Source organism: Mesorhizobium sp. M7A.F.Ca.US.010.02.1.1, assembly GCF_004023085.1.
GTDB lineage: Bacteria > Pseudomonadota > Alphaproteobacteria > Rhizobiales > Rhizobiaceae > Mesorhizobium.
In genome coordinates, this window is record NZ_RZRV01000048.1 from 1 (window position 1) to 45,269 (window position 45,269).

Annotated in this window: 48 protein-coding genes and 1 pseudogene; 34 read left to right on the forward strand and 15 right to left on the reverse strand. The window is 62.6% G+C overall.

Annotated features, from left to right (window positions below; all coding sequences use genetic code 11):
• Positions 1–125: IS3 family transposase (locus EOA19_RS30380; protein ID WP_164892907.1), on the forward strand; the 125-nt coding region annotated here is incomplete at its 5' end.
• A 64-nt stretch (positions 126–189) separates the two neighbouring features.
• On the opposite strand, the gene EOA19_RS30385 is transcribed toward EOA19_RS30380, so the two are convergent.
• Together EOA19_RS30385 and EOA19_RS35475 are read right to left on the reverse strand one after the other, a co-directional pair.
• Positions 190–1,380 (reverse strand): hypothetical protein, encoded by a 1,191-nt coding sequence (locus tag EOA19_RS30385; protein WP_127267503.1) that lies wholly within the window; start codon positions 1,378–1,380, stop codon positions 190–192.
• A 102-nt stretch (positions 1,381–1,482) separates the two neighbouring features.
• On the reverse strand, positions 1,483–1,752 hold the full coding sequence (locus EOA19_RS35475; protein WP_164893083.1) for a hypothetical protein: 270 nt from the start codon (positions 1,750–1,752) through the stop codon (positions 1,483–1,485).
• On the opposite strand from EOA19_RS35475, the gene parC reads away from it, so the two are divergent.
• The gene (parC, locus tag EOA19_RS30390; RefSeq protein WP_023810202.1) at positions 1,708–3,960 is read left to right on the forward strand and encodes a DNA topoisomerase IV subunit A; all 2,253 of its coding nucleotides are present in this window, start codon (positions 1,708–1,710) and stop codon (positions 3,958–3,960) included. The genes EOA19_RS35475 and parC overlap by 45 nt on opposite strands.
• Positions 3,961–4,277: 317 nt before the next feature.
• Positions 4,278–5,492, forward strand: a complete 1,215-nt coding sequence (locus EOA19_RS30400) for an AI-2E family transporter (RefSeq protein WP_128305697.1) — start codon at positions 4,278–4,280, stop codon at positions 5,490–5,492.
• A 12-nt stretch (positions 5,493–5,504) separates the two neighbouring features.
• Here EOA19_RS30400 and EOA19_RS30405 read toward each other — a convergent pair whose 3' ends face one another.
• From EOA19_RS30405 to EOA19_RS30420, 3 genes are all read right to left on the reverse strand, one after another.
• A complete protein-coding gene (locus EOA19_RS30405) occupies positions 5,505–6,401 on the reverse strand; it encodes a DMT family transporter (protein ID WP_023810204.1) in 897 nt (298 codons plus the stop codon).
• Positions 6,402–6,530: 129 nt separating this feature from the next.
• Positions 6,531–7,295, reverse strand: a complete 765-nt coding sequence (locus tag EOA19_RS30410; protein WP_128305698.1) for an arginyltransferase — start codon at positions 7,293–7,295, stop codon at positions 6,531–6,533.
• Positions 7,296–7,435: 140 nt separating this feature from the next.
• Complete coding sequence (locus tag EOA19_RS30420; RefSeq protein ID WP_128305699.1) at positions 7,436–7,906, reverse strand: RDD family protein; 471 nt, start codon at positions 7,904–7,906, stop codon at positions 7,436–7,438.
• Positions 7,907–8,114: 208 nt separating this feature from the next.
• On the opposite strand from EOA19_RS30420, the gene sthA reads away from it, so the two are divergent.
• On the forward strand, positions 8,115–9,503 hold the full coding sequence (sthA, locus tag EOA19_RS30425) for a Si-specific NAD(P)(+) transhydrogenase (protein WP_023810207.1): 1,389 nt from the start codon (positions 8,115–8,117) through the stop codon (positions 9,501–9,503).
• A gap of 26 nt (positions 9,504–9,529) precedes the next feature.
• On the opposite strand, the gene EOA19_RS30430 is transcribed toward sthA, so the two are convergent.
• Positions 9,530–10,192 carry an alpha/beta hydrolase gene (locus EOA19_RS30430; RefSeq protein WP_128305700.1) on the reverse strand — a complete coding sequence of 221 codons (663 nt, stop codon included), beginning with the start codon at positions 10,190–10,192 and terminating at the stop codon, positions 9,530–9,532.
• 202 nt (positions 10,193–10,394) lie between these two features.
• Between EOA19_RS30430 and opgC the strand changes: the two genes are divergently transcribed.
• Complete coding sequence (gene opgC / locus EOA19_RS30435) at positions 10,395–11,606, forward strand: OpgC domain-containing protein (protein WP_128305701.1); 1,212 nt, start codon at positions 10,395–10,397, stop codon at positions 11,604–11,606.
• A gap of 2 nt (positions 11,607–11,608) precedes the next feature.
• On the opposite strand, the gene EOA19_RS30440 is transcribed toward opgC, so the two are convergent.
• A complete protein-coding gene (locus EOA19_RS30440) occupies positions 11,609–12,688 on the reverse strand; it encodes a substrate-binding domain-containing protein (RefSeq protein WP_128305702.1) in 1,080 nt (359 codons plus the stop codon).
• A 155-nt stretch (positions 12,689–12,843) separates the two neighbouring features.
• Here EOA19_RS30440 and EOA19_RS30445 point away from each other — a divergent pair, with 155 nt between their 5' ends.
• Both EOA19_RS30445 and EOA19_RS30450 read left to right on the forward strand, forming a co-directional pair.
• On the forward strand, positions 12,844–12,987 hold the full coding sequence (locus EOA19_RS30445) for a hypothetical protein (RefSeq protein ID WP_126068772.1): 144 nt from the start codon (positions 12,844–12,846) through the stop codon (positions 12,985–12,987).
• A gap of 60 nt (positions 12,988–13,047) precedes the next feature.
• Complete coding sequence (locus EOA19_RS30450; protein WP_127288860.1) at positions 13,048–13,197, forward strand: hypothetical protein; 150 nt, start codon at positions 13,048–13,050, stop codon at positions 13,195–13,197.
• Between the two features lie 43 nt (positions 13,198–13,240).
• On the opposite strand, the gene EOA19_RS30455 is transcribed toward EOA19_RS30450, so the two are convergent.
• A complete protein-coding gene (locus EOA19_RS30455) occupies positions 13,241–13,615 on the reverse strand; it encodes a DUF423 domain-containing protein (RefSeq protein WP_127288858.1) in 375 nt (124 codons plus the stop codon).
• Between the two features lie 41 nt (positions 13,616–13,656).
• A complete protein-coding gene (locus EOA19_RS30460; RefSeq protein WP_128305703.1) occupies positions 13,657–14,919 on the reverse strand; it encodes a multidrug efflux MFS transporter in 1,263 nt (420 codons plus the stop codon).
• A gap of 182 nt (positions 14,920–15,101) precedes the next feature.
• Here EOA19_RS30460 and EOA19_RS30465 point away from each other — a divergent pair, with 182 nt between their 5' ends.
• Positions 15,102–15,767, forward strand: coding sequence for a GntR family transcriptional regulator (locus EOA19_RS30465; RefSeq protein WP_128305704.1), 666 nt, complete (start codon positions 15,102–15,104; stop codon positions 15,765–15,767).
• A 113-nt stretch (positions 15,768–15,880) separates the two neighbouring features.
• Positions 15,881–16,114, forward strand: coding sequence for a DUF982 domain-containing protein (locus EOA19_RS30470; RefSeq protein ID WP_244506945.1), 234 nt, complete (start codon positions 15,881–15,883; stop codon positions 16,112–16,114).
• Positions 16,115–16,180: 66 nt separating this feature from the next.
• Here the strand turns inward: EOA19_RS30470 and EOA19_RS30475 are convergent, their stop codons facing one another.
• The gene (locus tag EOA19_RS30475; RefSeq protein WP_013532262.1) at positions 16,181–16,333 is read right to left on the reverse strand and encodes a hypothetical protein; all 153 of its coding nucleotides are present in this window, start codon (positions 16,331–16,333) and stop codon (positions 16,181–16,183) included.
• Positions 16,334–16,508: 175 nt separating this feature from the next.
• On the reverse strand, positions 16,509–17,552 hold the full coding sequence (locus tag EOA19_RS30480; protein ID WP_128305705.1) for an aldo/keto reductase: 1,044 nt from the start codon (positions 17,550–17,552) through the stop codon (positions 16,509–16,511).
• 270 nt (positions 17,553–17,822) lie between these two features.
• On the opposite strand from EOA19_RS30480, the gene ppk2 reads away from it, so the two are divergent.
• Positions 17,823–18,743 carry a polyphosphate kinase 2 gene (ppk2, locus tag EOA19_RS30485; protein WP_128305706.1) on the forward strand — a complete coding sequence of 307 codons (921 nt, stop codon included), beginning with the start codon at positions 17,823–17,825 and terminating at the stop codon, positions 18,741–18,743.
• A 50-nt stretch (positions 18,744–18,793) separates the two neighbouring features.
• Here the strand turns inward: ppk2 and EOA19_RS30490 are convergent, their stop codons facing one another.
• From EOA19_RS30490 to EOA19_RS30500, 3 genes are all read right to left on the reverse strand, one after another.
• Positions 18,794–19,441, reverse strand: a complete 648-nt coding sequence (locus tag EOA19_RS30490; protein WP_023810218.1) for a dihydrofolate reductase family protein — start codon at positions 19,439–19,441, stop codon at positions 18,794–18,796.
• Between the two features lie 217 nt (positions 19,442–19,658).
• Positions 19,659–20,690: a porphobilinogen synthase gene (hemB, locus tag EOA19_RS30495; protein ID WP_023810219.1), complete on the reverse strand. Its 1,032-nt coding sequence runs from the start codon at positions 20,688–20,690 to the stop codon at positions 19,659–19,661.
• 88 nt (positions 20,691–20,778) lie between these two features.
• Positions 20,779–21,555 (reverse strand): DUF2066 domain-containing protein, encoded by a 777-nt coding sequence (locus tag EOA19_RS30500; RefSeq protein ID WP_245486379.1) that lies wholly within the window; start codon positions 21,553–21,555, stop codon positions 20,779–20,781.
• 247 nt (positions 21,556–21,802) lie between these two features.
• On the opposite strand from EOA19_RS30500, the gene EOA19_RS30505 reads away from it, so the two are divergent.
• From EOA19_RS30505 to EOA19_RS30600, 20 genes are all read left to right on the forward strand, one after another.
• Positions 21,803–22,846: an enoyl-CoA hydratase/isomerase family protein gene (locus EOA19_RS30505; protein ID WP_128305708.1), complete on the forward strand. Its 1,044-nt coding sequence runs from the start codon at positions 21,803–21,805 to the stop codon at positions 22,844–22,846.
• The gene (locus EOA19_RS30510) at positions 22,843–23,265 is read left to right on the forward strand and encodes a DUF6163 family protein (RefSeq protein ID WP_023810222.1); all 423 of its coding nucleotides are present in this window, start codon (positions 22,843–22,845) and stop codon (positions 23,263–23,265) included. The genes EOA19_RS30505 and EOA19_RS30510 overlap by 4 nt, the downstream gene beginning before the upstream one ends.
• Before the next feature lie 238 nt (positions 23,266–23,503).
• Positions 23,504–24,019: a winged helix DNA-binding protein gene (locus EOA19_RS30515; RefSeq protein ID WP_008875359.1), complete on the forward strand. Its 516-nt coding sequence runs from the start codon at positions 23,504–23,506 to the stop codon at positions 24,017–24,019.
• Positions 24,020–24,195: 176 nt separating this feature from the next.
• Entirely contained in the window at positions 24,196–24,594 is a 399-nt protein-coding gene (locus EOA19_RS30520; protein WP_128305709.1) for a hypothetical protein, read from the forward strand.
• 362 nt (positions 24,595–24,956) lie between these two features.
• Complete coding sequence (locus EOA19_RS30525; RefSeq protein ID WP_128305710.1) at positions 24,957–26,210, forward strand: L,D-transpeptidase family protein; 1,254 nt, start codon at positions 24,957–24,959, stop codon at positions 26,208–26,210.
• A 140-nt stretch (positions 26,211–26,350) separates the two neighbouring features.
• On the forward strand, positions 26,351–27,997 hold the full coding sequence (locus EOA19_RS30530) for a Na+/H+ antiporter (RefSeq protein ID WP_128305711.1): 1,647 nt from the start codon (positions 26,351–26,353) through the stop codon (positions 27,995–27,997).
• A 179-nt stretch (positions 27,998–28,176) separates the two neighbouring features.
• Positions 28,177–29,490 carry a serine hydroxymethyltransferase gene (gene glyA, locus EOA19_RS30535; protein ID WP_128305712.1) on the forward strand — a complete coding sequence of 438 codons (1,314 nt, stop codon included), beginning with the start codon at positions 28,177–28,179 and terminating at the stop codon, positions 29,488–29,490.
• A gap of 76 nt (positions 29,491–29,566) precedes the next feature.
• Positions 29,567–30,217, forward strand: a complete 651-nt coding sequence (locus EOA19_RS30540) for a hypothetical protein (protein WP_128305713.1) — start codon at positions 29,567–29,569, stop codon at positions 30,215–30,217.
• 170 nt (positions 30,218–30,387) lie between these two features.
• Positions 30,388–30,867 carry a transcriptional regulator NrdR gene (gene nrdR / locus EOA19_RS30545; RefSeq protein ID WP_023810227.1) on the forward strand — a complete coding sequence of 160 codons (480 nt, stop codon included), beginning with the start codon at positions 30,388–30,390 and terminating at the stop codon, positions 30,865–30,867.
• 2 nt (positions 30,868–30,869) lie between these two features.
• Positions 30,870–31,985: a bifunctional diaminohydroxyphosphoribosylaminopyrimidine deaminase/5-amino-6-(5-phosphoribosylamino)uracil reductase RibD gene (ribD, locus tag EOA19_RS30550; RefSeq protein WP_128305714.1), complete on the forward strand. Its 1,116-nt coding sequence runs from the start codon at positions 30,870–30,872 to the stop codon at positions 31,983–31,985.
• Complete coding sequence (locus EOA19_RS30555) at positions 31,985–32,602, forward strand: riboflavin synthase (RefSeq protein WP_128305715.1); 618 nt, start codon at positions 31,985–31,987, stop codon at positions 32,600–32,602. The genes ribD and EOA19_RS30555 overlap by 1 nt, the downstream gene beginning before the upstream one ends.
• A 40-nt stretch (positions 32,603–32,642) precedes the next feature.
• Complete coding sequence (locus EOA19_RS30560) at positions 32,643–32,804, forward strand: DUF1778 domain-containing protein (RefSeq protein ID WP_128305716.1); 162 nt, start codon at positions 32,643–32,645, stop codon at positions 32,802–32,804.
• A 107-nt stretch (positions 32,805–32,911) separates the two neighbouring features.
• Positions 32,912–33,406: a 6,7-dimethyl-8-ribityllumazine synthase gene (gene ribH, locus EOA19_RS30565; RefSeq protein WP_128305717.1), complete on the forward strand. Its 495-nt coding sequence runs from the start codon at positions 32,912–32,914 to the stop codon at positions 33,404–33,406.
• Positions 33,403–33,903: a transcription antitermination factor NusB gene (gene nusB, locus EOA19_RS30570; protein ID WP_023798402.1), complete on the forward strand. Its 501-nt coding sequence runs from the start codon at positions 33,403–33,405 to the stop codon at positions 33,901–33,903. Before ribH ends, nusB begins: the two co-directional genes overlap by 4 nt.
• Positions 33,900–35,117, forward strand: coding sequence for an MFS transporter (locus tag EOA19_RS30575; RefSeq protein ID WP_128305718.1), 1,218 nt, complete (start codon positions 33,900–33,902; stop codon positions 35,115–35,117). The genes nusB and EOA19_RS30575 overlap by 4 nt, the downstream gene beginning before the upstream one ends.
• Positions 35,118–35,291: 174 nt before the next feature.
• The gene (locus EOA19_RS30580) at positions 35,292–36,203 is read left to right on the forward strand and encodes an ABC transporter substrate-binding protein (protein WP_128305719.1); all 912 of its coding nucleotides are present in this window, start codon (positions 35,292–35,294) and stop codon (positions 36,201–36,203) included.
• A gap of 302 nt (positions 36,204–36,505) precedes the next feature.
• Positions 36,506–37,669, forward strand: coding sequence for an ABC transporter permease (locus EOA19_RS30585; RefSeq protein ID WP_023810234.1), 1,164 nt, complete (start codon positions 36,506–36,508; stop codon positions 37,667–37,669).
• Positions 37,666–38,604 (forward strand): ABC transporter ATP-binding protein, encoded by a 939-nt coding sequence (locus EOA19_RS30590; RefSeq protein ID WP_023810235.1) that lies wholly within the window; start codon positions 37,666–37,668, stop codon positions 38,602–38,604. Before EOA19_RS30585 ends, EOA19_RS30590 begins: the two co-directional genes overlap by 4 nt.
• Entirely contained in the window at positions 38,601–39,350 is a 750-nt protein-coding gene (locus EOA19_RS30595; RefSeq protein WP_128305720.1) for an ABC transporter permease, read from the forward strand. The genes EOA19_RS30590 and EOA19_RS30595 overlap by 4 nt, the downstream gene beginning before the upstream one ends.
• A gap of 239 nt (positions 39,351–39,589) precedes the next feature.
• Positions 39,590–41,731: a sodium-translocating pyrophosphatase gene (locus tag EOA19_RS30600; RefSeq protein WP_128305721.1), complete on the forward strand. Its 2,142-nt coding sequence runs from the start codon at positions 39,590–39,592 to the stop codon at positions 41,729–41,731.
• A gap of 267 nt (positions 41,732–41,998) precedes the next feature.
• Here EOA19_RS30600 and EOA19_RS30605 read toward each other — a convergent pair whose 3' ends face one another.
• The gene (locus tag EOA19_RS30605) at positions 41,999–42,511 is read right to left on the reverse strand and encodes an outer membrane protein assembly factor BamE (RefSeq protein WP_023810238.1); all 513 of its coding nucleotides are present in this window, start codon (positions 42,509–42,511) and stop codon (positions 41,999–42,001) included.
• Positions 42,512–42,625: 114 nt separating this feature from the next.
• On the opposite strand from EOA19_RS30605, the gene EOA19_RS30610 reads away from it, so the two are divergent.
• The 4 genes and pseudogenes from EOA19_RS30610 to EOA19_RS30625 all read left to right on the forward strand — a co-directional run.
• The gene (locus tag EOA19_RS30610) at positions 42,626–43,174 is read left to right on the forward strand and encodes a ubiquinol-cytochrome C chaperone family protein (RefSeq protein ID WP_023810239.1); all 549 of its coding nucleotides are present in this window, start codon (positions 42,626–42,628) and stop codon (positions 43,172–43,174) included.
• Positions 43,171–43,719, forward strand: a complete 549-nt coding sequence (locus tag EOA19_RS30615; protein ID WP_128305722.1) for a DUF177 domain-containing protein — start codon at positions 43,171–43,173, stop codon at positions 43,717–43,719. The genes EOA19_RS30610 and EOA19_RS30615 overlap by 4 nt, the downstream gene beginning before the upstream one ends.
• Positions 43,720–43,832: 113 nt before the next feature.
• On the forward strand, positions 43,833–44,903 hold the full coding sequence (gene plsX / locus EOA19_RS30620; protein WP_023810241.1) for a phosphate acyltransferase PlsX: 1,071 nt from the start codon (positions 43,833–43,835) through the stop codon (positions 44,901–44,903).
• A gap of 9 nt (positions 44,904–44,912) precedes the next feature.
• Positions 44,913–45,269 (forward strand): annotated as a pseudogene (locus EOA19_RS30625) (3-oxoacyl-ACP synthase); the annotation flags it as partial.

Sequence of the window (45,269 nt, forward strand, 5' to 3'; positions counted from 1 at the left end):
AGAGCCTCAAGGCCAGCATCGAGGATTACATCCACTACTACAATCATGATCGCATCAAACTGAAACTGAAAGGGCTGAGCCCTGTGCAATACAGAACCCAGCCCTTAAATCTGCCGCCACCTTAAACCGTCCAACTTTAAGGGGTCAGTTCATCGCTGCCGGGCTTTTCGCATACTGAGATCGCTTCGATCAGTCTTCGTTGGCCTTGACGGTGACGCCGAGCGTCTTCGGCAGGTCGAGCGGGTTGGACATGGCGCCCGCCATGATCAGTGCGAACGGCACGGATGCCGGCGGCTCGGCCGAGATTTCGAGGCTCTTCGGATCGTCGAGGAATTTGCTGACCGCGGCCGTAACCTGCGCCGTCAGTTCCGGATTGTTGAGCTGCGCCATGCCGAACGGCACGATCGCCTTGGCCTGGTTGGCGATGTCCTTGCCGGACATGCCTTGCTGCTTGCCGACATAGTCCAGAACCTTGTTGGTCAGCGAATCGTCGTCGAAGCGGATCGAGGCGCTGTTGAACGAAAGCTGCTGCAACAGGCCGAGCATGGCCATGCCTTGCGCCGAATTGTCGGCGCCTTCAGGCTGTGCCGCCATCTTCTTCTGCATTTCCTGCAGCGACTTGATAAAATCCAGCGTGTAGCCGCCGAGATTGAAGGTCATGCCGAGCGTGCCGGCATTCTCGACCGAGATGTCGTATTTCGACAGTTCCATCTTGCCGTCCGTGGGCTGCCAGGTGCCGGCCATTTCGAGATTGCCCGCGATGTTCTGGTAGCCGAGCGCGTTGATGACTTCCTTGGACTTGGGATCGTCCACCAGCGTCAGGTCGGCGTTGAATTTCTCCGTGGTGGCGGTGAATTCCATTGCCTTGCCGTCCGCCGGCGGCGTGATTTCGATGGCAAGCCCGTCCATCGAGAAGGCGGTCTTGTCGGCGACCTTGACGGTCATGTTCGAGAGTTCGGCGGACTTGTACATCATCAGCGAGCCGAGCGGGCCGGTGGCGCCGTCGGCCGGAACTGTCATGTCATGGATGACGAAGGGGCTGAGGTCGAGGGTGACGCCGTCCTTGCTGTGTGTGAAGGCAGCCGTCGATACGGTGGCGATGTCATAGCCGCCATTTGCCTCGGTCACACCTTCGAGTTTGACGTCGCCGATGGGAAGCGCTTCCTTCTCCGCCGCCGGTTTGATGGCAACGCCCTGCAGCACCATGCTGGTGTTGTCGCCGGTCACGCCGGTCCAGGTGATGTCGACACCTTGTGCGACAAGCGCGGCCTTCAGCCGGTCGGCCACTGCCGTATCCTGTGCGAGGGCCGCATTCAGCGGCAGCGTGAGCAAGAAGGTCGAAAGGGCTAATTTCCTAAGAGTTGAGCGTTTGATTGTCATCGCAAGGTCCCTGAGAGTGTCCTGAAATTGTTTTTCAATTATTTGCGCCATCACCATTCCGTGACGAACTGGACCGGAAAAAGGCGTGTCCCGGCACAATGGTCAAAAATCGCGGTGAAAGGCAAACCTGATCCCGCCGTCTTTGCGCAAACCGGTGAATTTGTCATGAAGAGCCGATAGCCGGATATCGTCACGCTTGGCCATAGAACCCGCATGTAACAGCCTGATGTTGGCCGACATCCCCCGCGGTGCGGTTTCATGTTGCAGAAGGGCCGGTATCTCTGTCGGGCTCTTGCCGCGAATCACCCGCTCGGCTAGTCCGAGCCCATGGGAAAAAGGCTTTTGCCGCCTGAAAATGGCGGTGGCGATCATATCGAGCCGGTCGATCTGAAGAAGGCGCTGGAAGAGCGCTATCTCGCCTATGCGCTGTCGACCATCATGCACCGGGCGCTGCCCGACGTGCGCGACGGACTGAAGCCGGTCCATCGCCGCATCATGCACGCCATGCGCCTGCTGCGGCTCAACCCCGACCAGGGCTTTGCCAAATGCGCCCGCATCGTCGGCGAGGTGATGGGCAAGTTCCACCCGCATGGCGACCAGTCGATCTATGACGCGCTGGTGCGGTTGGCGCAGGATTTTTCGATGCGCTATCCCCTGGTCGACGGGCAGGGCAATTTCGGCAACATCGACGGTGATAACGCCGCCGCCATGCGCTACACCGAAGCGCGCATGACCGATGTGGCGACCGAACTGTTGTCCGGCATCACCGAGGATGCCGTCGATTATCGGCCGACCTACAATGAAGAAGACGAGGAGCCGGTGGTTTTGCCCGGCGCCTTTCCGAATCTGCTGGCCAACGGCTCGTCCGGCATCGCGGTGGGCATGGCGACATCGATCCCGCCCCACAACGCCGCGGAGCTTTGCGATGCCGCACTTCACCTGATCGAAAACCGGGACGCGCCGGTGGCGAAGCTGATGGACTTTGTCCAGGGGCCGGATTTCCCGACCGGCGGTATCATCGTCGACAGCCGCGCCTCGATCCTCGAAGCCTACGAAACCGGCCGCGGTGGCTTTCGCGTGCGCTCGAAGTGGTTCCAGGAGGACCAGGGCAGGGGTACCTGGAGCATCGTCGTCACCGAAATTCCCTATGGCGTGCAGAAGGCGCGGCTGATCGAGAAGATCGCCGAGCTGCTGATGGCGCGCAAGCTGCCGCTGCTCGAGGACATCAGGGACGAAAGCGCCGAGGACATCCGCGTCGTGCTGGTGCCGAAGAGCCGTTCGGTCGACCCCGGCATCCTGATGGAATCGCTGTTCAAGCTCACCGAACTCGAAAGCCGCTTCCCGCTCAACATGAATGTGCTGTCGCGCGGTAAGGTGCCCAATGTGCTGTCGCTGAAGGGCGTGCTGCAGGAATGGCTCGAGCATCGCCGCGACGTTTTGGTCCGCCGCTCGAAACACCGCCTCGGTGAGATCGAACGGCGCCTGGAAATCCTTGCCGGTTACCTGATCGCCTACCTCAACATCGACGAGGTGATCAGGATCATCCGCGAGGAGGATGAGCCAAAGCAGGTCATGATGGCCCGTTGGTCGCTCACCGACACCCAGGCCGAAGCCATCCTCAACATGCGGCTGCGCGCTTTGCGCAAGCTGGAAGAATTCGAGATCCGCAAGGAATTCGACGGACTGAGCGCCGAGAAGAAGCAGATCGAGGCACTGCTTGCTTCGAACGAGAAGCAGTGGGCGACGATCAAATGGGAAGTCACCAACATCCGCGACAAGTTCGGTCCGGAGACCGAACTCGGCAAGCGCCGCACCCAGTTCGCCGACGCGCCCGAGCATGATCTGACCGACATCGCACATGCCATGATCGAGCGCGAGCCGGTCACCGTCGTCGTCTCGGAAAAGGGCTGGCTGCGGGCGATGAAGGGGCATCTGGCCGATCTCTCGACGCTGACCTTCAAGGAGGGCGACAGCCTCAAGCTCGCCTTCCATGCCCAGACCACCGACAAGGTGCTGGTCTTCACCACCGGCGGCAAATTCTACACCATCGGCGCCGACCGGCTGCCTGGCGGGCGAGGCCATGGCGAGCCGATCCGCATCATCGTCGACATGGACAATGACCAGGACATCGTCACCGCCTTCGTTCACGACCCAAAGCGCAAGCTGCTGCTGGCCTCGCACGACGCCAACGGTTTCATCGTGCCGGAGGAGGAAGTCGTCGCCAACACCCGCAAGGGCAAGCAGGTGATGAACGTCAAGGCGCCGGACGAAGCCAAGCGCTGCATCCCGGTCACCGGTGACCATCTCGCCATCGTCGGCGAGAACCGCAAGATGCTGGTGTTCGCGCTCTCCGAGATTCCGGAAATGGGCCGCGGCAAGGGCGTGCGGCTGCAGAAATACAAGGATGGCGGCCTTCTCGACCTCAAGCCGTTCACGCTGGAGACCGGCCTATCCTGGCAGGATTCGGCCGACCGCACTTTCATCCGGTCGCGTGAGGAACTGACTGAGTGGATCGGCGCCCGCGCCTCAGCCGGACGCATGGTGCCGAAGGGATTCCCGAGGACGGGGAAATTTGGGTAGCGGCAGTTTTCAGGTTTGAAAATCTCAGGCGCTAGCAATCCTTCACACCCCCCTCTGTCCTGCCGGACATCTCCCCCGCAAGGGGGAGATCGGAAGCTTCGCCCTTTCTGCCCGCTTTCCAATGTTGGCGATTTGCGAAAGCCGACATGACAGCCAATCTCCCTCCTTGCGGGGGAGATGTCCGGCAGGACAGAGGGGGGTGCTGGCCCGCGGCGACGCCAATGGCGCGCGCAACTCCATCACCATTTGGACTATCGTCACGATTGCTGCACTATATCAGTGCATAGACAGGAGGGGTGTTTGGGAGAGCCAGGCGTTTGAAGGAAGCAAAAGTCCAGAAACCGGAACGGCAGCAACGCCTGTTCGGCCTGTCGACGCCGCTCAGGTCCGCCGTCATCCCGCCGCTGTCGGCGGCGCGCTGGCTGCTGGTGCTGATCGTCGCCGCCGGCGTTTATTTCTTCCACGGCTTCCTGTTTCCGGTGCTGGCGGCGCTCGTCATCGCTTTCGCCAGCTGGCCGCTCTACCGCCGCCTGCTTGTCGCGGTCAGTGGCAACCGCACCATCGCCGCGACCTTAGCCATCCTCTTCATCCTCGCCTTCCTGGTGATCCCGATCGCGCTCGCCGGCACCTATGCGATCAACGAGGTCCGCGAATGGGTCGCCTGGGCGATCGAGACCAACCGTCATGGCGCGGTGACACCGCACTGGATCGCCACGCTGCCTGTCGTGGGCGAGTGGCTGAACCAGCAGTGGACGACCAATTTCGGCCATCCGGGCGGCATTGGTGAACTGATCCAGCTGGTCAGCGGCGCCAATATCGGCAGCATCTATCGCGGTGTGCTGGCGGCCGGCGGCAGCGCTTTCGGCCTGCTGTTGACGCTTTTGTTCATGATGATCGCGCTGTTCTTCGCCTATCGCGACGGCGAGCATTTTGCCGGCCAGGTCGACCGTCTCGGCGAGCGCATCCTGCCGACCAGATGGGAGCGGATCTCGCGCGTCGTGCCGGCAACGATCTCGTCGACGGTGACCGGCATGACGGTCATCGCCATCGGCGAAGGCCTGGTGCTGGGCATTGCCTACTGGCTGGCCGGCGTGCCGTCACCGGTAACACTCGGCGCCCTGACCGGCGTCATGGCGCTGATCCCCGGCGGTGCACCGCTGTCCTTCACGCTGGTCTCGATCTACCTCGCCGCCAGCGGGTCGCCGATGGCCGGGCTGGCGCTGTTCATCTGGGGCGCGGTCGAGCTGTTCATCGTCGACAAGACATTGCGCCCGAAGCTCGTCGGCGGGCCGATAAAACTGCCCTTCCTGCCGACTTTTTTCGGCCTGATCGGCGGCGTCAAGACCATGGGGTTTCTCGGCCTGTTCATCGGCCCGGTGCTGATGGCGCTGCTGGTCGCGATCTGGCGCGAATGGCTGCGCGAGGTCGAACTGGCCGACGACATCATCCCCGGCTCGCCAGCCGAAATCGAAGCCGGTCCGCAAATCGAGGCCCTGCCGGAACCTGACGTGGCGAAGAAGGCCAGCGCCTGATTTCAACACACCTCAGACCGGATGTTGCACCGCAAGGTCGCCACGCCGCTTGCGTCCCTCGTGAAGTTGCCACAGCGAATGCGCGACCAGTGTGACGATCAGGATCCCGCCGCCGATCAGGCTGTTGCGCGTCGGTGTTTCGGCAAAGATCATCCACACCCAGACTGGCGCCAGCACGGTTTCAAGCAGGTAGAACATCGCCACTTCAGGGCCCGAAATGTATTTCGGCCCGGTGGCAAGGCAGAAGAACGCTATCGGCATGATGACGGCGCCGTTGAGGATGATCCACCATGGCGCCTCCACCTGAAAGCCGGTCTTGGAGACCATGAACGCCGCCAGCCCTAAAGGCAGGACGACGCCGATCAGTGAGGTAAAGCCCATGTCCTTGCCGCTGGCGCGCGAGATGGTGATGGCGCAGGCGATCAGGAAGGCCGAACACAATGCCATCAGGTCGCCGAACAGATGTCCGGTGCCGACGGAATCGCCGACGATGATGACGACGCCGACAATCATCATGGCCAATGCCGCAAGGGTCAGCGGCCGCGGCCGCTCCTTCAGGAACACCCATGAAAGCAGCGCGGCGAACATGGTTGTGAAGGCCAGGATGAACACCAGGTTGGCGGTCGAGGTGTTGTAGACGCCTGTGATGAACGCAATCGCGCCGAGCCCGTAGATCGCGGCAACGATCAGGCCCGACCAGCCAGGTATCAGCTGCGGCGCATTCTTGCTGAACGAGCGCCAGATGGTCCACATGATCAGTGCCGCGGCCAAGGTGCAGCCGGTGCGCAGCAGCAAGATTGTCCACGCCTCGCCATGGGCGAGCCGGATCAGCGGGATATCCACGGTCAGCGTCAGCCCGCCAAATGCGGTGAGCAGAAGTCCTTTGGTGTGAGTATCGTGAGACGACATGCAGCGACTTTCACAATGAATTCGGGAGAGGATGGCGGACCGGCGCAATCTCACGCTCTCCGCCAACCAGCGGAAAGACCAGCATCGTCTCGATTGAAAATGTTTAAGCCCGGACTTGGGAAAGACTAATCAGCGCGCAACCGCTTCGTTGGTGTAGCGCTCCCAGCCTTTCGGGCCGAGATGCTCCTGCGGCATGAAGCGCATCTTATAATTCATCTTGCGTGAGCCGTTGACCCAGTAGCCGAGGTAGACATGGGGCAGGCCCATCGCCCTGGCGCGGGCGATATGGTCGAGGATCATGAACGTGCCGAGCGACCGTTCCTCGAAATCGGGATTGAAGTACGAATAGACCATCGACAGGCCGTCGGCCATCTTGTCGGTGAGCGCCACCGCGATAAGCTCGCCCTGTCCCCTGCCGGTGATGAACGTGTCTGGTCCACGCCGCCGATACTCGATCACCTTGGTGTCGACATGGGTATCCTCGACCATCATCGCATAGTCGAGCACCGTCATGTCGGACATGCCGCCACGGCGGTGGCGGGCGTCGAGATAGCTGCGGAACAGGGAATATTGTTCGGTCGAAGGCTCGGCATTGTGCATGTGGCCGACGAGGTCGGAATTGTGCTGCAGCACGCGCTTCATGTTGCGGCTGGCGACGAATTCCTGGGCGAGGATGCGTACCGAAACACAGGCGCGGCAGGTCTCGCAGGCCGGCCTGTAAGCGATATTCTGCGAGCGCCGGAAGCCGCCTTGCGTCAAGAGGTCGTTCATCTCCGCCGCCTTGTCGCCAACCAGGTGCGTGAACACCTTGCGCTCGAACTGGCCGTCGAGATAGGGGCACGGCGATGGCGCGGTCAGGAAGAACTGCGGCGACTGGGTCGGATGCTGCGTCATCGAGCCTTGGAAACACTCCTTCGAATCGCTCTACCTTTGGCGCGGACGGCGAAAAATTCAACAGGATTGTGTGGGCGTGGTCGACTCTACGCCTTCACATTTGTGCTCAATCGGTTGCGACTGCTCTTCAGAAGGCCGTTTCAGCGGTCGGTGCGGCTGACGACCGTGGCAAGCAAAAGATCGTGCAAGGTGCGCTTGCGGTCGGAAAACAGCGTCACCAGCAGGACGAGCGGCGACAGGATGACATTGCCGGCCCAGAACAGCACCGAATGGACGACCGCGGTGAGGCCGTCGATCGGCCTGCCGTCGAGCCGGTCAAGGCGGATGCCCATCATCTTCATGCCCGTGGTGGCCTGGTCGGTGTTGCCCAGCGTGTTCCAGATGTAGAGGATGGCGACGGCCGGTACCAGGATGCCGAACAGCATCCAGCCAAGCCCGAGGGTCAAAAGCCCGAGGAAGAACACCAGAATGGCAAACGGAATGGTAAGCAGCGCGACGATGACATAGTCGATTACGAAAGCCAGAATGCGCTTCGTGCGCACACCGTCATAGGCCCTGACATCGTCGAGCCTGCTGGTGATGATTTCGCCGTCGAGAACGCGCGCGTCCATGTCATTTCCTCGTAACAAGGTCCGACATAGGGTGCGGACCGCTCAGCCATGAAATGGTGAAGGCCTGTGGCGGAATCAAGATCGAGCTTCTTGCGGTGCGCCGGCCTTCAAGGCGCCAGGCGCAATCTGAACCGGTTGAATTTGCGGCGCGGATAGCATTAGCTTGCTGCGGCGCAACAAAAGCGCACATGGCAGGGGACGGGGCAATATGGACTACGACATGCTGGTCATCGGCAGCGGCCCTTCCGGTCGCCGGGCCGCGGTGCAGTCGGCCAAGCTCGGCAAGTCGGTGCTGGTGGTCGATCGCGGCCGGCGTCTGGGCGGTGTCTCGGTGCATACCGGCACCATCCCGTCGAAAACGCTGCGCGAAACGGTGCTCAACCTTTCGGGTTGGCGTGAGCGCGGCTTCTACGGGCGCGGCTACCGGGTCAAGCAGGATATCTCGGTCGGCGATCTGGTCGAGCGCCTGCACAAGACGCTCGACCATGAGGTCGAGGTGCTGCAGCACCAGTTCATGCGCAACACGGTCAAGAGCGCCCGGGCTGCGGTCAAATTCCTTGGCCCCAACAAGGTCAGCCTGACCACCGACACCGGCGATTACAGCGAGGTCGGTTTTGCCAATGCGCTGATCGCGGTCGGCACCAGGCCGCACCGGCCGCGCGACGTGCCTTTCGACAAGACCCGCGTCTTCGACAGTGACGAGATGCTGGAGCTTGATCGCTTGCCGCGCACGCTGACCGTGATCGGCGCCGGCGTCATCGGGGTCGAATATGCCACGATCTTTTCCGCGCTTGACGTGCCGGTAACCTTGGTCGAGCCGCGCAACTCCATCCTCGATTTCGTCGACCGCGAGATCGTCGACGATTTCATCCACCAGATGCGCGATCGTGGCATGACCATCCGGCTGGGCAGCGCGGTGAAGGAAATCCGCTCCAAGCCTGATGCCGCCGAGGTGGAACTGGCCGATGGCCGCACTATCCGTTCCGAGGTCGTGCTCTACGCCGCCGGTCGCACCGGCAATGTCGGCAGCCTGGGCCTCGATGTGGTCGGTATCGACGCCGATTCCAGGGGCCGTATCAAGGTCGATCCGCATACGTTCCAGACCAGAGTGCCGAACATCTACGCCGCCGGCGACGTCATCGGCTTTCCGAGCCTGGCCTCGACGTCGATGGAGCAGGGCAGGGTGGCCGCCTGCCATGCCTTCGGCGTGCCTTTGCCGCCGCCACCGGAAACATTCCCCTATGGCATCTATGCGGTGCCGGAAATCTCGACGGTTGGCCAGTCCGAGGAACAGGTGCGTGAAAGCGGTGCGGCCTATGAGGTCGGCGTAGCGCGCTTTCGCGAAACCTCGCGCGGCCACATCATGGGCGTCAACACCGGTTTCCTGAAGCTGCTCTTTTCGATCGAAACGCGCCGTCTGCTCGGCGCGCACATCATCGGCGAGGGCGCCACCGAGCTCATCCACATCGGCCAGGCGGTGATCAATCTCGGCGGCACCGTCGACTTCTTCGTCAACAACACCTTCAACTATCCGACGCTCGCCGAAGCCTACAAGATCGCCGGACTGGATGCCTGGAACAGGATGGGACGAGGGTAGGCAGACTGGTCATGCTGGTGAGTCCGTCAGCCTGCCTGCGCCGCCGATCCCGGCAGCCATTGCCTGACGATTGCCGCGTCAGCGCTGCCGAATTCATGACCTGATGGGACAATCCGGGCGTCGATCTCGGCGCCATGCTGGCTGAGCAATGTCACCAGAGCAGGGGCGAAGGGCGAATAGGTGAGATCCGCGGCGCCGGCGATCATCAGGACGCGCACCTTTGACAAATCCGTCGCCGGCACATCATCGAGCACCGGCATCGGCCGCAGCAGTGCGGCGCGCTCTATAAGAGCCGGATGCAGCAGCATCAGGCTCGAAATCAGATTGGCGCCGTTCGAATAGCCGAGGAACGTCGCGCGTGAGAGATCGAGATGGTGGCGTCTGGCCGCGTCGGCGACGAAGCCCGCAAAGGCATCGGTTTCGGTGCGGATGCTGTGCTGTTCGAAGCGCGTCGGCGTGATGCGCCCGAACCAGCGGAAACCATCCTCCTGGACAATGCGGCCACGCACCGCGATCAGCTTGGCCCGCGGTGCGATCTCTCGTGCCAGCGGCACCAATGTCGTCTCGTCGACACCCGATCCATGCAGCAGGAAGAGACATTCGCCGGTTGAATCCGCCGGACTGTAAAGCCGGTAGCTGAAGGCGAGATCGCGCCGCAGCGCACCATCTTGTGAGGTCTCTTCGATCATCGCGCATCCTCTTGATTATATGAGGTTTCGCTCAATTTGCCGGCTTCAAAACGCAATATTTTCAAGCTCCGCGAAAGTTGATTGAACCGGGCGCATTACAGTCCGTTTCTCCGCCGATAACATTCCTTCGGGAGGAATCGAAGCGGTGCGCCGGGGGTCGCATTGCGCGGTATGAACAACCAGCTTTGAGGCCTTTTTGTCGATGACCACCCAGATTTCCCCGGACCGCGATGCGCGTGTCCCGGATCGCACTGAGCGCGACACGCGCATAGACGTGCTCCGTGCTCTCGCTTTGCTGACCATCTATGTCGACCATGTGCCAGGTACCGCCTTCGAGTATCTGACCTACAAGAATTTCGGCTTTTCCGATGCGGCGGAAGTCTTCGTACTGATCTCCGGCATCTCGGTTGCACTTGCCTATGGCAGGAAATTCCAACCTGGTAACCGGCTGCTGGCAACGTTGAAGATGTGGCGCCGCGCCGGTGTCCTCTATGCCGCCCACATCGTCACCACCATGGTGGTGATGGCCATCTTCTGCGCGGCGGCAGTGTTCGTCAGGCGGCCGGAGCTTCTGACGATGATCAACATCGAGCCGTTGATCAAGAATACGCCGCAGGTGCTGATCGGCATCGTGACGCTCGGCCACCAACTCGGCTACAACAACATACTGCCCGTCTATGCGGTGCTGCTCTTGCTGACGCCGGTGTTCCTGCTCATTGTCAGCTATCGGCCGGTCTCGGCACTGGTCGCCTCCGGCGCCCTGTGGCTGGTCGCGGGGGTCTATCAAATTGCTCCGCCCAACTATCCCGAGCCCGGCTTCTGGTTTCTCAACCCGCTGTCGTGGCAGTTCCTTTTCAACATCGGCCTGGCAGGCACGCTGCATGTGCGTCGCGGCGGCATCATCCCGGTCAATCGCTGGCTGGTTGGCGCTGCCTTGGCCTACACCGCAACCGCGCTGGTCTGGGTGCACAGCCCGCTTTGGGGGCATATCTCCTGGTTGGGCCTGCCTCCGGTGCTGACCGGCTTCGACAAGACATTTCTGTCGCTGCCGAGGCTGCTGCATATATTGGCGGTGAGCTACCTGATCGTGGCATTCCCCGCCATCTCGAACCTGTTTCGCACCGGGCGCGATCATCCGCTTGCCATATTGGGCAAACGATCGTTGCCGGTTTTCATTGCCGGCACGGTGCTCGCGATGGCGGCGCAGGTGCTGAAGCTGATCAATCCGGGCGGATTTGCCTATGACAGCCTGTTGATATCGGCCGGCATCGTCATGCAGTTCGCGCTTGCCTACTATCTCGAATGGCTTTCGGGACTTGGCTGGTCCGCCAAAAGCAGGCCGGCTCACGCCGCACCGCCCGTCCATGCTGCATCCTTCGCGATGCCGACCATGGCGACAAGAATGGGCCGTTGAGCTTAGGCGGGCGAGGGGCCGGATGAAGCTCGCACCACGAGTTGGACCGGCAGCGATTGCCGGCTGAACGAGCCATCATTTTCAAGGATCGCCTTGACGGCAAGACGGCCCATCTCGGCGATCGGCTGGACGATCGTGGTCAGCGGCGGACTGGAAACCGCTCCTTCCGGAACACCGTCGAAGCCGACGATCGAAACGTCGCCGGGTACCGTGACGCCACGCTGCCGCAGCCAGTCCAATGCATGCAAGGCCATCCTGTCTGACATAGCCAGGATGGCGGTCGGGGTCTCGGCGCCGGCGAAAATATGATCGAGGCCGGCCCGCACGCTTTCCTCGTCATTGACGGTTTCGTAGATCGGCACACGCTCGACGTCGATGTCGACGCGGGAGAGTTCCGCGAAATAGCCACGCAGGCGGTCGCGCGTCCCGGAATAGAGGGCCTTCTCCATCTGCTCCCTTGTGGTGGGGCCGAAGCCGGAGTCCGCGACGGGCAGGGCAAGCACGGCAAAGCGGCGATGTCCGAGTTCGGTCAGGTGGCGGGCCGCCAGGCCAGCCCCGGCGATGTTGTCGACGCCGATCGCTGCAACGGCGTCGTCGTCGTCCGAATCGAGATCGAGCGCGACAAAGGGGAGTTTGCGTTCACGCGCCAGTTCGACCAGCCTTGAACCGCCATCGACGCAAAAGACGATGAAACCGTCGACCAGCGCACTCTGTATGTTCCAGGCAAGCTGTTCGTTGTTGGCTGCGGAGACCAGCGAAATCCCCGCACCGGTCGCGTCGCAAGCCTGCGAGATGCTGGCCATCATCACCCGGGCAAAGGGGTCGTCGAAGAAATAGGAGAGGGGTTCCGCGGTCGCGACACCGATGGCATTGACCTTGCCGGCGCGCAGCAGCCGGCCCTTGGGATCGGGGCCGCCATATCCCATGGCCTCGGCTGCCGCCTTGACCCGCTCGCGGACCTCCTCACGCACGATCTCCGGACGGGCGAACACGTTGGACGCGGTGCCGTGCGACACGCCGGCCGCCTTGGCAATGTCCGCCAGCCGGACCGGTCTTGTCTTTGCAGAGATAAGTGGCGCCATCTTCGTCTCCTGAATCCCTCCCATCTAACACTTTCGTTGGATCGGTTCAAATTTTGACTTGATCGCAGCCTCGCCAAGGCGTATATTTGAATCGATCCAAGTGAGCGATGGTTCTCTGAATTGGATCGATTCAACATATTCAGGGGAGTTGTGCCATGCATCCCGTCAATTTTCTGTTCGAAGACATTTACCGCAACGACTGGAGCATCTCGTCGAACACCACGACGCAGAAGCGCCGCGGCAAAGCCAGCCCATGGGTTCGCGAGTTGCGGTTCCTTGTGGAGCGCAAGCGGAGCTGAGCGGGGTCGGTTTTCGCGCCTGTCGATTGGATCGATTCAAGAATCTAAAGGAAGCACATCATGCACCCCGTCAGCTATCTGTTCGAAGACATCTACCGCAACTATTGGGGCATCGCGCCGGCTTCCAAAAGGCCGCAAGAGCGCTGGTTGGCCAAGCTGCGGCGACGCAATCGCGAATTGCTCATCAAGCCCGAGCGTCGGCAAGACTAGCAGCCACGCTTTGACGTTTGGTGCCGGCGGGCGCGCCGAGGCGTCAGGAGCGCACGCGCACCAGCGCCGAGGCGGCGATCGTCAGCCAGCCGGCGATGAGTAAGGTGCCGCCGGTCGGCGCCGACAGCGGGAACAGCCGCGACCCGATGAAATCGCGGGCCAGCAGATCGCCGCAGAATAGCAGGAGCCCGACCAGCAGGATCAGGCTGCCGATGCGCAGGGTCCGGTTCGCGCCAAGCAATCCGGCGACAAGGAAGACCGGCGCATGCATCAGCAGGAACGATGCGGCGGTGCCGACGAAGGCGCCGCCCAGATGCGCCGCCGCGGCCGACAGCGCCACGCCGGCCGCGCCACAGAGGCCTCCGGCCAGGACGAGGATACGGGTGCTGGTGCCGGAAAATTGCTCGGCCGTGCTCATGTCCGTGGCTCCGTGGTATCAGAGGGATATGCCTGACCCGGTCAGGGCTTGCCGGGGTTGGCAAGCATGTCCTGCTCGCGGCGTGACTGTGCCAGCCAGTTATACACCGCGCCTCCGGCCATCAAGACGGATGTGCCCAGAAACACCGAGCGCATGCCGAAATGACCGCCGGCAAAGCCGCCGAGCAAGGGGCCGGCGACCTGTCCTGCATATTGGGCGGAGATCGACAGCCCGAGCACATTGCCGCCGACGCCGTCAGGCACATTGTGACGGATAACGCTGGTGATGCACGGCAAGAGGCCGCCCAGCGCCAGGCCCATCAGGAAGCGCAGGCCGATGAGTTGCCAGCTTTGCGTGACGAAGGCCTGCGGGATCAGCAGCAGCGCCGAGACGGCAAGCGCGCCGATGATGACGTTCCAGTGGCCGATGCGGTCGGCGAGCTTGCCGAGGCGCGAGGCCGACAGGATGGCGCCAAGGGCCGCCGCCGACATGACGACGCCTGATATCATCGTGACGCGGCTTTGGTCCGCAATCAACTGCTGCACATAGACGGTGATGATCGGCTCGATCGACATGGTGGCGAAGCTCAACAGCATGCCGGTCGCCAGCATGGCGACGACAGGCCGCTTGTCGGGGATTTGTGCCCAGCCGCCTTTCTGCTTCTGCTTCGACGCGGCGTCTGCTGTTTTCGGCCGGGGATTCTCCTTGATTAGAAACGTGGTCGCCAGGAACGCCAGGAAGATGACGCCGCCGGAGAGGAGAAAGGTGGCGCGGATGCCGATCAGCGGCGGCAGGGCGCCGCCAACCAGCGGACCGACCAGAGCCCCACCCGTGATACCGGCCGACAGCAGGCCCAACGCCCAGCCGGAACGCTCCTTCGGCGTCTGCATGGCGACGAGGATGGTCGATCCCGAGGAATAGCCGCCGGCAAAACCGATCAGCAGCCGCAGCAGCACCAGTTGCCAGACCGTCTGCACCATGCCGGTCAGCGACATGCATATGGCCATGCCGAAGCTGGCGCGAACCAGCATCACCTTGCGGCCGTAGCGGTCGCCGAGACGTCCCCAGAGCGGCGCCACCAGCGCCGCCGCGAAGAATGTCGCGCCATAGGCGATCCCCGACCACTGCACGATCGCCGCGTGGCCCTCGGCGCCGAGCTGCTCGATATAGAGCGGCAGGAACGGCAAAAGCAGCGTCATGGCGACAAGCGTCGAGAACGAGCCGGCAAAGCACACGAACAGATTGCGCCGCCAGTGAATGTTGTAGGTGCTGTCGGTTGCCGGGGGCGTGCTCTGCTGCTGCATGTCATATGTCCTGTCCCAGCAACTCTTTATCGATGGTTGCTGCGGATACCAAATTGGGATACCAAGATGGTGCCCCTGATGGACGCAAGCTTGACCGCTGTCAATGCGACCGTCTCAAACGTGATCGGAAAAGGCGGCCGGCAAGACGATCGCCAGCAACGATCAAAAAATGGAAAACGACAATGTCGCAGATGCAGAGCGTCGAGAAACAGCTTCGGCAAATGATCCTGGGCCTCGAGATCGGTCCCGGCGAGAAGCTGACCGAGCGCTGGATCGAGAGCCGCTTCGGCGCGTCGCGAACCCCGGTCAGGGCAGCACTGCTGCGGCTTGAGACCGAGGGCCTGGTCGGCAGGGACGGACGTGGCTGGACGGTGTCGCCGATCAATCTGGCTGAACTCGAGCAGATCGCCGTCTACAGGGAGGCGGTCGAGGTTGCGGCGCTTCGCCTGACATGCAGCCTGGCGGACCGGAGCGCCGTCGATGTCATCGAGGCGATGCTCGAGTCCTGCGACAATGACACGCCGCGCGAGGAATGGCATCGCGTCGGCATGGATTTTCACATCGAACTGGCGCGTCTGTCGGGCAATGAATTCCTGTTTAGGGCGGTGCGCGATGCCATGACGCGCCTGTCGCGGGCGCGCTGGCTGGAGGTTCGCGACGAAGCGGCCCTTGCCCGCGCCTGGGCTGAACATCGCGCCATTCTGGCGGCCACGCGCCTTGGCGATGCCGATGAAGCCGCGCGCCTGCTCTCGGTCCATATCGTCGGCAGCCGCGACCGACTGGTGACGTCGCTCGCCAACGATCGGCGCGGTCTTCGCGCCAGAGGCTTTGCCGTCGTTGCTGCTTAAAGGTGGATGAAGGGGCGCAAAGCGGCGTCTGGACGTATGCGCACTTTCGCCTCGCTTCGCAGACGCCGATGGCGTAAGGAGCGGCCATGGAAAACAACCGATTTGAAACACCTGTGACTGTGAAGTCAGTCGCAGCGGGAAGCACTCAGCTCTTGCGCACGGCGCGTGAGGCTTCCGACTACCTCCTCAACAGCTGGCCCGGCAAGCGCAGCCCCAAGCATCGGGCGGCCCTGCAGGCCTGCCATGACGCACTGGCCGGCGACAAGCCGGCGATGAACGCCAGGCGCGCCTTCATCGCGGCAGCGCGTGAAGTGGACGTCTTCGTCAGCGACAAGGCGCCGGCCTGACACAAGGCGACATCCGGGGCGGCAATCCGAATTGAGGCGCGGCCCGCATCTGCGGGCCGTTTGCCGTCACTTTGCCGTTTCGGTTTCGGCTTCAGTCTCGTCTTCGGGCTTCGAACGTTCCCTCGCTGCAACCTTGGCTGCCAGCTTCTCGGCCTTCTTGGCCGCCTTCTGGCGGTCGCGTTCCTTGCGTTCCTGATCGTAATTTGGTGGTCGCGCCATATCGGCTCCTTTTCACTGCCTCGCGGCTCTGGTCCTGCCTAGGAGCATTAGCCGTCAAACACAACAGCTGAAGCGATAGTGCGTCGATGATGGCCAGGCTTGCAAGATGCGCGTTGCAATGAAGGGCCAGGCTCGTCATTGCGGCGGCCGATACCTATCGCCGTCGATTTGTCGATCAGATGCCGCTTCGGTCAATCACCAGATCGGCGGCACCAAAACGGTCCTTTGCCGTCAATTGCTGGTGCCAGTAGGGATAGAGCAAGGGCGGCCGGCTCACCACGTCGAGGCGCTCGCGCTCCTCGCCGGAAAGCACCAGGCTTGCCGCAGCGATGTTGTCCTGGAACTGCGTTTCGGTCCTGCCGCCGATCACCAGCGAACTGACAGCCGGCCGGCCAAGCAGCCAGGCCAGCGCCACCTGCGCTGCCGACACCCCGCGTTGCGCGCCGATCTCCACAAGCACATCGACGATCCGCCACAGCCGGTCCTCGTCGCGGATCGGCGGTTCGGACCAGCCGGCGAGCTGCCGGGCGGTGGGGCTGTCACGGCGGTATTTACCGGACAGCAATCCGCCGGCAAGCGGGCTCCAGACCAGAACGCCCAACCCCTGGTCGACGGAAATCGGCAGCAGTTCGTACTCCGCCTCGCGCGCTTCCAGCGTGTAATGGATCTGCTGCGTAACGAAGCGCGGCTGATGATGGCTGTCGCTGATGCCGAGCGCCTTCATCACTTGCCAGCCGGAATAGTTGGAGCAGCCGACATAGCGGATCTTGCCCTGGGCAACCAGCGTGTCGAGCGCGGCGATGGTTTCCTCCAGCGGTGTCACACCATCCCATTCGTGCAGGAAGTAGATGTCGATGACGTCTGTCTTGAGCCGCTTCAGGCTCTTCTCGCATTCGCGGATCAGGTGATGGCGCGACAGGCCTTCATCGTTGGGACCGTTACCGATCCGCATCCGCGCCTTGGAGGCGATCAGCACGTCACCCTTGCGCTTGCCGCCGAGCGCTTCGCCGATGATTTCTTCCGACATGCCGTTCGAATAGACATTGGCGGTGTCGATGACATTGATGCCGGCGTCGATGCAGAGATCGATCATCCGGCGCGCCTCGTCGAGGTCGGTCTTGCCGACAGCCGAAAATGCGCCGGCGCCGCCGAAAGTCATGGTGCCCATGGTCAGCGTCGATACTTTCAGGCCGGAACGGCCGAGAGTGCGGTATTCCATGTCGGTCCTCGCGATTGCATTGAGAAGGGGTTGGGAAGGGCGCCCGAATGTGGCTGCTATTTGTAGGACAATTTGCGCGGTATGTCTCCATGCCAGGGCGGCGGATCGATCATGCCTCGCGGGTTTTTGCAGTGGTGGCGATCAGGTCAGGCTGCAATAAAACCGTCATTGCGGGCCTATATTGAAGTCGGCTCAGGCGTTGCCGTTCCGGGCTGTAAGCCGGGAGTTTGGGGCGCCGATCGACAGAGCTTGCAAGTGGAGCAGCCGATAATGACCGAGCTAAAACAGAATTCTGCGGCCAGGGATTGGCTTGAAGCCGAACTCGCCGACACGCTCGACGAAGACTATGAGCTCGAAATGTCGGAGCCGGCGCTGTCGATGGAGATCGCCAAGATCTACAAGAATTCGCATCCGCCTTCGATCGATCGCATGCAATATTTTCGCGACCTGATCAGCCTGCAGTCCGAATTGATCAAGCTGCAGTCCTGGGTCGCCTATCACAAGAAGAAGCTGGTGGTGATCTTCGAGGGACGCGACTCGGCCGGCAAGGGCGGTGTCATCAAGCGCATCACCCAGCGGCTCAATCCGCGCATCTGCCGTGTTGTGGCACTGCCGGCGCCGACCGAGCGCGAAAAGTCGCAATGGTATTTCCAGCGCTATGTCCCGCATCTGCCGGCCGGCGGCGAGATCGTGCTGTTCGACCGCTCATGGTACAACCGCTCGGGCGTCGAGCGGGTGATGGGTTTTGCCCAGCCCGATCAGGTCGAAGAATTCTTTCACGACGTGCCGGAGTTCGAGCGCATGCTGGTCCGCTCGGGCATTACCGTGGTCAAATACTGGTTCTCGATCACCGACGAGGAACAGCAGATGCGCTTCCTGATGCGCATCCATGATCCGATGAAGCAGTGGAAACTGTCGCCGATGGACCTGCAGTCGCGCGTGCGCTGGGAGCAATACACCAAGGCCAAGGAAGAGACCTTCGCCCGCACCAACATCTCGGAAGCGCCCTGGTTCATCGTCGAGGGCAACGACAAGAAGCGCGCGCGGCTGAACTGCATCGACCATCTGCTCAGGCAATTGCCTTACGAGGAGGTGCCGCACGAGGAGATCACGCTGCCGGAGCGCGTCTTCAACCCCGAATACGAACGCCAGGTGCTGCCGCGCGAGCTTTACGTGCCGGAGAAGTATTGAGATAGACGAAGCTGCGATCTCCCCCTCGAGGGGGGAGATTGGCTCTCCACCTACGCCCGCTTGATGATGACGTGCGTGGCGAGCGGCGTCGCCACCTGCTCGTTGCAGACATAACCGAGCTTGAGCATGTCCAGGCCGGTAAAAAGGTTCTCGCCCGTGCCCAGCAGCACCGGCGCGATCGCCAGATGCATCTCGTCGATCAGTTTTTCCTGCAGATATTGCCGGATGGTGGCGACGCCGCCGCCGACCCGCACGTCCTTGCCGCCAGCGGCAGCCTTAGCCTGTTCAAGAGCTGAATGGATACCGTCAGTGACGAAGTGGAAAGTGGTGCCGCCCTCCATCGTGATCGGTTCCCGCTTGTGATGGGTGAGCACGAAAACCGGCACATGATAGGGCGGGTTGTCGCCCCACCAGCCCTTCCAGCTGTCGTCAGGCCACTCGCCGCGGATCGGTCCGAACATGTTTCGGCCGAGGATCCAGGCGCCGACATTTTCGAAGCTGCGCGCCGCGAACGCCTCGTTGACGTCGGTGGTGCCGCCATCTTGTCCGAGCACCATCTCTCGGAAGGTGCGGGTGTCGACAAACCACTTGTGCAAGGATTCCCCACCGACGCCGAGAGGATTTTGCAGATCCTGATCGGGACCGGCGCCATAGCCGTCGAGCGACAGGGTGAAAGCGTTGACGCGAAGTTTGGACATGCGAGCCTCCTCGATAACCAGTTGTATTTTGCAAGCAGTTGTTTTGTATCAAACTGATTGTGAATTGCAAGCGGTATTTCAAGCGCGAACGAAGCCCAGGCTAGGGGTCAAGCGACCCCCGCTATGGATTCCCCGGCCAGGAGCCGGAAATTGGTAGGGATGTAGAAGCGGATTCGCCGACATTGGTTGCCGCGACCGGTCATCGTCGGAAGAGAAATTACCCCTTGAGCAGCTCCGCCACCTCGGGCGCGAAATAGGTCAAAATGCCGTCGCAGCCGGCGCGCTTGAAGGCGAGCAGCGATTCCAGCATTGCCTTCTCGCCGTCGATCCAGCCATTGGCGCCTGCCGCCTTGATCATCGAATACTCGCCCGACACCTGGTAGGCGAAGGTCGGCATCTGGAACTCGTCTTTCAGCCGCCGGATGATGTCGAGATAGGGCAGGCCGGGCTTGACCATCAGCATGTCGGCGCCCTCGGCAATGTCCTGTTCGGCCTCTCTCACCGCTTCGTCGGAATTGGCATGGTCGATGTAATAGGTCTTCTTGTCGCCCTTGAGCAGGCCGGCGGTGCCCACCGCCTCGCGATAGGGGCCGTAGAAGGCCGAAGCGAATTTGGTCGCATAGGACATGATCGCCACATCCTGGAAACCATTGGCGTCAAGCGCGTCCCGGATGGCGCCGATGCGGCCGTCCATCATGTCGGACGGCGCGATGATGTCGGCACCGGCGGCCGCCTGGATGACAGCAGCGGCGGTCACCTGTTCCACTGTCTCGTCGTTGACGATGATGCCGTCGCGCAGGATGCCGTCATGGCCGTGGCTGGTGAACGGGTCGAGCGCTGCGTCGGTGATGATGCCGATCTCCGGCACCGCATCCTTGATCGCACGGGTGGCGCGGTTGATGACATTGTTGGGATCGAGGATGTGCGAGCCGGTCTGGTCGCGCAGCGAGATGTCGACATTGGGGAAGGTGGCGAGTGCCGGAATGCCGAGTTTTGCCGCGCGCTCGGCCTCCTTGACGGCGAGATCGATCGACAGGCGGAAGACGCCGGGCATGGCGGCGATCGGCTCGCGGACACCCTTGCCCTCGACGACGAAGATCGGCCAGATCAGGTCGTCGACCGTGAGCCGGTTCTCCTGCACGAGGCGGCGCGACCAGTCGGCCTTGCGCATGCGGCGCAGACGGCGGCTGCCGGTGATCTCGTCGACGCCGCGCGCGCCGGCGGGCTTTGCGGGGGTGAATTTGTTCATCGCCAATACTCTCGTTCGGGCAGGCTTTTACCACGAGCTCCCGCCGCTGACCAATGCGGCACGATTGTGCCAGCGACGCGGTCGAGGTCTATTCGGGTTGCCCATTGCCTGACAGAATCTGTGCTGCGCCCCTGATGGCGACACGGAAAGCTTCGTCGAAGCCGACACCGCGCACCTGCCAGATGTAGGTCTTGCCGGCCATGGCCAGCCGCCAGTCGGCGATCCAGCCCAGTTCCTTGTCGCTCCAGATGAGACTGCCGGAAAGCGCTTGGTCGGCGCCGGCCTTCTTCGCGAGTGTGTCGAGCTTTGTCATCTGGGCATTGCGAAGCGCCCGATCGTCCAATCCGGCCTGCGCCAGCTGTGCTGCCGTGGGAAAAGCCACCTGCATGGCCAGCGGTACGGCGGCATTGCCGAACGATTCGCGCATCGGCATGCCACGGTCGCCATCGGCATCGAGCGCGTAATGCATTGTTCCGCGCTCCGTCGCCAAAAACACCGCCAGCCGTGGCCGCGCGGTCAGCCATGGCCTGCTGCCGAGCGAAGCAAGCACCGGGTCGATCACTTCAGGCTTGTACTGGCAGTAAAGGTTGTGAGGCCGGTCGTAGGTGCCTTGATCGTCATGGTTGGGAATGCCTTCCATGCGGTCGCGATAGCGAAAGCCAGCGACGAAGCTGCCGGTCTTATCATGCAATACCGTCATTTCAGGTTTCGCCGGCAGGCGCTGATCACCGGAAATCCGCACCAGAACCGCGTCGAGACAGCGCTTGAAGCCGGACTGGCGGTTCTTCTCGTACTTGCCGTTGACGATGGTCTGCGAACTGTAGAGGTCTTCCAAAGTCCCCGCCATGACAGGGTGAACAGCCAAGCAGATGCTCAGCCCAATTGCCACCGGCGCAAAGCGTGAAAATCGAGTCATAACCAATCGTCCCGTTCGAAGACCCGCCAGAGCTGCGCTGCAATGAACTCTATCCAGTTTTTCAGTATTGCAGCTCGATTTTTAGTACCGGCTCCTGGTCCGGGCCAGAGCTTGCACCGGTGTGCTCGCCATTGACGCACCCATGCGCCACGCTTTAGCACTTCAGTCCCGGCGGCCGGGGGAGGGATTCTTCACGATGGATTTTGGCGGAGGCGACGAGATCCGCTTCGAACATCTGGGCCGGGCCGGCGTCGTCACCTTGACGCGGCCGCAGGCGCTCAATGCCTTGACGCACCGCATGATCGGGGCGCTCGACGCTGCCCTTTCCGCCTGGGAGACCGACCAGGGCGTCGATGTCGTCGTCGTCAGGGCCGAGGGCAGGGCCTTTTCGGCCGGCGGCGATATCCTGCATGTCTATGAGACAGGCCGGGCGGGAAAACCGCCGGTCGAGTTCTTCGCCGACGAATATCGCCTCAACGCCCGCATCAACAGTTATAGGAAACCTTATGTGGCCCTGATCGACGGCATCGTCATGGGCGGTGGTGTCGGAATCTCCTTCCATGGCTCGCACCGGGTGATGACCGAGAATGCCCAATTTGCCATGCCGGAGGTCGGCATCGGCTTTTTTCCGGATGTTGGCGCCAGCCACCTGCTGCCTGATCTCGGCGGCTCCTTCGGCATGTATCTGGCGCTGACCGGCAATCGCATCCGCTATGGCGATGCGCTGTGGTCGGGGCTGGCCACCCACACCATCAAGGCCGAGGACCAGGCTGGCTTCCTCGACCGGCTGACACTGACCGGCGATCCGGAATCGGTGCTGCGCGGCTTCTTCGTGCAGGCAAGGCGAGAAACCGACAGACCGATGCTGGAGGCGATTGTCCGCCATTTTTCGCAACCGTCCCTGAACCGCGTCATCGACAGCCTCGAGCGTGCGGCCGCCGCCGATGAGTTCGCGGCAAAGACACTGGCGACGATCCGCACCTGCTCGCCGACCAGCCTGCGCGTCGCCTGGCGGCAGATCAGCGCCGGACTGACGCTGTCCATGGAAGCCTGCATGAAAATGGAGTTCCGCATCCTCAACCGGATGCTCGCCGGCCATGATTTCTACGAAGGTATCCGCGCCGCCATCATCGACAAGGGCTCGAAGCCGCAATGGCGGCCGGCAAGCCTCGCTGCGGTCAGCGAAGCGGATGTCGATGCCTATTTCGCTCCGCTCGGCGAACGGGAACTCTTGATATGAGCGAGGTGACCTCGAGGCGCGTCGTGCTGCAGCCCTCCGGGGTGGAGGTGATCTTCGCCTGGTTCCAGCGCGTCATATCGGGCTACTGCCTGCTGTTCGGCATTCTCTACTGGATCAGGTTGATCGGCTTTTATCCGGGTACGCTGTGGCGGTTCGACCTGATGCCCGTGCACTGGCAGGTCGCGGCGGTGGTGCTCGCCGTGTTCTTCCCCTTTGCCGCTGCCGGCCTGTGGATGCTGGCGTCCTGGGGCCCGGTGATCTGGTTCATTTGCGCGGTGACCGAGACGGTCATGTATGCCGGCTTTCCCGAGCTATTCGGCCATCGCTTGCTGATTGTCGTCTCGCATGCGGCGGTGGCGGTGCTCTACATTGTCTTCCGCGTCGTCATCTACCTGCAGAAGCGCCCGGTCCGCCACTAAGCCGTTGAACCCATTGGCGGCCCGGCTGTCGCCTCGAATGAGCCCCGCAATCGTTGCCGAAATCTTTAGGTTAATTATCCTTGCTCGGGTGACCGTTCGTTAAGCCTCTTGCGAAACCTCTTACCGGTAAGCTCTTGTTAGCCCTAGCGTTTAAGTCGAATTTTATGAGTATTCGATAGTGTCGCGATCAAGGTGAAAAACAAAAAATCACCAGGGCGACAAACGAGAGGCAAAGACAATGATCAATTCGCGTCCGGCGGCGAAGACCGCCAACGTATCCGACGATCGCCGCGAGGCTATCCGTTCCCTGTACATGGAATCGCTGCAGCTTGTTGAGCGGTTGCACCGCCGCCTGCTTGATGTGATCAAGGACGAATTCGACCGCAACGGCCGTTCCGACATCAATGCCATCCAGGCGCTGCTGCTGTTCAATATCGGCAATTCCGAGCTGACCGCCGGCGAGCTGCGCTCGCGTGGCTACTATCTCGGCTCGAACGTCTCCTACAATCTGAAGAAGCTGGTCGATCTCGGCTTCATCAACCACCAGCGCTCGCGCATCGACCGCCGTTCGGTCCGTGTCTCGCTGACGCCGAAGGGCAACGAGGTGGCGGAGGTCGTTGCCGGCCTCTACGAGCGTCATGTCGGCTCGATCGAACAGGTCGGCGGCATCAACACCGACGAGTTCAAGCAGATGAACCGCGCTTTGCAGCGGCTCGACCGCTTCTGGAACGACACCATCGCCTACCGGATGTAAGGCGCCGCATCGGATCCGGCCCGCGCCACAGAAGCGCGGCCGAAATATCGACCTTCAGTCAGGGCCGGTGCCGAGAGGCATCGGCCTTTTCTTTTCCTGATCCCAAAGCCCAAATATCCGGCCAGGTTTGCTTTCGCTGCAGCAGTGCCTAATGTCACGGCCTGGAGGGGCGCGTTATGGGTGAGGGAAAACGCTCGAAGATTTGCTCGGTTGCCGCAGTGCTTTTGTTGGTCTCGCAAACGGCTTTTGCCGAGGAGTGGTGGAAGGATTCTTTCGCTGGGGAAGGCAGCGAGCCCTGTGACAACAATGACTCGATAGTGACGTTTACCGACAAAGCAATGGAGATGTGGGAGGTCCGCTGCACGTTGGACAAGGTTCAGAAGATCAACCGCCTGGATGTCGTCATCCTGGATATGACGTGTACGGATGGCGAGAGCACAGACAAGAGGCGGGAGCTGCTGCTCAAACTCGAGGACAACAAAGTCCTGCGCTACCCCCAGCATGAGGTGTTGCAACGATGTTCGGAATTGAAGGCGAAGCCAGGTCCGGGCCCAAAGGTTGAAACCTCACACTGAGGGATCGTGAGGATAGGCAGCGCGTCTCGTGGAGCGGCCGAACCGCCGTCTGCTTGACGCGATCAAGGATGCCGATCGATACCGAAAAAGCACGGGCCTTTCATTTCGCTGCGGCGCCCGATGCAAATCGCGGGCCAAGGCCACGTTGCCGCCATATTCCAGTGGAACCGAGAGTGGCAGTGATGCTGGTGTGAAGACCACGCGTTCACCCGCAATCCGTATTGCGCCTGGGCGCTGTCACACCAAGGTGATACGGAGCATGGTTGGCTAATTGTTAAGATTGCCAATTTTACAGTGCGGGCGAGATCGCCCGGTGATCAACGCAGCAAGTGATCGAACTGCTACAAATGTCTGGAACGTCCATGAGAACCAGCCGTCGTTTTTTCCTCTCCGGAGCCTCCGCGCTCGCAGCAGCGGTGGTCGCCGGCGGCGCCAATGCGCAAGATGTGATCGGTGATATCCTGAAATCCTCGGCGCGCGGCAATTGGGACGACCAGTTCGACGCCCGCGCCAGCGAGGGCGGCAAGGTGGCCTCGACGCTGCCGATCTTCAGTCCGCAGACCGTCGTCTTCACAGAACAGGCGGCCGGGCAATACCAGAACATTGTCGGGCAGGGTGGCTGGATCGAGGTTCCCGCGACCAAGAAGCTGCAGCTTGGCGTTGATGATCCCGATGTGGTGCCGTTGCGCAAGCGGCTGATAGTTTCCGGCGACCTGTCGCAGAGCGCCGGCATTTCGACGGCTTTCGATTCTTATGTCGACTCGGCGGTCAAGCGCTTCCAGCTGCGCCACGGTCTGCCTGCCGATGGTGCGCTCGGCAAATACACCTATGCGGCGATGAACGTTTCGGCGCAGATCCGGCTCGGCCAGCTGCAGACCAATCTGCAACGGCTGCGCGAGAAGGCCGGCACGCTGGGCAGCCGCTACGTGCTGGTCGACATTCCGGCAGCGCAGGTCGAAGCGGTCGAGAACGATCGCGTCGTGCTTCGCCACACCGCGATCGTCGGCAAGATCGACCGGCAGACGCCGATCGTCAATTCCAAGATCAATGAGATCATCGTCAATCCATACTGGAACGCGCCCGTCTCGATCGTGCGCAAGGACATCATTCCGCTGATGCGGAAAAATCCCGATTATCTCAAGAACAGCCACATCCGCCTGTTCGCGCCCGATGGCAGCGAAGTCGATCCGATGAATGTGGACTGGTCGACCGACGACGCCGCCAAGTACCGTTTCCGCCAGGATCCCGGCTCGGAAAACGCCATGGCCTCGGTGAAGATCAATTTCCCGAGCCCTGACGGCGTCTACATGCACGACACGCCGCAGCAGAGCCTGTTCGGCAAGATGCTGCGTTTCGATTCCTCGGGCTGCGTGCGCGTGCAGAATGTGCGCGACCTCGTCACCTGGATCCTGCGCGACACGCCCGGCTGGGATCGCCAGCATTTCGAGGCGGCGATCAAGACCGGTGAAAACACGCCGATCCAGGTCACCAATCCGGTGCCGGTCCACTTCCTCTATCTCTCGGCCTGGTCGACCGGTCCAGGCGTGGTGCAGTTCCGCGACGACGTCTACGCGCTTGATGGCAACAACGAACTGCAGATCACGTCTGCGCTGTAAGCATTTGATTCTTATCTAAAAAGGCCGCCTCTCAGGGCGGCCTTTTTATTGATTGGGTGCCGCGGCGTTTTTCACGGGACGGGCGGCTGGACGGATCGGCCGGCTTTGCGCATGGTCGGCGGAAAGCCTGGAACCGGACCATGGAAGTCGCCGTCTTCATTCTGGTCGTGCTCGTCTTCGTGGCGCTTTCCGGCGCTCTGGTTCGCCTGGTGCGGGTGCCGTTGCCGGTGCTGCAGATTGCGATCGGTGCCGCGCTCGCCTGGCCGGTGCGCGGCATCCATGTCGAGATCAATCCGGAACTGTTTCTGCTGGTGTTCATTCCGCCGCTGCTGTTCGGCGATGCCTATGGCGCACCGAAGCGTGAACTGATGGCGCTGCGCGGACCGATCCTGGATCTGGCCATAGGGCTGGTCTTCTTCACCATCGTCGGCTTCGGCTACGCCTTGCACTGGCTGGTGCCGAGCATCCCGCTGGTGGTCGCTTTTGCGCTTGCCGCGGTGCTGTCGCCGACCGACGCGGTGGCCGTGTCCTCGATCGTCGACAGAAATGTCGTCCCGGCGCGGCTGATGCACATTCTGGAAGGCGAGTCGCTGCTCAACGATGCGTCGGGGCTGGTCATGTTCCGCTTTGCCGTCGCGGCGGTGCTGACCGGCAGCTTTTCCCTTGCCGCGGCTTCGCTCAGTTTTCTCTATGCCGTGGCGATCGGCATCCTGATCGGCGTGGCGGCGCTGTTCGTTGCCGCCAAGCTGCTGCAACTGCTCAACCGGATCGGCGGCGTGCCGGCCGAGGCGCAGGTGCTGGTGATGGTCCTGCTGCCCTTCATCGCCTATCTCGGCGCCGAGCATGTCGGAGCTTCCGGCATCCTGGCGGCGGTCACCGCCGGCCTGCTCACCGGCGGCTCCGGCGTGTTTCGCTTCCTCGGTGTCTCGGCGCGCATGCAGACGATGTCGCTGTGGACGACGCTTTCCTTCGTTTTCAACGGCGCTCTCTTCATCGTGCTCGGCCTGCAGCTTCCCGACATCATCCGCCATGTGCCGCCGGAACTCATGAGCCTGCACCCGATCATCCAGCCGATCGCGACCGTCATCGCGCTGACGCTGTGCCTGATCGCGTTGCGCTTCCTGTGGATCTGGGTGGGCGATATCGCGGCCGGCATCGCCGCGCGTCTGGGCAAGCGCAAGGTGGAGCCGTTCGGGTTGCGCGTGCGGCTTGCCGGTTCGGTGGCCGGCGTGCGCGGCGCCATTACGCTGGCCGGCATATTGTCGCTGCCGCTCGCCATGCCGGACGGCTCGCCTTTTCCGGCGCGCGACCTGGTCATTTTCCTGGCCGCTGGCGTCATCATCTGTTCGCTGGTCTTCGCCAGCCTCGCTCTGCCGACGATCGCCAGGGGGCTGGTCGAACCGGGCGAGGATGCCGGCGCAGCCGAGGAGCGCCTGGCGCGTGTCGGCGCCGCCAAGGCGGCAATCGCACGCATCGAGAGCATCGCTGGAGTTGGTGACGATGAGGGAGGCGATGTGCCCGGCGCCAGGCTTGCCGCTGCCGACAGCATCGTCGCTGGCTACCGGCGCCGCATCGCCGCCTCGGACGAAGCCGATGAGGCCCGCGCTGAGGCGCGCGAAGCCGGAAGGCTGGAACTCGAGCTGAGATTTGCGGGCATCGAAGCCGAGCGCGAGGCCGTACGCGCCATGTTTCGCCGGGGCGAGATCAACGACCACACGTCGCAGGCGCTGTTTACCGAGATCACGCTCACCGAGGCCTTGCTGAGAGGCCGCAAGGCGAGGAAATAGCGACCTGAAGGCTTCGCTGGCGCAATCCGGCCAGCAAATTTCGCGCCGCAAACGTGGCGGGGCGAAAACAACTGTGTTAATGGCCCGGCAAATGCAGGTCGCCCAAAAGTGTGCAGCGGTTTTGGGACAACGACTTGCATAAATCGAAAATTGCCCCCGAACCCCGAGGATTTCAGGCCATGGCAACAGCAGCGGCAGTGTCGAACAAATTCGAATCCTTCTTCGAAACCACGCTAGAAGATGCCGATCCGGAGATTTTTGGCGCCATCCGCAACGAACTCGGCCGCCAGCGCCACGAGATCGAGCTGATCGCCTCGGAAAACATTGTTTCCCGCGCCGTGCTTGAGGCGCAGGGCTCGATCATGACCAACAAATATGCCGAGGGCTATCCCGGCAAGCGCTATTATGGCGGCTGCCAGTTCGTCGATGTGGCCGAGGAACTGGCCATCGAGCGCGCCAAGAAGCTGTTCGGCTGCAACTTCGCCAACGTCCAGCCGAACTCCGGCAGCCAGATGAACCAGGCGGTGTTCCTGGCGCTCTTGCAGCCGGGCGACACGTTCATGGGCCTCGACCTCAATTCCGGCGGCCATCTGACCCATGGTTCGCCGGTCAACATGAGCGGCAAATGGTTCAAGGTCGTCTCCTACGGCGTGCGCCAGGACGACCATCTGCTCGACATGGACGCCATCGAGAAGACCGCCCATGAGACCAGGCCGAAGCTGATCCTGGCCGGCGGCACCGCCTATTCGCGCGTCTGGGACTGGAAGCGGTTTCGCGAGATCGCCGATGCGGTCGGCGCCTATCTGATGGTCGACATGGCGCACATCGCCGGCCTGGTCGCCGGCGGCGTGCATCCGTCGCCGCTGCCGCATGCCCATGTCGTGACCACCACGACGCATAAATCGCTGCGCGGCCCGCGCGGCGGCATGATCCTGTGCAATGACGAGGACATCGCCAAGAAGATGAATTCGGCGGTGTTCCCAGGCCTGCAGGGCGGCCCGCTGATGCATGTCATCGCCGCCAAGGCTGTCGCTTTCGGCGAAGCGCTGAAGCCAGGCTTCAAGGTCTATGCCGAGAGCGTTGCCGCCAACGCCAAGGCGCTCGCCTCAAGCCTCAAGGAGACCGGTCTCGACATCGTCTCCGGCGGCACCGACAACCATCTGATGCTGGTCGATCTGCGCCCGAAGAACGCCACCGGCAAGCGCGCCGAGGCAGCGCTCGGCCGCGCCAACATCACCTGCAACAAGAACGGCATTCCGTTCGACCCGGAAAAGCCGTTCGTCACATCCGGCGTGCGTCTCGGCACCCCGGCCGGCACCACGCGCGGCTTCGGCCAGGCCGAATTCCGCGAGATCGGCAAGCTGATCGCCGAAGTGCTGGACGGTCTCAAGGTCGCCAATTCCGACGAGGGCAATGCCGCTGTCGAAGCTGCGGTCAAGGCCAAGGTCGTGGCGCTGACCGATCGTTTCCCGCTCTATCCCTATCTCGGCTGACGCGATAGGAAGTCTTACCGCCTGCTGCAACCACAAGCGTCGTTGCAGCAGGCCGGGGCGGCCGGCAGGAGCCTTGATGATGCGACCATTTCGTTTCGCCGACCTTGGCGCCGTTGGCGCTCTGGCCGCTTTGATCGCCGTGCCTTTCCCCGGCATCGCCTTGGCGCAAACCGCCCCTGCTCAAGCCGCGCCCGCGCAACCCGCACCTCAGCCCGAGCCGGCGGCGCCCGCCCAGCCGGCACCCAAGCTCGAAACTTTCGGCAGATGGTCGACCCTGGTCGACGAGGTCGACACCGGTGAGGATCTGCGCAAGACCTGCGCTGCCTCGACCGCCTTTATCGGCGCGGGCGGCGTGCCCGGTACCTTGACGCTCGTCATCACGAACGGCGATGCACTGCCGCCGGATGCCTACCCGTCCGTAACGATCGCCGTCGACAACAAGGATCTGCCGGCCGGCAAGTCCGTCGCCGCCACCTTCGGCGACGACAAGGGCCGTGTTGCCGCAAAACTCCATTCCGATGGCGCCGTCAACGGCCGGCTCAGCTGGACCGTGGACAACCAGGCCAAGACCAGCCTGGCGCTCCTGCGCGCCATGCGGCGGGCATCGGTGCTTGACGTCTCCTTCGGCGACGCGCCGGTTGGAAGCATATCCATGGACGGCTTCACCAAGGCCTATCGCAGTCTCGGCACATCATGCGGATTTCCGACCGCCGACGTCGCTCCCTGAAGACATCGGTACGCTGTGCGGCCGCCTGGCGAGGCTGGCAATCCTGCTTGCGCCTCGCTATCTCTGTGCGACGAGGGGCTCTGAAGGGCGATTGTTGGCGACACTTTGCCATCGCTGCAAAAACCTCTAAGCCTTTCGCTTCACCAGATTCGCCAACCAAAGGCTTCTCCATGCGCTGTCCCTATTGCCAGTCGGAAGATACGCAGGTGAAGGATTCGCGCCCCGCCGAGGATGGCGCGGCGATCCGCAGGCGGCGCGTCTGCCCCGATTGCGGCGGTCGCTTCACCACCTTCGAGCGCGTGCAGTTGCGCGACCTCGTCGTGGTCAAGAAATCGGGCCGCAAAGTACCCTTCGACCGCGACAAGCTGCTGCGTTCGGTGGAGATCGCCGTGCGCAAACGCAATGTCGATCCCGAGCGCATCGACCGCGCGGTGACCGGCATCGTGCGCCAGCTCGAAAGTTCCGGCGAGACTGAGGTTGCTTCGGGAGAAGTCGGCCGGCTGGTCATGGAAGCGCTGAAATCGCTCGACGATGTCGCCTATGTGCGTTTCGCCTCGGTCTACCGCAATTTTCGCGAGGCCAAGGATTTCCACGAACTGCTGGGCGAGCTCAAGGGCGACGAAATCAAGGGTGAAGAGGAAGCCAGCTGAGCATGACTGCAAGCGAACAGGCCGCCCTTGATCGCCGCTTCATGGCGGCGGCACTCAGACTGTCGCGAAAAAATGCCGGGCGCACCGGGACCAACCCCTCCGTCGGCACGCTGATCGTACGCGATGACGGCAATGGCCCGATGATCGTCGGCACCGGCGTCACCGCTGTCGGCGGCCGCCCGCATGCCGAGACCGAGGCCTTGGCCGAGGCCGGCGACCTCGCGCGCGGCGCCACCGCTTACGTCACGCTGGAGCCTTGCGCCCATCACGGCCGCACGCCGCCTTGCGCCAATGCGCTGGTCAATGCCGGTGTCGCACGCGTCGTCGGTGCGGCCAGCGATCCCGATTCGCGCGTATCCGGCAAGGGTTACGCGATCCTGCGTGCCGCCGGTGTCGAGGTGGTCGAGAAGGTGTTGGCCGAGCAAGCCGCCGAGCAGATGGCCGGCTATTTGATCCGATCATTGAGAAAACGCCCGGAAGTGATTCTCAAGCTTGCGCTTTCCAGCGACGGCAAGATCGGCAGGGAAGGCGGTGGGCAGGTGTCGATCACCGGAGATATCGCGCGCCGCGAAGTGTATCTGATGCGGGCCGAGGCGGATGGCATACTGGTTGGTATCGGGACGGCCCTTGAGGATGATCCGGCCCTGACGGTGCGTTTGCCGGGGCTGGAGAACCGTTCGCCTGCCCGCATCGTGCTCGACCGCCAGATCCGGTTGCCGGAGGCCTCGAAGCTGGTTTCGGGCGTCGACCGGGTGCCGCTCTATGTCGCCGCCTGCCTGGAGGCCGATCCGCTGCGGCGGGCAGCACTCGACCGCGCAGGCGTGCGCTTCATCGGCACTGAAACACATGAGGGCGGCATCGCTCTGCCGGAACTGCTCGAGGATCTGGCCGCGCTCGGCATGGGCAGCGTGCTGGTCGAGGGCGGCGCCAAGGTGGCGAGCGCCTTCCTGGCCGATGGGCTGGTCGACCGCATTGTGTTGTTCCAGGGGCCGGAAGCGATCGGCGACGACGGCATTGCATCGCCGATCGACGCCGACCATATCCCGGCAGGATTTCGCAAACTGCGCGACATGCGTTTCGGCGAAGACAGCTACGCCGAGTGGATAAGGGATATCTGATGTTTACCGGGATTGTCACCGATGTCGGCACTGTCGCTTCCGTCAAGCCGCTCAGGGAAGGGGTGGGGTTGCGCATCGACACCGCCTATGACCCGCAGACCATCGCCATCGGCGCCTCGATTTCCTGCGGCGGCGTCTGCCTGACGGTTACGGGCTTGCCCGACAGCGGCTCGAACGCGCGCTGGTTCGAGGTCGAGGCCTGGGAAGAGGCGCTCAGGCTGACGACGGCGATGGGGTGGAAATCGGGCACGCGGATCAATCTGGAGCGGGCGCTGAAGATTGGCGACGAGCTCGGCGGTCACATCGTTTCGGGTCATGTCGACGGCATGGCCGAGATCGTCGAGCGCAAGGATGAGGGTGACGCCGTGCGCTTCACGCTGGAGGCGCCGCGCGACCTGGCGAAGTTCATCGCGCCCAAGGGCTCCGTCGCGCTCGACGGCACCTCGCTCACCGTCAACAAGGTGGAAGGCATGCGCTTCGACGTACTTTTGATCCACCACTCGCTGACCGTGACCACCTGGGGCGAGCGCAAGGTCGGTGACCGCGTCAATCTCGAGATCGACACCATGGCCCGCTACGCGGCGCGGCTGGTGGAGGCCGCGAAAGGGGGGCTTTGATGACCAAGAACAGAGTCAATTCCACGCAGGCAAAAAGCCGATGCGTGAGACACAGACCGGTGTGAACACCGAAGAACACTCGCGGTTTGATCTGTCCGTCAACGACAGCAGAGTCTTCGTTGAAGCCTTGATCAATCCTCGATCGGTGAACGATCGTCTGCGCGATACCGTGCGTGGCTACCGTCACAATACAGGCGTGTGAGCACTGGAAACCAATAAGTTCTGCGGACCTTCGGCAACGTGGACAATCTTCCGCTTGCGATGAACCCGGCTTCGGCCTAAGTCACCGGCAACTCCCCGGAGACTTTTATGGCTGGTACATCCCAACACGGCAAAGCCTTCATTCGTCCGAAGGCGAAGGCGCATCTGCTCATTGTCGAAGCGCGCTTTCACGACGACCTTGCCGACGCGCTGCTCGATGGCGCGACAAGCGCGCTCGATGAAGCGGGCGCGACTTATGATGTCGTCACCGTTCCAGGTTCGCTCGAGATCCCCGCGGTGATTACCTTCGCGTTGGACGGCGCGACGGAAGGCGGCACGAGTTATGACGGCTTTGTCGCGCTCGGCACCGTCGTCCGCGGCGACACCTATCATTTCGACATTGTCGCCAATGAATCCAGCCGCGCGCTCATGGATTTGAGCGTGCAGGACTCGGTCTGCATAGGCAATGGCATCCTCACCACCGAGAACGACGCACAGGCGTGGACGCGGGCCAAGCGCTCGGAGGGTGACAAGGGTGGTTTCGCGGCGCGTGCGGCGCTGACCATGATCGCCCTCAAAGAACAATTGGGAGCGCGATCGTGAGCGAACCCGCTTCGCCCGGCCAGCCTGCGGTGCGCCACGCCAACAAGCGCGGTGCTGCCCGTCTGGCCGCCGTACAGGCGCTCTACCAGATGGATGTGGCCGGTAGCGGCGTCTTCGAGATCACCGCCGAATACGAGGCGTTTCGCCTTGGCAAGGAAGTCGACGGTGCGCTCTACCGCGAGGCCGATGCGCAATGGTTTCGCGCTATTCTGGCGGGTGTCGTCGAGAACCAGAAGACCATCGATCCGATCATCCGCCAGGCGCTGACCGAGGACTGGCCATTGTCGCGGCTCGATTCGACGCTGCGTGCCATTCTGCGTGCCGGCGTCTACGAGTTGATGAAGCGCGAGGATGTCCCCGTCGCGGTCATCGTCTCCGAATATGTCGACATCGCCAAGGCCTTCTACGAGGAGGACGAGCCGAAGCTGGTCAATGCCGTGCTCGACCGTGTGTCACGCCGGGTGCGTGGCGAAGGGCGCGGCAAGGACGCATCATGACGGCCATCGCCTTCGAGGCTGGTCAGGAGGCGCGCCGCACCGCTTTGATCCTCGCCGCCTCGCAGGCGATCATCGGCTCGGCGGCCCCCATCGCCATCTCCGTGGGGGCGCTGGCCGGGCAATATCTGCTTGGTCCCGACAAATCATTGGCGACAGCGCCGATCACCGGCTTCAACATCGGCGTGGCGCTCGGCGCGCTGCCTGCGGCGGCTATCATCCGTAGTATGGGCCAGCGCGGCGGTTTCATGACCGGCACGATCGTCACGGCGCTCGGTGGCCTGATCGCCACGCTAGCGCTTTTTCAAGGCAGCTTCTGGCTGTTTGCCTTTGGCTTGCTCACGATCGGTGTCGGCGGCGCCTTCGTCCAGCAGTTCCGCTTCGCCGCCGCCGACAACGCACCGCCTGAATTCAAGGCGCGCGCCATCTCCTTCGTGCTGGCCGGCGGCATCGTCACCGCCATCCTCGGACCGCAGATCGTCATCTTCACCCGCGAATTGCTTGCGCCGGTCATGTTTGCCGGTTCGTTCGTCTCCATCCTGCCGCTGGCAGCGGTCGGCGCCATCATCCTGTCGTTCCTGCGGCTGCCGACGAAAGCATCCGGCAAGGTGGAGATCGCCGACAGCGACGCCAGGCCGCTGGCTGAAATCGTCACGCAGCCGCGTTTCGTCGCCGCGCTTTTCTGCGCGGTTGGCAGCTATGCGCTGATGAGCTTCGTCATGACGGGCGCACCGCTGGCCATGGTCGGTTGCGGCCTGTCGGAGAACGACGCGACGCTCGGCATCTCCTGGCACGTCATGGCGATGTTCGCGCCAAGCTTCTTCACCGGCTCGCTGATCCATCGCTTTGGCGCCGAACGCATTGTGGCCACCGGCCTGATCCTGCTCATCGGCTGCGCCATTGTCGCTCTGTCGGGCCTGGCGCTGTGGCAGTTCTGGACGTCGCTGATCCTGCTAGGCCTTGGCTGGAACTTCGGCTTCATTGGCGCGACCGCGATGGTGGCCGCCACCTACCGGCCGTCGGAAAAGGGCAAGGTGCAAGGCTTCCACGACTTCGTCCTGTTCGGCTCCGTCGCCTGCGCCTCGCTGATGTCGGGCATGGTCTACAATGCCTGGGGCTGGGAGATGCTGAACTGGATAGTCTTTCCGGTCACCGTCCTGTGCTTCGTGGCGCTCGGCGCGCTCAAGCTGACGAGCTTGCGCAAAGCCGAAGCCTGATCCATCCGCCGTTTCACCTGACGGCGCTGTCAGCACGATGTCGGTCGAATTTACCGCTCCGTAACAAAATATTGCGTCTGTACCTATTGTTATGAAACCGTGTGCCCCGACTGGCCGTTGAAGCCATGCTCATATGCGGTCACCGCGTTTCGGTTCATAGCAAGGGGTTTCACAATGTTTTCAGTCAAGTTTCTGGCCGGCGCGGCATTGGCGCTCGGCATTACGGTGGCTACCGCCAATGCCCAGGTGGTTGTCTCTTCCAAGATCGACACAGAGGGCGGCGTGCTCGGCAACATCATCCAGCTCGTGCTCAACGCCAACAACATCAAGACATCGGACCGTATCCAGCTCGGTGGCACGCCGGTGGTGCGCAAGGCGATCACCGCCGGCGAGATCGACATCTATCCCGAATATACCGGCAACGCCGCTTTCTTCTTCGAAAAGGCCGACGACCCGGTCTGGAAAGACGCCGCCAAGGCCTATGAAACGGCCAAGAAGCTCGACTATGACGCCAACAAGATCGTCTGGCTGTCGCCGTCGCCCGCAAACAACACCTGGGCGATCGCGCTGCGCAAGGAAGTCGCCGAGACCAACAAACTTGCCACGCTCACCGACTTCGGCAAATATGTCGCGGGCGGCGGTCAGGTGGTGCTGGCGGCTTCCGCCGAGTTCGTCAATTCGGCGGCTGCGCTTCCGGCTTTCCAGACCACCTATGGCTTCACGCTGAAGCCGGACCAACTGATCACCCTTTCGGGCGGCGACACGGCGGCAACCATCGCAGCGGCCGCCAACCAGACCAACGGCGCCAACGCGGCCATGGTCTACGGCACCGATGGCGGCATCGCACCGTCCGGCCTCGTCGTGCTCGACGACGACAAGGGCGTGCAGCCGGTCTACCAGCCGGCGCCGATCATCCGCGAAGCGGTGCTGAAGGAACATCCCGAGATCGAGACGCTGCTGAAGCCGGTCTTCGCCAAGCTCGACCTCGTCACGCTGCAGGAGCTGAACGGTCGCGTGCAGGTCGGCGGCGAGCCGGTCAAGGGCGTCGCCGAGGACTTTTTGAAGAAGAACGGGTTTTTAAAGTAGTCAGTGACACCGGTGCAAGGCACCCCCCTCTGGAAGCTGCTGATCTCCCCCCTTGCGGGGGAGATGTCCGGCAGGACAGAGGGGGGTGCTGTCCCGCCGACCTCCCAACCCGTCAAAGGTGCGTGCCTCGACAGGGTTGCTTCTGAACAAGCCGACACCCGAAAGTTGGCGATCCTTCACACCCCCCTCTGGCCTGCCGGCCGTCTCCCCCGCAAGGGGGGAGATCGGATATCGCGTCGGTTTTCGCCAATCCCCAAAGAAAGCTGCGCGATGTGGCAAATCGCCCCTCATGAGGGGCAACCATGACTCCCCGCTTCGACAAGCTCGGCGTGGTCATCGCCGCGATATCAGCCTACGCGGCTTTTGCCGCGCCCTTTGCCACGTTCCGTGCCAACCGCATCGTCCCCGGCCAGGCGCGCTCGATTCTCGAGGCGCTGCCGGCAACGACCGGGACGCTGCTGCTCGCCATCATTGTCGCCGCAGCACTCATCGCGCTGTTCAAGACACCACTTGTGCTGCGCCTTGCCGCCAGCGTGATGGCGCTTGCCGCGCTCGCGCTGCTGATCGGTGTCGCCGGAACATTTCTCACGCCGGCGGGCAACACCTTCGCCAGAGTTTCGCCAGCCTCCGGTTTCTGGATTCTGATCTTTGCCTTCACGCTTTTGCTCGCCGACGTGCTGACAAGGCTGAACCTGTCGCCATTGGCGCGGGTTGGCGTGCTTGTGGTCGCGGCTTTGGCGATCGGGCTGCTGTTGATTTCGGGAAGCTGGGACAATCTGTCGATCCTGAAGGAATATTTCAACCGCGCCGACAGTTTCTGGGCGGAGGGCTCCAAGCATGTGACGCTGGCGCTCGGTTCGCTGGCCGCCGCGGTGATCGTCGGCCTGCCGCTCGGCATCCTGTGCCATCGCGTCGAAAATCTGCGGGCCGGGGTTCTCAACGTGCTCAACATCATCCAGACCATTCCCTCGATCGCGCTGTTCGGCCTGCTGATCGCGCCGCTCGGCTGGGTTGCCGCGCATGTGCCGGGGGCTGCCGCGCTCGGTATTCGCGGCATCGGCACCGCTCCCGCCTTCGTCGCGTTGTTCCTTTACTCGCTGCTACCGGTGGTGGCCAACACGGTGGTCGGTCTCGCCGGCGTGCCGCGCGCGGCCAACGACGCGGCGCGCGGCATGGGCATGACCGACAGGCAGCGCCTGTTCGGCATCGAGTTTCCGCTGGCTTTTCCTGTCATCCTCACCGGCATCCGTATCGTTTTGGTGCAGAACATCGGCCTCGCCACCATTGCCGCGCTGATCGGCGGCGGCGGTTTCGGCGTGTTCGTCTTCCAGGGTGTGGGTCAGACGGCAATGGACCTTGTGCTGCTCGGCGCCGTGCCGACGGTCGCGCTCGCCTTTGCCGCCGCCATCATCCTCGATGCGGTGATCGAAATGACCGCCACCAAGCGCAGGGTTGAAACGGCATGATCGAGATCGAAGGCATCACTAAGCGCTATGACGCGACGACCGTGGTCGATGACGTGTCGATGGTCATCGAGCCGCGCACCATCGCCGTCATTGTCGGCACGTCCGGTTCCGGCAAGACGACGCTGCTGCGCATGATCAACCGGCTGGTCGAGCCGACCTCGGGCATCATCAAGCTCGACGGCGCCGACAATCGTTCGCTGCCCGGCTACGAGTTGCGCCGGAGCATCGGCTACGCCATCCAGGGTCACGGCCTGTTTCCGCATCGCACGGTGGCACAGAACATTGCCACCGTGCCGGTGCTGCTTGGCTGGGACAAGGACCGTATCAAGGCCCGGGTCGACGAGCTGATGACGCTCTATCAGCTCGATCCCGAAGCCTTCGGGCCGCGCTATCCGCACGAACTGTCCGGCGGCCAGCAGCAGCGCGTCGGCGTTGCCCGCGCACTCGCCGCCGAGCCCAACGTGCTGTTGATGGACGAACCGTTCGGCGCCCTCGACCCGATCATCCGCACCAAGGCGCAGGAGGATCTGCTGGCGATCCAGAAGCGCTTCGGCACCACCATCATCCTCGTCACCCACGACATGGAAGAGGCCGTGCATATGGGCGACAAGATCGCGGTCATGGATGCCGGCAAGCTGGTGCAATACGCCAAGCCCGCCGAGATCCTGGCAAAGCCGGCAAGCGCCTTCGTCGAGACCCTGGTTGGCGCCAGCGAGCGGCCATTCCGGTTGCTGTCGCTCGGCCGGGTCCGCGATGCCGTGGAGAAGGGCTCCGCCGAAGGCGAGGCGATCCCCGGCGATGCCAGCCAGCGCGACGCGCTGGCCGAATTGCTGTGGTCGGGCCGGCCGGCGCTGCCGGTCTCAGGCACCGACGGCAAGCCGCTTGGCCGCGTGACCATCGACGGGCTGGTGAAGCGCGCGGCGAGGCCGGCATGAAGGCCTGGCTTCCATCGCTGCTCAGGCTAGCCTTGGTGGTGCTGCTCGTTGCCTTCGTCACCAATCCGGGCTGGTTCGAGCCGCTGCTGAAGCCGCTGACCGAAAACAATGCGCCGGTGATCTACAATCAGGGCAGCCTGCTGACACTGACATTGCTGCATTTGCGCACGGTTCTGATCGCCACCGTGGCCGCAACCATCGTCGCGGTGGCGCTTGCCATCCTGGTCACCAGGCCGGCCGGCGCCGAATTCCTGCCGCTATCGCGCAGCCTGGTCAACATCGGCCAGACCTTTCCGCCGGTGGCGGTGCTGGCGCTTGCGGTGCCGGCCGTCGGCTTCGGCGAGAAGCCGACGCTGATCGCCCTGTTTCTCTACGGCCTGTTGCCGATCTTCGAAAATGCGCTGACCGGCCTGACGACGCTGCCGGCCAATGTCGTCGAAGCGGCGCGCGGCGCCGGCATGACCGGTTGGCAAAGGCTCACCAAGGTCGAGCTGCCGCTCAGCGCCCCGATCATTCTCGGCGGCATCAGGCTGTCGGTGGTGATCAGTCTTGCCACCGCGACCATCGGTTCGACCGTGGCAGCCAAAACGCTGGGCGAAGTGATCATCGCCGGGCTGTTGTCCAACAATCTCGCCTTCGTCCTGCAGGGCGGCCTGATCGTGGCAGCCCTTGCCGTGCTGATCTATGACGGTCTATCGGCGATCGAGCGCTACACGGCGCGCCGCATGGGCCGGGAGACCGAGTAGCCGCGTCTTGCGTCAAGGCCAATTTCAATCGATCTAATAGGAGAGTGCTAACGGCAGCCGCCGCTTGGCCCCAACCATTTAGGCGAAAGCCGGGCAAAAACCGAACAATATCTTGACGTTCGCAGCCCTGTTTCGCATACACCGCTGCGAAGAGGCGGATTCCGTGCACGGAATCCGGTCTTTGTCTCAACGGCCCAGGGAGGGGTTCTTTTGGGCCATCAATCGAGGAAAATCCGGCAATGACAATTATTTCCGCCGTCATCGCCTGCGGCCTGCTTTCAATCCTTTACGCCATCTGGGCGACACGTTCGGTCCTTGCGGCCGATCAGGGCAATGCACGCATGCAGGAAATCTCCGCGGCTATCCGCGAGGGCGCACAGGCCTATCTGGCGCGTCAGTACACCACCATCGCCATCGTTGGCGTCGTCGTCCTCGTGCTCGCCTGGTGGCTGCTGTCCATCACCGCCGCGATCGGCTTCCTGATCGGTGCAGTGCTTTCAGGCGCCGCCGGCTTCATCGGCATGCATGTCTCCGTTCGCGCGAATGTTCGTACGGCGCAGGCCGCATCGAACAGCCTCGCTGCCGGCCTCGACATCGCGTTCAAATCGGGCGCCATCACCGGCATGCTGGTTGCTGGCCTGGCCTTGCTCGGCGTTTCGATCTACTACCTCATCCTGACCCACTTCATGGGCCTCCAGCCCAATGATCGCATCGTCATCGACTCGCTGGTCTCGCTCGGCTTCGGCGCATCGCTGATCTCGATCTTCGCCCGTCTCGGCGGCGGCATCTTCACCAAGGGCGCCGACGTCGGCGGCGATCTCGTCGGCAAGGTCGAAGCCGGTATTCCCGAAGACGATCCGCGCAACCCGGCCACCATCGCCGACAATGTCGGCGACAATGTCGGCGACTGCGCCGGCATGGCCGCTGACCTGTTCGAAACCTATGCGGTGACCGTTGTCGCCACCATGGTTCTGGCTGCCATCTTCTTTGGCGGTACCGCCGTTCTGGGTGCAGCCATGCTTTATCCGCTCGCTATCTGCGGCGCCTGCATCCTGACCTCGATCGTCGGCACCTTCTTCGTCAAGCTCGGTTCCAACGGCTCGATCATGGGCGCACTCTACAAGGGCCTGATCGTCACCGGCCTGCTGTCCATCGTCGGCCTCGGCGTCGCCACCCATGTCACCCTCGGCTGGGGCGAGATCGGCACCGTCGCCGGCATGGTCATCACCGGCAAGAACCTGTTCATATGCGGCCTGGTCGGCCTCGTGGTGACCGGTCTCATCGTGGTCATTACCGAATACTACACCGGCACCAACAAGCGCCCGGTCAACTCTATCGCCCAGGCGTCGGTCACCGGTCACGGCACCAACGTCATCCAGGGCCTTGCGGTCTCGCTGGAATCGACGGCGCTGCCGGCGATCGTCATTGTCGGCGGCATCATCTCGACCTATCAGCTTGCCGGCCTCTTCGGTACGGCGATCGCCGTCACGACGATGCTCGGTCTTGCCGGTATGATCGTTGCGCTCGATGCCTTCGGCCCGGTCACCGACAATGCCGGCGGCATTGCCGAAATGGCCGGCCTGCCCAAGGAAGTGCGCCAGTCCACCGACGCGCTCGACGCGGTCGGCAACACCACCAAGGCGGTGACCAAGGGTTACGCCATCGGTTCGGCCGGTCTCGGCGCACTGGTGCTGTTTGCCGCCTACTCTAACGACCTGAAGTTCTTTGCCGCCAATGGCGACAAATATCCCTACTTCCAGGGCATGGGCGAGATCTCCTTCGATCTCTCCAACCCATACGTCGTCGCTGGCCTGATCTTCGGCGGTCTGATCCCGTATCTGTTCGGCGGCATCGCCATGACGGCCGTCGGCCGCGCGGCGGGCGCCATCGTCGAGGAAGTGCGCAAGCAGTTCCGCGAGGATCCGGGCATCATGGCTGGCACCTCGAAGCCGAACTACGCACGCGCGGTCGACCTGCTGACCAAGGCGGCAATCAGGGAAATGATCATCCCGTCGCTGCTGCCGGTGCTGGCGCCGCTCGTGGTCTATTTCGGCGTGCTGCTGATCTCGGGTTCGAAGGCGTCCGCTTTTGCCGCCCTTGGTGCCTCGCTGCTCGGCGTCATCGTCAATGGCTTGTTCGTCGCCATCTCGATGACCTCTGGCGGCGGTGCCTGGGACAACGCCAAGAAGTCCTTCGAAGACGGCTTTGTCGACAAGGACGGCGTCAAGCATCTCAAGGGTTCCGAAGCGCACAAGGCTTCGGTGACCGGCGACACGGTCGGCGACCCCTACAAGGACACCGCCGGTCCGGCCGTCAACCCGGCGATCAAGATCACCAACATCGTGGCGCTCTTGCTGCTGGCCGTGCTCGCGCACGGCTGATCAAAAGCATCCACTCGAAAACAGAACCCGCGGGAGCGATCCCGCGGGTTTTTTGTTGAAGCGATGACAACGTCGACCCTTCAGCGCTTCGCTTCGCCTAGGTCCTCCAGTGCGTGGTGTGCAAGCATCTCATCCAGGCTCGGCTCGCGTTTCCTTGGCCACGGCCACACCGGTGAACGATCCCCATAACAAAAACCCGCAGGATCGCTCCCGCGGGTTTTTGGTCGCCTGAGATGATGAGGCTTCCGAAATGGAAGCCGAAAGGAATTAGACGCCGCCGCCCGGAATGCTGGGTGCCAGCTTGCTGGCACCGTTGATGATCTGGCTGAGGAAGTTCTGGTCCTTGCCGCCGGTCGGTGTGGTGCGCGAGATGAAGTCGAACATCTTGCCGTCCTTCATCCCGTAATTGGCGATCTGGGTGACGCGGCCATCGGCGCCGAAATAGACCGCCAGCACATGCTGGTCAATCAGCCGTGGCTTGTCGAAGGCGACGTAGCGCTTGCGCGTCTGCGAAATGTAATAGAAGGCCTCGTTGTCGAAGGTCGCGGTCGTCGACGGCGTGCCGAGCGCCAGAAGCACCTGCTCGCGGCTCGAACCGACCGGCACCAGGTCGATTGCCTGCTGGTCTATGACGTAACCTTGCGTCAGCGTCTCACTTGGGCTGAGGTCGCCGATCATCTTGGAGGTGTGGCAGGCGGACAGTGCCGAAACGATCATCAGCAGCGAGATCGCGCCGGCGGGCCTGGACGAGAAGGTCGACTTGAAATTCAGCGCGCGCAACAACAACTCCATTAGCTGGCCGCAACTTGCGCTGGGCCGCGAAACCGGTAAACCAGCTTGCTTGCCGATGCAACAAGCCCACTTCAACAAACGGTCCCCAGGAGACCATCCCCAATGTTCCAGCGCTTTTTTGGCCGCGAACGCTACGCCAACCGCGCTATCACCGAGGCGCTTTACGCACAAATCGTGGCGGCGGCGCGGCAGACCGTGTTTTATTCCCACTGGAATGTGCCAGACACGCCGCTTGGCCGTTTCGAGATGCTGTCGCTGCACATGTTCCTGTTCCAGCACAGGTTGCGCGGGGAGGGCGGTGCGGCGCAAGAGGTCGCCCAGGTTCTGATCGACGAGTTCTTCCTCGACGTCGACCATTCGTTGCGGGAATTGGGCATTGGCGACGTGGGCGTGCCCAAACGCATGAAAAAGCTGGCAAAGATGTTTTATGGCCGAACCGCTGCCTATGACGATGCCCTGAAAAGAAACGACCATGAAGGGCTGACCGCGGCTCTTGCCCGCAATGTCCGGCCCGACGCGGGCGCCTGGCTGGAAGCATCGCTGCTGGCCAACTATGTTACCGACGCGCGCAGTCATCTGGCCGCGCAGACATCCGAATCGATTGTCTCCGGCACGCTGACCTTTCCCGCCGCCAAGGAGGTTGAACAATGAAGCATGTTGACCCGCAAAGCCCGGTCTCCTTCCGGGCAAACGTTACGCGCCTGCCGCAGAAGGGCCTGCCGCTGGTTATCGAGGCCGATGCCGCGCAGCGTGCGGCACTGGCCGAGGAGCACGGGCTGATTTTGGTCGAATCCTATCGCGCCGAGCTTCTGGTCGCGTCGTGGAAGCGCAATGGCGTGAAGATAAGCGGTCGCGTCGAAGCCGACATCACCCAGGCCTGCATCGTCACGCTCGAGCCTGTCGAGGCGCATATCGACGAACCGGTCGAAGCGCTGCTGCTGCCCGAGGATTCCAAGCTTGGACGGCAGGGTTTCGATGGTGGCGGCGAGATCCTGCTCGACGCGGAAGGCCCTGACAGTCCAGAGACATTTTCCGGTGACACGATCGATGTCGGGGCAATCGCCGAACAGTATTTCGGGCTCGCCATCGACCCCTATCCGCGCAAGCAGGGCGCATCGCTCAACACCGGCAGCGAGAACGAACCGGCGGAGAATGAATTTCAGCAAAAACTGCGATCCTTGCTGGGAAAATCCTGAAAAGCTCGCCCGCGACGGAAAAGTCGGTTGTGCGGCAGCCCAAAACCGTTATTTTCGCCGAACCTTCGCGGTCGCTAAAGCGACCTGCCGCCTAACCGTGAGATAAATACCGCGTGATCAGGATTTCCATCGATGCCATGGGCGGCGATCACGGACCAGCCGTGGTCATTCCAGCGCTCATGACGGTCGCGACCCGTCGTCCCGACATCCGCTTCGTCATCTTCGGGCGTGAGGAGGTCGTGCGCCCGGAGCTTGCCAAATTTCCCAAGCTCGCCGAGATCAGTGAATTCTTCCATTGCGAAATTGCGGTCAGGATGGACGACAAGCCGAGCCAGGCGCTGCGCCACGGCCGCTGGAAGTCATCAATGTGGAAGGCCGTCGAAGCGGTCAAGGCCGGCACGGCCGACGCCTGCATTTCCGCCGGCAACACCGGCGCGCTGATGGCGATGTCGAAATTTTGCCTGCGCACCATGGCCACCATCGATCGCCCGGCGATCGCAGCCCTTTGGCCGACATTGCGCGGCGAAAGCGTGGTGCTGGACGTCGGCGCGACCATTGGGGCCGATGCGCAACAGCTCATTGATTTTGCCATTCTCGGCACCGGCATGGCGCGCTCGGTCTTCGGCATAGCCCGGCCCAGCGTCGGCCTGCTCAATGTCGGCGTCGAGGAGATCAAGGGCCAGGAAGAGGTCAAGGAGGCCGGGCGCATGCTGCGCGAAGCCAACATGGCCTCGATGAACTATCACGGTTTCGTCGAGGGTGACGATATCGGCAAGGGCGTGGTCGACGTCGTCGTCACCGAAGGCTTTGCCGGCAACATCGCGCTGAAGACGGCGGAAGGCACGGTGCGCCAGATCGGTGGCTATCTGCGCGCCGCGATGAGCCGGACTCTGATGGCCAGGATCGGCTATATCTTCGCCAAGGGCGCCTTCGATCGCCTGCGCGAAAAGATGGATGTCGGCCGCTCCAATGGCGGCGTTTTCCTGGGGCTGAGCGGCATCGTCGTCAAAAGCCATGGCGGTGCTGATTCTGACGGGTTCGCCGCCGCGATCGAACTCGGCTATGACATGGTCCGCAACAACCTACTCGACCGCATCGAGGCCGATCTGGACCTGTTTCATGCGCGCAACCCGCGTGCCCTGTCAGCTAGGAAATCCGACGTCGTCACCGACGCAAAGGAATAGGAAAGAACTTTGATCAGATCAGTCGTGCGCGGCACGGGCGCCGCGCTGCCCCGCCGAATCATGAAGAATGCCGATTTCGAAGGCATGGTCGAGACCTCTGACGAGTGGATCGCCCAGCGTACCGGTATTCGCCAGCGACATATCGCTGGTGACGACGAGACCACGGCTTCGCTCGGGGAAGCAGCGGCACGTGCCGCACTTGCCAATGCGGGCCTCACGCCCGCCGACATCGATCTGATCGTGCTGGCGACCTCGACGCCAAACAACACATTCCCGGCCACCGCCGTCGAGATCCAGAACCGGCTCGGCATGCATCACGGCTTTGCCTTCGACCTGCAGGCGGTCTGTTCGGGCTTCGTCTATGCC

Excerpts from the sequence above, each read along its gene's own strand:
- EOA19_RS30575 (WP_128305718.1), top strand. The coding sequence starts at position 33,900 with ATGACGGCCATCGCCTTCGAGGCTGGTCAGGAGGCGCGCCGCACCGCT.
- ribH (WP_128305717.1), top strand. The coding sequence starts at position 32,912 with ATGGCTGGTACATCCCAACACGGCAAAGCCTTCATTCGTCCGAAGGCG.
- EOA19_RS30385 (WP_127267503.1), bottom strand. The coding sequence starts at position 1,380 with ATGACAATCAAACGCTCAACTCTTAGGAAATTAGCCCTTTCGACCTTC.
- ppk2 (WP_128305706.1), top strand. The coding sequence starts at position 17,823 with ATGACCGAGCTAAAACAGAATTCTGCGGCCAGGGATTGGCTTGAAGCC.
- EOA19_RS30490 (WP_023810218.1), bottom strand. The coding sequence starts at position 19,441 with ATGTCCAAACTTCGCGTCAACGCTTTCACCCTGTCGCTCGACGGCTAT.
- EOA19_RS30520 (WP_128305709.1), top strand. The coding sequence starts at position 24,196 with ATGGGTGAGGGAAAACGCTCGAAGATTTGCTCGGTTGCCGCAGTGCTT.
- EOA19_RS30610 (WP_023810239.1), top strand. The coding sequence starts at position 42,626 with ATGTTCCAGCGCTTTTTTGGCCGCGAACGCTACGCCAACCGCGCTATC.
- EOA19_RS30585 (WP_023810234.1), top strand. The coding sequence starts at position 36,506 with ATGACTCCCCGCTTCGACAAGCTCGGCGTGGTCATCGCCGCGATATCA.
- EOA19_RS30475 (WP_013532262.1), bottom strand. The coding sequence starts at position 16,333 with ATGGCGCGACCACCAAATTACGATCAGGAACGCAAGGAACGCGACCGC.
- EOA19_RS30480 (WP_128305705.1), bottom strand. The coding sequence starts at position 17,552 with ATGGAATACCGCACTCTCGGCCGTTCCGGCCTGAAAGTATCGACGCTG.
- EOA19_RS30510 (WP_023810222.1), top strand. The coding sequence starts at position 22,843 with ATGAGCGAGGTGACCTCGAGGCGCGTCGTGCTGCAGCCCTCCGGGGTG.
- EOA19_RS30600 (WP_128305721.1), top strand. The coding sequence starts at position 39,590 with ATGACAATTATTTCCGCCGTCATCGCCTGCGGCCTGCTTTCAATCCTT.
- EOA19_RS30465 (WP_128305704.1), top strand. The coding sequence starts at position 15,102 with ATGTCGCAGATGCAGAGCGTCGAGAAACAGCTTCGGCAAATGATCCTG.
- EOA19_RS30440 (WP_128305702.1), bottom strand. The coding sequence starts at position 12,688 with ATGGCGCCACTTATCTCTGCAAAGACAAGACCGGTCCGGCTGGCGGAC.
- EOA19_RS30540 (WP_128305713.1), top strand. The coding sequence starts at position 29,567 with ATGATGCGACCATTTCGTTTCGCCGACCTTGGCGCCGTTGGCGCTCTG.
- EOA19_RS30455 (WP_127288858.1), bottom strand. The coding sequence starts at position 13,615 with ATGAGCACGGCCGAGCAATTTTCCGGCACCAGCACCCGTATCCTCGTC.
- EOA19_RS30590 (WP_023810235.1), top strand. The coding sequence starts at position 37,666 with ATGATCGAGATCGAAGGCATCACTAAGCGCTATGACGCGACGACCGTG.
- EOA19_RS30420 (WP_128305699.1), bottom strand. The coding sequence starts at position 7,906 with ATGGACGCGCGCGTTCTCGACGGCGAAATCATCACCAGCAGGCTCGAC.
- EOA19_RS30615 (WP_128305722.1), top strand. The coding sequence starts at position 43,171 with ATGAAGCATGTTGACCCGCAAAGCCCGGTCTCCTTCCGGGCAAACGTT.
- nrdR (WP_023810227.1), top strand. The coding sequence starts at position 30,388 with ATGCGCTGTCCCTATTGCCAGTCGGAAGATACGCAGGTGAAGGATTCG.
- EOA19_RS30560 (WP_128305716.1), top strand. The coding sequence starts at position 32,643 with ATGCGTGAGACACAGACCGGTGTGAACACCGAAGAACACTCGCGGTTT.
- EOA19_RS35475 (WP_164893083.1), bottom strand. The coding sequence starts at position 1,752 with ATGATCGCCACCGCCATTTTCAGGCGGCAAAAGCCTTTTTCCCATGGG.
- hemB (WP_023810219.1), bottom strand. The coding sequence starts at position 20,690 with ATGAACAAATTCACCCCCGCAAAGCCCGCCGGCGCGCGCGGCGTCGAC.
- opgC (WP_128305701.1), top strand. The coding sequence starts at position 10,395 with ATGACCACCCAGATTTCCCCGGACCGCGATGCGCGTGTCCCGGATCGC.
- EOA19_RS30530 (WP_128305711.1), top strand. The coding sequence starts at position 26,351 with ATGGAAGTCGCCGTCTTCATTCTGGTCGTGCTCGTCTTCGTGGCGCTT.
- EOA19_RS30445 (WP_126068772.1), top strand. The coding sequence starts at position 12,844 with ATGCATCCCGTCAATTTTCTGTTCGAAGACATTTACCGCAACGACTGG.
- EOA19_RS30595 (WP_128305720.1), top strand. The coding sequence starts at position 38,601 with ATGAAGGCCTGGCTTCCATCGCTGCTCAGGCTAGCCTTGGTGGTGCTG.
- EOA19_RS30505 (WP_128305708.1), top strand. The coding sequence starts at position 21,803 with ATGGATTTTGGCGGAGGCGACGAGATCCGCTTCGAACATCTGGGCCGG.
- EOA19_RS30515 (WP_008875359.1), top strand. The coding sequence starts at position 23,504 with ATGATCAATTCGCGTCCGGCGGCGAAGACCGCCAACGTATCCGACGAT.
- EOA19_RS30580 (WP_128305719.1), top strand. The coding sequence starts at position 35,292 with ATGTTTTCAGTCAAGTTTCTGGCCGGCGCGGCATTGGCGCTCGGCATT.
- EOA19_RS30525 (WP_128305710.1), top strand. The coding sequence starts at position 24,957 with ATGAGAACCAGCCGTCGTTTTTTCCTCTCCGGAGCCTCCGCGCTCGCA.
- EOA19_RS30450 (WP_127288860.1), top strand. The coding sequence starts at position 13,048 with ATGCACCCCGTCAGCTATCTGTTCGAAGACATCTACCGCAACTATTGG.
- ribD (WP_128305714.1), top strand. The coding sequence starts at position 30,870 with ATGACTGCAAGCGAACAGGCCGCCCTTGATCGCCGCTTCATGGCGGCG.
- EOA19_RS30405 (WP_023810204.1), bottom strand. The coding sequence starts at position 6,401 with ATGTCGTCTCACGATACTCACACCAAAGGACTTCTGCTCACCGCATTT.
- EOA19_RS30555 (WP_128305715.1), top strand. The coding sequence starts at position 31,985 with ATGTTTACCGGGATTGTCACCGATGTCGGCACTGTCGCTTCCGTCAAG.
- sthA (WP_023810207.1), top strand. The coding sequence starts at position 8,115 with ATGGACTACGACATGCTGGTCATCGGCAGCGGCCCTTCCGGTCGCCGG.
- EOA19_RS30460 (WP_128305703.1), bottom strand. The coding sequence starts at position 14,919 with ATGCAGCAGCAGAGCACGCCCCCGGCAACCGACAGCACCTACAACATT.
- parC (WP_023810202.1), top strand. The coding sequence starts at position 1,708 with ATGGGAAAAAGGCTTTTGCCGCCTGAAAATGGCGGTGGCGATCATATC.
- EOA19_RS30410 (WP_128305698.1), bottom strand. The coding sequence starts at position 7,295 with ATGACGCAGCATCCGACCCAGTCGCCGCAGTTCTTCCTGACCGCGCCA.
- EOA19_RS30430 (WP_128305700.1), bottom strand. The coding sequence starts at position 10,192 with ATGATCGAAGAGACCTCACAAGATGGTGCGCTGCGGCGCGATCTCGCC.
- glyA (WP_128305712.1), top strand. The coding sequence starts at position 28,177 with ATGGCAACAGCAGCGGCAGTGTCGAACAAATTCGAATCCTTCTTCGAA.